This is a genomic window from Sporolactobacillus terrae DSM 11697, from assembly GCF_000648615.1.
GTDB classification, from domain to species: Bacteria; Bacillota; Bacilli; order Bacillales; family Sporolactobacillaceae; genus Sporolactobacillus; species Sporolactobacillus terrae.
Genome location: NZ_JFZC01000015.1, coordinates 1 through 57,671, shown reverse-complemented (window position 1 = coordinate 57,671; position 57,671 = coordinate 1). Strand labels below are relative to the sequence as shown.

Here is a 57,671-nt window from a genome sequence, read left to right as displayed (position 1 = left end):
AGAGACGGAAACGGATCTTTTCGGCGAACAAGCGGTGCTGATGGGCGGTCTGACACACTTGATCGAAGCTGGATTTGAAACACTTGTTGAAGCAGGCTATCAGCCGGAAAATGCTTATTTTGAGACCTGTCACGAGATGAAAATGCTCACCGATTTAATCTACGAGAACGGTTTGACCGGGATGCGTTACTCATGCTCCGATACCTCCAAGTTCGGTGACTTTACGGTTGGACGTTATGTGATCGACGACGGTGTAAAAACGCGTATGAAAAAAGTCCTTGAAAATATCCAGTCCGGCAAATTCGCTCGCGATTGGGTGCTTGAAAATAAAGTTGGCCGCCCGATGTTCAACTCACTGCAGCAAAAAGAAAACAATTCAGAGCTTGAACGCGTGGGACGCGAACTGCGCAAGTTGATGCCGTTTGTTAAAGAAGGCAAGCAGGACAGTGAGGACATTACAGCAAACGTTGCACAATAAAATGTGGGGTTGACCCGAAAGGGGAGAAAGGGTGAAGAACATTGGGGATTATGTGTCGCTCGCAGCAATTCAAGAAGCCTGTGAAACGCTGATGCCTGTTGTGCATCGGACGTCGCTGATAGAATCGGCGACATTGAACCGCTTTAGCGGGGCGCATCTGCATCTGAAACTGGAAAATATGCAGCGAACCGGATCATTTAAACTTCGCGGCGCATTTAACAAAGTGGCTCATTTGTCTGATGAAGCGCTGAGTCGCGGTGTTGTCACCGCCTCTGCCGGTAATCATGCACAAGGCATTGCCTATGCAGCAGCACGACGCGGGGCTGCGGCACGAATCTTTATGCCCAAACAAACGCCTAAGGCTAAGATTCGGGCAACGGTCGCTTATGGCGCAGAAGTTGTACTTGCGGGTGCATCCTACCAGGAAGCGTACGAAGCCGCGCGCATGGACTGCCGGACAAATCATTCTGTTTTCGTTCATGCATTTGACGATAATCAAGTGATTGCTGGACAAGGCACCGTTGCAGCAGAAATGCTGGCGCAATGTTCAGATCTGAATACGGTACTTGTACCAATCGGAGGCGGCGGTCTTGCCGCAGGAACTGCTTGCTATCTGAAGAGTGTTCGGCCGAGTGTACGCGTGATCGGTGTTCAATCGGATCACGCACCGGCGATGTATAATTGTTTTCATCACGAGAACAAGTCGGCAAATCGACAAACGCCAGGCATCGCTGAGGGCATATTGGTTGATTGTCCTGGTGAACGTACGGTTCCGGTCATCCAACGCTATCTTGACGATCTCGTCACCGTCTCTGATTCAGAGATTGCCCAGGCAATGGTACTCATGCTTGAACGCAGCAAACTGCTTGTCGAAGGTGCCGGCGCCGCAGCACTTGCGGCGGTACTTGCCGGCCGGGTTGATGTGCGCGGCCAGCACGCCGGTTTAATTGTCAGCGGAGGCAATGCCGATCCGGAGGAATTGCCGCAGATTCAACACATGGCTGCAGAATCTGTTTCAAAGGTCGGCACGCTTTGAAAGGGGAAACGCTGAATGATTATTGATGCGAAAAATATCAGCTGGGTACGCGCAGATCATACCGTTCTGAAACATGTCGATTGGCAAGTGCACAAAGGGGAGCATTGGTCGCTGGTTGGGCTGAATGGTTCAGGAAAAACAACCTTACTGAAAATGGTTAACGGCTACATCTGGCCGACAAGCGGCACGTTGTCCGTGCTCAATCGTCCGTTCGGAACATGCGATTTGCGCGAGTTGCGCAAGAAAATTGGCTGGGTAAGCACTGCACTCGTTGATAAATTCAGGGCAGATGAACGACCGGAAACGATTGTTTTGAGCGGTAAATTCGCCTCCATTGGTCTTTACGATCAGGTATCGTCCAACGAGCGCGAGAAGGCGCATGAGTTATTGCAGAAGCTGGGCTGCGCATCGTTTGCGGGCAGAGCATTTGGTCTTTTGTCGCAAGGTGAGAAACAGCGCGTGCTGATTGCCCGCGCCTTGATAGCGGAACCTGAACTGTTAATTTTGGATGAACCGTGCAATGGGCTGGATCTGTTTGCCAGAGAACATTTACTGGCTCTTGTTGCACAACTGGCGGGCTCAGAGGAAGCACCAACAATGATCTTTGTAACCCATCATGTTGATGAACTTCTGCCTTGCTTTGATCATACACTCCTGATCAAAGCAGGGGCCGTCTTTCAATCCGGTGCGGCACGCGACGTCATGACGCCCGAAACTATGAGTGAATTTTATGACTATCGCGTTTCCGTGCAGCAGCAAAACGGACGACTCGCCGTGTCCCTGCGTGCTTAATCAATTCGATGGATTCAATCCTTTTAACTCCAGTAATTTTACTGATGCTTTTCTGTTTCGCGCATCTGCGCGTGGACGGAGAAGCTTTTTTTATGCCGCGAAGATTGCATTTTCTCATTCGCTCACTTCTTTGCATCTTTGCTGCTGAATATTAAAAAAATGTAAATCCTTAACCTTCCGTTAACAAAAATTCAGATCTGATCATAACCGTGGTGCAGATAAATGTTGATCGAACCGTGCTTATGGCGAAATGGTTTCGCCTTTCCGCTTTCATAATCTCTTTTGGCTATTTACAAAAACGATACAGTAAAACCTGTTTTTATTTAATCGGGGTTAAAAATTCTTCTCTATCATTAAAGGTACGATAAGCAGATTAAGAAAAGGAGAGACAAGCAGCTGAGCGCTGCGAAAAATTCGCATGAACGGGAAAGGAGGGGATTCAGATGTATCTGTCATCAACGCTCTGCTGGGACAACGGAGTTGACGAAGTGATTGCTTTGGCGGCCCATCTGGGATTTTCAGGTGTTGAGGTTTGGGCGGAACAGGTATGGCAGCATGGTACGGATGAATCATCTATAGCAGCAGCACGTGCGCGTTATCAGCAAGAACTGACGCTGCATGCGGCAAGCTGGGATCTGAATCTATGCGCGCTTAATGAATCGGTACGGCAGCAATCGCTTCGGGAAATTGAACGCTCCATGGACTTAGCGCGACGCATTGGTGCTCCTAACGTCACCGTTCATCCCGGACATTATACTTTGCCGCAGCTCTCAGAACTTCAATGGACGTGGTTGATAGACAGCCTAACAAAACTGGCAAACTGCGCAGAGCAGCTGCAAGTGACGCTTTCTATCGAAATGATGGAACCCACCGCGAAAGAATTTGTGACAACCCCGGAAATGGTCAATCAATTGCTGAGCGCGTTGCCGCCATCGGTCACAACGACTTTTGACGTTGCTCATGTTCCTTTGAAAGTAAATTGTTTAGCGTCCTTTAAACGCTTAAACAGAGTTAGCAAGATTCATTTCAGCGACTCAAGTTCTGAGCGCTACCACGTACCGCTCGGCAAAGGAGCATTGCCGATGGATGTCCTTTTTCCTTTTTTACAAACCGTGGATGTCCCGGTGGTTCTCGAAGGGTTTGATCTGAGCGCGACACACGAGATTCTCCAACAAGATCTTGAGTTTATCAAGCAGATGGGTACAGCGGCGAGGGGGATGCTTCTTTGAAAATTCTTATTTCGAATGATGATGGTATTTTTGCGCCTGGGGTTGAGGCACTGGTTAATGTACTCGGGCATCTGGGTGAGGTTTGTGTGGTTTGTCCGGATCGCGAACAGAGCGGAGTCAGTCACTCCATTACACTCCGCTACCCGATTAAAGCGACCCCGCTGAACATTTTTCCTGCCAACATATCGGCATGGGCAGTGAATGGGACACCGGCGGATTGCGTCAAGATGGGGATTGAAGTGCTGATGAAGGAAAAACCGGATATTGTTTTCTCAGGCATTAATCTTGGCCCGAACATCGGCAGAGATGTCTTTTATTCGGGAACCATCGCTTGTGCCGTTGAAGCTACTCTCTATGGTATTCCGGCCGTTTCCATGTCGCTCGCTACTTTTGACGGACGTGAAATCAACTATCAGAACGTTCAGCAGCTCGTCTACGAAATCAGTGAAATTATTGTTCGAAATGCGATTCCCAAAGACTTCTTTTTAAATGTCAATCTGCCCTATACGACGCGTGAATGCTGCAGAGGTGTAAAAGTTGCGCCACTCGATCTGTCCGTGTCGCGCTATCAATATGTCGGCATGAATGACCCATACGGCAATGTTTATTACTGGCTCAAAGACAACTACCAGCAACTGGATGAGCTGACCAAGGGTTCGGACTTTATTCATTTGAAAGATGGTTATGTCACGATCACTCCAGTTCAAATTGGAAAAAATGGAAAACGAAGAATGGATCAGATGAGTCAATGGTTTAAGGAATTTAACCGCTCAAAGGAGGCATTTATTCATGAAAATCGTTAAGTATGTCATTGTTGCGCTACTATCAATCAGCATTCTTGCTGGGTGCGGCACGTCTCAATCAACGGGAAGCTCAGGCAACAGCAGCAGTGAAAAAGAAAACACCTTGTCGGGGACACTGAACTTTTATACCTCGCAGCCGGATATGGATCAGCAGAAACTTGTTGCAGCTTTTAATAAAAAGTATCCGGAGGTTAAAGTCAATGTCTTTCGCTCAGGAACCGAAGATGTAATGAGCAAAATACAAGCGGAGAAAAAGTCTGGCAACGTTCAGGCTGATGTGCTTCTGCTTGCTGATGCGGTTACTTTTGAAACGCTTAAAGATGAAGATTTGCTTCTGGCCTACAAATCAAAGCAAGCCGCTGATTTTCCAAAAGAATTGGTCGACGCCGATGGGTACTATACAGGGACAAAAGTCATGGCAACCGCACTTGCAATCAACACAAACAAAGTGAAGGAAACACCGGACTCATGGGACGTGCTGACCGATTCAAAAACAAAGGGACAGGCGATCATGCCAAGTCCGCTCTACTCGGGAGCCGCCGCATATAATCTGGGTGTGTTCACGAGAGATGACGCGCTGGGTTGGGACTTCTATAAGGAACTTAAGAAAAACCAAATCACCGTGGTTCAAGGCAATGGCGACGTACTGAAGGCTGTTGCATCCGGCAATAAGGCATATGGAATGGTGGTTGATTTTGTGGTTGCCAATGCAGCGAAACAAGGTTCGCCGATCAAACTGATTTATCCTTCTGAAGGATCTCCAGTAATTACTGAGCCGATCGGAATTATGAAGAATGCAAAAAATGAAAAAGCGGCGAAAGCTTTTGTTGACTTCGTGCTCTCTAAAGAAGGACAAGTGCTCGCCTCCAGCCTTGGTTATACACCGATTCGTCCAGGCGTTCAGGCACCGGAAGGGTTGAAAAATATTGATGAGCTTAATGTATTGAATGCAGAGATTAAGCAGCTGAATGAGTCCAGAAGCGCCGATAAAGAGCAATTTACGAACGTGTTCGGCAAGTGAGAGGGAGTGACCCGTATTCATGAACCACCCACCGTTTTTCTTCTATGGAAAAGGACGTGTTGAGCCGAGAGCAATCTGGCTCTCTTTTCCTATTCGAACCGTTGCGTTCTTAGGTCTGGTGATGCTGTTTGTCTGGCCAATTGCACGCCTTGTTGCACTTGGGTTTACTTCGGAACATGGCGTTTCACTTGAAAACTATCAGCGTATTTTTAGCGATCCGTTGACGTGGCAAGTGGTGGCAAATACGCTGGTGATCAGCACCGGATCAACGGTGCTCGCTACGATTCTAGGACTCTTTTTTGCCTGGCTGATGGCCTATGTCAACCTACGTGGGAAGAAATTAATGCAGCTGTTTATTGTTCTGCCGTTTATCATTCCGTCTTATATTACGACACTCGCATGGACGCAACTCTTTAACGAAAATGGGATTTTGGCCCAAGTGCTTGCACTGCTTCCCGGACAAGTGCATCTATGGAATCTGTACAGCTATACCGGGATGATCTTCATTCTTGGGATCACGCATTATCCGCTCGTTTATTTATTTACGGTAAATGTTTTAAGGAAAATTCCTCGGGAAATGGAGCAAGCGTGCCGGGCATCCGGCGCTTCGAAAGGCGTGACATTCTGCAAGGTGACCTTGCCGATGGCACTTCCTGGTATTGCCAGCGGTGCTTTTCTCGCCTTTCTCGCGGGACTGGATAATTTCGGTATTCCTGCTTTCTTGGGGATTCCGGCCCATATTAGCGTGCTCAGCACGCATATTTACCAACAAATGATTGGCTTCGGCCCCGATGCTTTTGGGCGCGCCTCGGTCTTTTCGGTACTGCTTGGCGTATTGGCCCTTATTGGGATGCTCGGTCAATGGCTGCTGCAGCGCATGTTTAAAGTTGGCAGCACAGCCAGCATTGATCGGCAGCCACGTGATCAACTTTCCGGGTTTTCACAGCGGTTTTTGGAGTGTACGGTTTGGTTGTTCTTTATTGCAACGGCAATGGTTCCTTTTCTGGCAATGATGATGACTTCTTTGCTTCCTGCTTATGGCTTAACCTTCACGATGCAAAATTTGAGTTTGAAAAATTACGGATTCGTTCTGTTTGAGAGTCCGGACACGCAGCTGGCAATTCGAAACAGTGTTCAACTCGCATTGGTCACTACGCTGATTGGGTCAGTGATTGGGACACTTTTTGCATACAACCAGGTGCGCAGACCGTCGCGTTGGCTGAAGATGAGTGAAACATTTATGAGTTTGCCTTACGCGCTTCCAGGCACGGTCATGGCGTTATCCATGATTTTTGTCTGGATGGAGCCGATTCCCGGCTGGAACCCCGGTATTTATGGATCGATGACGATTTTGTTTCTTGCTTATTTCACACGATTTCTTATCTTGCAGGTGAGGGGGAGCGTGACGGCGGTGCTTCAAGTTGACGTGTCCATGGAAGAAGCGTCGCACGTCAGCGGGGCAACGGGATGGACGAAATGGCGCAAAATCTTAATTCCGCTGCTTCTGCCGGGAATCTTAAGTGGCGCTGCTTTGCTGTTTCTGACGGCGCTTACGGAACTAACCGTTTCCGCGCTGCTGTATTCAGCGCAGTCGAAAACAATCGGGGTGGTCATCTTTAGCTATGAACAAGCTGGTTATACCATGCTTTCTAGCGCATTTTCCAGTTTGATTGTACTGATTATTCTGATCGGTTTTGCCCTGTTAGCTTTGGCGCAAACACTCTGGAGACGAAAAGAGGGGGGACATCATGTCCATTAACATCACGAATGTTGGGCGCAGGTTTGCTCGTTTTGCAGCGTTGAAACGCATTAATTTAACGATTAAGGATGGCGAGTTTCTGGCTATTCTGGGACCATCCGGGTGTGGAAAAACAACGTTGCTTCGTCTGATTGCCGGATTTGACACGCCTTCTGAAGGAACCATTGAAATGGAAGGAAACAAGGTTAGCAGCCCGAAACACCATTTGCCTACTGAAAAACGAAATATCGGCATGGTCTTTCAATCGTTCGCGCTTTGGCCGCATATGACGGTGCGCAAACATATTGAATTTCCGTTGAAACACCATCAGTTTGTCAATCAATCGTTAAGAAAGAATATGGAGCAGCGCACCAATGACGTATTAAAAATAATTAAATTGCAAGATTTAGCTGGTCGAATGCCCGCTGAATTATCCGGCGGTCAACGACAACGCGTTGCGCTTGGCCGGGCGATTGCCCCGGAGCCAAAAGTATTGCTTATGGATGAGCCGCTGAGCAGTTTGGATGCTGAGTTGCGCATTGCGATGCGCAGCGAATTGCAAGAAATCCACCGTTTGACCGGCACATCGATCGTTTATGTGACGCATGATCAGGGTGAAGCACTTGCGATGGCCGATCGCATTGTTGTGATGAATCAAGGCTCGATTGAACAAATTGGAACGCCGCAGGAAATCTATACACATCCGCGCACAAGCTTTGTTGCTCACTTTGTCGGCAAGGCAAATTTGCTGAAGGGCAGCTGGCAGGGACGGCGCTTTTTTCCAGAAGAGGCTGCGCACATCTCTTGGCCGGATTTCGGTGTGTCGAAGGAATTGAAACAGGAGTCCATTTACCCAGTTCGACCAGAACAGTTTTTCATTCGTCGGGATGGCGGCGAGATACCAGGAACAATTACAAACCGTCAATATCAAGGAAAAGCAATGCGTTACACGGTGCAGACAGCGGGAGGCAGCAGGCAGGTTGATACGGACCTTACGGATTACTTTCAGCTGGGCGAGTCGGTATTCCTTGTGTTCAAAACAATTCCCCTTGCCGATGCGAAAGAAGTTGAGACGGGGAGGAGCGAGAACGTTGGTGAAAGCGTATAACTTATCGTGAAAGAAACCTGCTGTTGATTTGGGTAATGGTTTGATAGCAAAACGGACACTTCGTTGGAAAAGAGTTCGGGACGCGGGATGGAAACATTCGCTGTTTCCGTCTCTCTTTTTTTTACATAAAATCAGTGATCGAGCATCCTTTTGAAGGTGCAATTGATGCAAGCGGATGAATAGCCACGCCTCTTCATCAGACCCATGACTAAGGAATTATGGATGCTTTTGAAGAAGACTTAAAAGGAAACGAGTAGGATATTTATTTAAATAAACCTATTTCCTAAGTATTTTTTCCTAGTTTTTCCTGGATAATAAGGTATAATGATAATAATTATCATATTAGTTCTACACTTGGCGGTATATCGACGGCATTTCTTGGGTCGATTAAACTGCACTTTAGATTTTGTCTGCATGACTCATCATTGGCTCAATATAATACAATGGAGCGCCAGATACGTGCATCTTGACATCTCCTTCCTGCTCCTCAATTCTTCATTTTTGCGACTTTTATCTGGTATTACAGAGGTTGAATCGTTATGAAAAAAATAGTCATACAAACCAATGATCCTTATGGTGAAAACGGGACTGAGAATGACCGGAAATTTGTTGTTTTCTGTACGAATCTGTTTACCTTTTCGTTTATTGCACATGTTTTGCTCATGCCTGTTTTTTCTTTTTTTGGCAATCCTTTGATTCTCACGCTCGATCTATCGGCTGCTGCTTTGGATCTGTTCTGCTTAACACTTAATCGCAAACGATATGTACGTATTGCCAGTTTCCTCTGGGTTCTTGAGCTTTCGGTATTATCGAGCAGCTGCGTGCTTGTATTTGGATGGCAACAGGGCCATTATTACTATCTTTTTTCCTTGGTTCCAATTGTTTTCTTTGCGCGATGGCCCGGTGCTTTGCGTATTGCCGTTGCGCTTTTTCTTTTCGGCGATACGTTGTTTTTGTACGATTATACACAGACGCATTCACCGGTTACACCGCTCATTCCATATATGGCAACGTCAATGTATTTGATTAATGTGGCAATCAACTTTATTGGGCTTGGTTACGCTTCCTACTTCTATCGTGCGCATTCGGAACAATTGGAACGACAACTGCTGCGGAAGGCAAATACGGATGGCTTAACGGGAATTCACAATCGCAGGTCGTTTGAATGCAGAGCACAAGTTCAACTGGTACAAACGGATCATCAGGATGAGTGCGCACTCATTTATTTTGACCTGGATCATTTTAAACGAATTAATGATTCCTATGGGCATGCGGCCGGAGATCGTGCGTTAAAGATGGTTGCGGAGGCGTGCCGGCATGTGCTGCGCAAAGAGGATCTCTTTGCCCGAATCGGTGGGGAGGAATTTGCCGTCTTCTTGGCAAACACGTCGCGGAATGAAGCGATAAGCATTGCAGAGCGGCTTCGAAAGCAAATTGAATCGTGCTGTTTAACGTTTCAGGATGGGAAGCGTTTCTTCCTAAGCGCAAGTATTGGCCTTGCTGCCCCACAATTAAATGAGAAACGATTGGATCTTCTGATGGCGAATTCAGATCTTGCTCTTTATCAAGCGAAAAGAGACGGACGGAATCGCGTGGTTTCATTTATTTGAACCAAGCATGATCGGAAAAGTGATCGCGTAGGATGCGGTGCGAACACCTTGGTCATCGCAGGGGAACTGCTCCTTCTTCGTTAAACTGATCATAAAGCGTTTGAAATGATTTTTCATGCGCGAGGAAAACATCGGTGATGACCGGATCGAAATGTCGTCCTCGTTCATGTTTTATAATTTCCACTGCCTTTTCATGAGAATAACCGGGTTTATAGGGGCGTTTTGAACGCAGGGCATCATAGACATCGGCAAGGGCGACAATACGAGCCGAGAGCGGGATGGCATCGCCTGCGCTTCTGTCGGGATAACCACTGCCATCCCATTTTTCATGATGCGAGCGAGTGAGTGCAATCCCCATTTGTAAAAATTTATTGCCCGGATATTTTTGCTGGATTTCCGACAAGGTTTCGGCACCAATCACGGTGTGCGTCTTCATCACTTCAAATTCCTTTTCCGTTAATTTTCCCGGTTTGAGCAGGATGTCGTCAGCGATGCCGACCTTCCCAATATCATGAAGCGGACAGGCTTCATAAAGCGTTTCGATATAGGCGCTGTCCACCTGTTTTTGAAACTTTGGCAGGCGTTGAAGTTCTTCAGCGAGCAGCTTGCACGATGAGGAAACGCGTTCGACATGGGCACCTGAGGTCACATCTCTGGATTCAAGCAGCTTTACAAGCGAGAATAGGGTGGCGCTTTGCGCTTTTTGAAGCGTGCGTTCACGGCGAAGATTCTGTTCATAATTTGCCTTGTAGTAGTCGGCGAGAAAACCAATCACAAAAGCAACCATGACAAAAATGGCAAGGCGCATCAACCAATTTACCGGATATTGTGTGGCTTGAAACTGATTTAAGGGCATGAACGGACCGATCACCAATCCGCTTACACAGGCATGGATCATTCCATGAATTTTGCCGCGAGTCACTGCAACCAGCGTAATTGGCAAATACATCAGGTTGGTATAGGCATAGACTGTTCCTCCGGCTAAATAGATGATCAGTGCAATAATCATCGAGCAGATGTAGCAGCAGACAAGAAGAAACGGTTGAGTACATGCAGCGTGTTGTGTGATGCGCTTGGTCCGGGTTTTCACAGCTAATCACCTTTATCTCGTTGTTTCGAAAGGATGTTGTTTTTATTAATATAGCAATTTTTTCACCAATTGGAAATGAATTTATAGACTATTCGTTGTGTTCATCTTTTTCGAACAAATAGGTGGCATCTTTTTTTTATTCTTTCTTTTTAATTGCTTCCTCATTGATATTGCGCGGCGCAACGTGTTTGAGCTGTTTCAGCCGATTTGTCCCCCATTCGAACATGAGATCGATAATCGGAAGGAGCGTTTGCCCTAGTGCTGTGATCTCATAGTCAACGCGAACCGGCACTTCAGGATACAGAGTACGTGTGATCAGTTCGTCTTCTTCAAGCTCACGCAGCTGCTGGGTCAGCACTTTATTGGAGGCATGCGGCAACAGCTTTTTTAATTCACCGAAGCGATAGATACCGTCCTTCCCTAAATGATATAAAATAACGAGCTTCCATTTGCCACTGAACATCGATAGGGTGAGTTCTTTGGCGCAGCCGTAATCTCCCGACAGCAATTTCTTTTGGACGTCTTTGCGTACGACATCGGTCATTTGAATCCCTCATTTCTTCGCCTTGGTTACTTTCTGGTTACTGGATAACAAAAAAGTGCGTACTTTAAAAATTAATATACCAAGTATACCATATAGTTGTTGGTATCAAAAAGAACCTTAGGAGGAATTAAGATATGAGCAAAGTAGCCGTTCTTGTAACAAATGATGTTGAAGATATTGAATTTACGTCACCGAAAGAAGCTTTGGAGGCTGCCGGCCATAAAATTACCGTGATTGAGAAAGAAGCAGGTACCGAATTAACCGGCAAACATGGCACGAAGATTCCTGTGGATAAAGGGATTGATGAGGTAAATCCGGAAGACTTTGATGCGCTGCTCATTCCAGGCGGCTTCTCGCCCGACCAGCTGCGCGTTGATCCGCGGTTTGTTGCATTCACGAAATACTTCTTGGCTTATAATAAACCGTTGTTTTCAATCTGCCATGGCCCGCAGCTCTTCATTCAAACCGGTTTGGTTAAGGGGCGCACGCTAACAGCTTACGCATCCATTCAACCGGATTTGTACTATGCAGGTGCGGTTGTAGAGAACGAACCGGTTGTGATTGACCATGCGCTGATTACCAGCCGCGTTCCTGATGATCTGCCTACATTTAACAAAGCGATTGTTGATGCACTGGCCTAATTGAACTTGCGTGTGTGAGTACACGACTAAATCTACGGTGTTTCATGCCTTAAGCGGAGTAAGCGAAACAGCTGCTTCGCTTAAGGCATTTTTTGTACGCACACAAATAAAAAAATTAAACCCTCGCGTCCCAAGACCGTTCTTGGAACACGTGGATCCAACTTCACCTGTACAAGCAAATACGGCAGGCGGTCATTCATTGGGTGAACACTATAATTCAGCTTATTTTACCCATTGTGATCCTCCAACTTAATGATCTCTTTATCGCTTAATCCGGTTAGTTCGCTGATTTCAGCATGACCCATTCCTTTTTGCAACAGTTTTCGGGCAAATTGTTCCTTTGCTTTTCGCTCTCCTTGTTCAATCCCTTGTTCAATTCCCTCTTTCTTTCCGCGATCATAAAAGGAATTGGGCCACTTGAGCACTTCTTCGCGAATTTTTATGCTCATTTTACCCATTCTGATCCTCCAACTTAATGATCTCTTTATCACTCAATCCGGTTAGTTCACTGATTTCAGCATGACCCATTCCTTTTTGCAACAGCTTTCGTGCAAATTGTTCCTTTGCTTTTCGTTCTCCTTGTTCAATTCCTTCTTCAATTCCCTCTTTCTTTCCGCGATCATAAAAGGAATTGGGCCACTTGAGCACTTCTTCGCGAATTTCTATGCTCATTTTACCCATTCTGATCCTCCAACTTAATGATCTCTTTATCACTCAATCCGGTTAGTTCACTGATTTCAGCATGACCCATTCCTTTTTGCAACAGCTTTCGTGCAAATTGTTCCTTTGCTTTTCGTTCTCCTTGTTCAATTCCTTCTTCAATCCCTTGTTCAATTCCTTGCTCAATTCCCTCTTTCTTTCCGCGATCATAAAAGGAATTGGGCCACTTGAGCACTTCTTCTCGAATTTCTTCCGGAAGCTTTTTTGCTTGATCCATCAATTGATCCACCTCTTCCTTTTCTAATTGAAGATAGGTCTCGAAAAATCCATTGATCATGCTTTCACGTGCTTCTCCAAGATGCATGGTGATCATTTGCCTGATAAAAGCAAGTCGTACTTGTACACGTTCCCTTTTCGAGTAGTTCATCTTGCTCATCAGCGCGGCGGCGGCAGGATTATTGCTGTTCATAAATTTTCGCCAGCTCATTCTGGAAAGTTCGAGTTTCAAAAAATGGAACGCGCTAACAACCATTAGATGCGGCACTTTGACCACAAATTCGTCCGGTTCATCTCTAACTCCATCATAACTGAAAATGGCGATTGGTAAAACAGGTTTTCGAAATTTCAGATAGATCATGCTGTAATAGATATACATCCGTTCGGAAAAATCATCTTGGTAATAATTCTGTGCTTCAAGATGGACAATCAGGATGACATCCTTTTTTGATTTCAGCTTCGTTTCTGCGATAACATCTGCCCGTTTTTTGTCGCCTTCGACCATATCCGCAAACAGTTCCTCGGAAAGGAATTTTTTCTCGGAAAGATCAAGTGCCTGGTAAATTTTCGGGAAGAATGCTTCGAGAAATTCATCAAAAAACGCGTGAAGCAGGACTTTAAAGCGTCGATCGTGGTCTATAGACATAGGAAGCCTCCTTGCGAGGTATGTTTCGGTCATTCGAGAGGAATGTGTGAAGCGAATCGAGAAGAGAACAAATGAGAACAAATGATCGTGCTTGCTATTAGTATACCTTATATTGAAAATGCTTCAAGTCGTTTAGAGAAAACAGTGCCGGGTTGATGTGACTAAAAACTCGGTATCGGGTGGGTCTTCAATCGCCTTTAGCGGAAGTTCCTTTTACAATTAGCGAAAGTTTCACTTTTATAACGCTAATCATCGTATCAGCAAGGTAATTTATAAACTTTCTTTACCTGTAAAAACGGCTGCTTCTCCCAGCAGCCGTTGAATTGAAATAAGCGGAGCAACATGCATCCGCTTTTTATTGTTTCGGCAATCACTTCACCTGCATGCGCGCGTTAAAGAAGGCGCGGTAGGCGAGGGAGCAAGCAATGAATGAAGCAATTGCCGTTGTCGACAGCAGCATGAAGGTGACCATCAGCTGGTATTTGATCGCCTCAAGCGGCGAAGCGCCGGCAAGGATTAAACCGGTCATCATCCCGGGTAGGGATACGATCCCCAGTGTTTTAGCAGAATCAATTGTCGGCAGCATTCCGGTTTTTATTGAATCGCGGATGATGTCAATCGAAGAGGCGCGAATGTCTGTACCGAGCGCCAGCTTAGTTTCGACTTCCTCACGTTTCGTCTTGAAGTCGGCGGTCATCTGTTTATAGCACAGCCCGAGCGCAACCATGGCGTTGCTGATAATCATGCCGCCAATCGGAATCATTTGGTACGGTTCGTAGTGAATCGTCTTTGAGAGCAGAAGCACCGTCAAGGTTACGAGTGCGCCGATCAAAATGGAAAAAAACGAAATCTCGAGCCCATGTCTTATCGTGCGGCCGCGTTTTGCTGCATTATACGCGGCGTTAAACGTCATGAAGAGCAGCAAAAAGGTTGTGAATAGGGGATTTTTCACCCCGAATACATAATTCAAAACATAGCCGACCGCAATAAGCTGGATGACGGCACGAATCACGCTGATCAGCGTTTCTTTTTCAAGCTTCAGCTTCTGCCAATACGAGAAAAAGAGCGTGACAAGTACCAGCGAAGAAGCAATCAAGAGCGAGCTGGTTTGAATCGCAGCTGAGCCGTTCATCGAATCGCCTCCAATGAGCGGACTTCCCCGGTATCAATGGTCAGGATCTTATTCGCGTACTTGCGGCTCTGCTCCGGATTATGGGTGATCCACAGAATGGTTATACCCGCTTGATTCAGCGCCTCAATGACTTTTTCAACGATTTGCGTGTTTGCTACATCGAGCGCCGAGGTCACTTCGTCCAGCAGCAGAATTTCCGGCTGAAAGACGATACTGCGCATCAGGGCAATGCGCTGCTTTTCTCCGCCGGAGAGATGCTGAATTTCCTTTTCCAAATTGCTTGTCGACATTTGAAAAGCCGCGAATAATTCCTCAAGCCGGTCCGGATCGACGGGCTTGTTTCTCAGCAAAAACGGATACTCCAGATTGTTGCGCACCGTATCCCCGAACAAGTAGGGCATCTGAAAGCAATAACTGATCTGTTTGCGCAGTTCCATTGGATTGAAGCGCATCAGATCTTGCCCGTGAAAGTGAATCGTTCCTTCAGTGGGACTGATGAGGTGGCAGCACAGCCTGAGCACTGTACTCTTTCCGCTTCCAGATGGACCGACAATCGACAGAAAATCCCCTGCTTCAATGGATAATGAGAGATCGTTAACAATAGTTCTGTTTTCTCTAGTAAACGAGACATGTGAAAACTCAAGTAAAGACACAAAAGCACCGCCGTTTCCTTTTTCTGCATGAGAATTGTTGCTCTTGTTAGTGTAGACTATTTTCCTATTTTAAGCATTTAATAAAGTCGAATGGGTACGAAAAAATAGGATTCGGCGGTAGTGTGAGTATCAATGTTCGGCAGCCATGGCGTCGGCCTTTGTTTCGTGAACCGTTCCATGTGGATGTTGTGGTGGCGCATAAATCGAGTACAGTTTGATCGGTCGATTGCCTGTATTGATTAAGTTGTGCCATTTTCCAGCAGGGATGATAAAGGCAAAGTCATCGGATACCGGTCTCTGAAACGTGAGCTGGTCTTGCCGATCACCCATCATGACAAGTCCTTGACCCTCCTCGATACGGATAAATTGATCCAGATGCGGATGAGCTTCAAGCCCAATATCTCCGCCAACAGGGATGCTCATCAACGTCAGTTGCAGATGACTCCCCGTCCATAATGCGCGTCGATAGGCGTTATTCCGCTTGGTTACTTCTTCTATATTAAAAGCAATCGGAGCCGGACCGTAATCGTTCCGGTTCATGACAGCCGGTCGAAACGCCGGTTCATAAACCGAGCCTTGCGCGTAGGCGGGGTCAGGATAATAAACGGGCATTTGCCAGGCAGGATTCTGTGGATACGGCGAAAATTCAGCACGGCCGGCATCCCCAGAATCCCGCCAATTATAGGGGATCGGGTACATTTGATTTGAATACATTGGATTCATCCTTTCGTTCCTATCGGTTAACACACTGTATGTCAGGGCGTTTGAAACGGTGCGCGACGAATCAAAGCTTCTGAGCATAACCTTCCATCGTTCTGCACGGTTGATTTGTCCTATGAAAAGTGATCAGTAGGTGCGAATAGTTCGCGCCGATATGCATTGCTGTGCCATTAATCGATTAAAAGTTAGAATTAAAAAAATATATTGAAAATAGTCGTACCGACTCTATTCTCTTTGTTTCTATCGGCTTATGTTAGAAATTAAGAGATTATTTATTGCGATCTTTTCACTCGCAATAAATAATAGTGGGGAGGCATCCGAATGAAAAAAGGACTCAAATCTGCATTGGCGATTGCTCTGGTATGTTTGATTGCCGGCATTCCGGTACAAACCTTTGCGCGGCATGCCAAAGCATCAGGGAAAGAAAGTGATCATACGTACATCATCCGTTCAGCAAAGGAATTTTCAACAGGAGCACTCCAAAATGTGACGATTCATCAACGTCCCGGCGACGGTGCGGTGACCTTGAAAAAAACGCACGGCAGCTATGCGCGCGACGGTGTGTTTGTATCCCCGGAAATTTCAACCGATCCATTCGAGTATCTGATTGCTTCTTGGAACAGCGACACGCCGGCAGGAACTCATGTTGAGATTCAGGTGCGTGCCTTAATCAAGCATGATCATGGGGACAATGAGCAGGTCAAGGATTGGTCGACATGGAGAACCTGGGGAAAATGGGGGACGAACATCAAACGATCGAGCGTTAGCGACAAATCGGATCCGCTTGCTTATATTGATGTGGATACATTCACGGTACGTGGCAGCCGCGGCGAAACGGCGGACAAATTCCAGATCAGAGCGCTTTTGCATACCGATAATCCACAGGCGGCGCCGACGGTTCGGCTGCTTGCGGCATCCACTGCGCTGGGCTGGGGTACGATGAGCCAGCATCCGACGACAATTAAACTGAATAAAGATATTGAGACACCTGCCTACTCGCAGATGATTCGTGATCCGAAAATCGCTCATTCGATTTGCAGCCCAACGACCATTACAATGGCACTGAATCGTATGGGTGAAAACCTACTTCTCGAGGAGACGGCGCTTCGTGATTATGATTATGACTATGAAGGATTCGGAAACTGGGCGTTCAGCTCAGCGCTTGCCGGCAGCTACGGTTATCAATCGTATTCAACTTTTACGGATCTTGACGGTTTGAAGCGCGAAATTAAAGCGGGGTATCCGGTCGCTGTCAGCGTTCGCTACACGAATGACCCGTCGAATACGCATGAGCCGTATGTAGAAGGTGCACCGGGTACGACACCGGGGCATCTGATTCTTGTGCGCGGTTTCGAGACAATGAATGGGCAGGATTATGTGATTGTTAATGATTCGTTCGCGCCGTCCGACGATACCGCAGTGCGAAAGTATAAGGTTGATCAATTCCAAAAGGCGTGGGCGAACGGCGTTGCTTATATTGTTCACAGCAAAGAAAAAGGTGGCGCGGGGGATTCAGCTGCAAAGCGTATCCATGCAGACCTGCGTCCGACAAGCAGTGAACATGAATATGCGCTCTATGTCGGCAAGAAAAAAATTGAGATTCCGGCAAACTTTACTGCAGATGTCCGTCCATTGACGGAAGAGTCCGGAACATTGGCCTATACGATTTCCGATGGGAAAAAATATGATACGGACGCGCACAAGAAATTTTACTATACACATGAAACGTCGGACGGCAACATTGCTCTTGATCTTGACACGATAAAAAGCGAGCAGAACGGAAAGACCGCCAAGCTGACGCTTTATGTGCTGAGCACAACCGGTGACAACTATGTTGCGACACTTAATTTGGACAAATAAGGAAAGGGATGTAGCGCTCCTGCTAAGACTAAGACTTGAGAGGCACTTTTTTTATTGAAGATCATTGCGAAAGCGAATACAAAAAGCAGAACGGCGGAGTTAAAGCGAAAACTCCAAAAGTAAAAGCACCTCTTGATGATGCAACTCATCAGGAGGTGCTTTTCTTAAACCTATTGTACATATTGTGTATATTGTATATAATCAATTTGTACAGATGAGCACATAAAGAGGTTGCAGAATGAAAATTATTATTCAAAATCGATCAAATCAGCCCTTGTATCAACAGATTAAGGATCAAATCAAGCAAGCGATTATGACGAACGCATTGGAAGAGGGCGAGCGTCTGCCGACAATACGCGCGTTGGCCAATGATCTGCATGTCAGCGTTTTAACCACAAAGAAGGCATACGCGGAACTTGAAGCGGAAGGATTCATCACCACGCGGGTCGGTAAAGGCTCGTATGTTGCGCCGGAAAACCTAGAGCTGCTGATTGAATCCAAGCGGAAAATGGTAGAAGAAAAGCTGCTCGCTGCCTGCCGGATGGCGCGTCAACTGGGGATCGAAAAGAGCGCATTGCATGAGATGCTGGATCTCTTATTTGAAGAGGAGGATGAACGATGACCCAAGCGGTGTTAGAAGTAAATCAATTGACTAAACGATTTCAGCGTTTTTGCCTCGATCATGTGAATTTTTCATTAGAAGAAGGCTGTATCACCGGATTTATCGGGACAAACGGTTCTGGGAAAACAACGACCATTAAATCGATTCTCGGTCTCGTGGTTAAGGATTCCGGGCGGATTCGTTTGTTTGGCGAAGACCTGAATAAAAATGAACGCAAACTGAAGGATCGGATCGGGTTTGTTATGGATGAAGGCTATTTTTATGAGAATCTGACCCTCAAAGCGATGAAAAACGTACTCGCCGCGGCGTATTCACAGTGGGACGAGGCTGTTTTTCTCAGCTACATCAAACGCTTTAAGTTGGATCTAAAACAGAAGATTGCCAGCTTATCCAAAGGGATGCGGATGAAGTACGCGGTGGCGCTTGCGCTCTCACATCATGCTGATCTCTTGATTATGGATGAACCGACAAGCGGGCTTGATCCGCTGGTGCGTAGCGAGTTGATGGATATTCTGCTTGAGTTCATGCAGGAAGAAGGAAAAAGTGTCTTTTTTTCGACCCACATCACGTCCGATCTGGAGAAAATTGCTGATATGCTCATCCTGATTGATCATGGGCAAATAATCTTTGAAGAAGAAAAAGATGAGCTACTTGAAACGCATGTGCGTGTCAAAGGAGACAACGCTTGGATCAATGAAGAGACACGTGGACTTTTTTTGAGTGTGCGCCAGTCGCCATACGGTTTTGAAGCGGTAACGAATCAAAGGGACAACGTGCGTGCGGTCATGCCTGAAGCAGTGATTGAGCGCGCGTGCATTGAAGACATCATGCTGGCGTATATTGGAGGTGACCACGATGCTGATTAATCTTGTATTGAAGGACTTTATCTTGATCAAAAAAGATCTTCTTTTCTTTATGGCGTTTGCCATTGTTGCTCCGATCTACCTTGCTTCGCAGATGATGGCCAGCTCAATCAGCTTTTTTATCGTTGTACTGTTTATTGCCTATCTTTCATACAATCATGTGATGACCGATGAGTATAAATATAAAGGGACTTCACTGCTGTGCGCGACCCCGTATATGCGGAAATCGGTTGTTCTGGCAAAATACCTCGATGTCTCATTTTTATGTTGTGCGCGTTGATTCAGATGATGACCGCGACGGTGGTTCCAATGTACATGGAACGACTGTCGGTCTCTGGCTTCAGTGTGAGCCTGCTCTTTTTCAGTCTCTTTTTTGCTATTCTGATTCCGGTTCAATACAAGTTTGGCTATGAAAAAACGCGTCGAATCTTTCTCGTCATTATTTTCTGCACGCCATTTGCCCTTGGCTACTTGATGAAAGGGTTGCGCACGCATCCGATTCACTTCTCGTATGCGCTGCCTTTTCCAGCGATGATTCAGCATTGGATTCCGGCGCTAGTCGGTGTGCTGATTACCTTGCTTTCAATCATGCTTTCTTTGCGCATTTTTGCGCGCAAGGATCTGTAATCTGCTCCGTTTCTGCTCGTGATATAATGAAGAAAATGAATGCATCCTCAGCTGTTGGGGATGCATTTTGTGATACATAGGGGGAATTGGCTGTGGAGGAATCGATTCAGGCACATGCACAGCGGCTGCATGAACACTATATCGTGCTTGACGCGCATTTTGATCTGTTGATGGAAGTGGATTTGCGGCGCAAGCTGGGCTACCGTAAAGTGATTGAGACGGATTTTCTGCCGGATCTACGCGCGGGCGGGGTTAGCGCACTGGTCTGCTCGTTGTTCATTGAAAGTGAGTACCTGCCGGAAATGGGCTTGAAAATGGCACTTGATCAGATTAGTGCACTTTATTCGGAAATTGAGGAGTCTCCGGATAAACTTCAGCTCTGCACGACTTATGATGCGGTTTTAGATGCGCACGCGCATAATAAGCTGGCAATCTTACTTTCTCTTGAGGGCGTGGACCCACTTACCAATGATCTTGGACTCTTGCAGATATTCTATCAGCTTGGGGTGCGCTTTGTCGGACTGACCTGGAGCAGGCGCAACTTTGCCGCCGATGGCAGTCATTTTAAAGCGGTTGATGAAGGACGGCAAGGCGGACTGACGGAGTTTGGGGTGAAATTGGTCGAAGAGGCGGCACGGCTTAAGATGATCATTGATGTCAGTCATTTGAACGATGCTGGTTTGGCCGACGTTCTGGAGCGCAGCCGCTGCCCGATTATTGCCTCACACTCCAACGCACGCGCGCTCGCCTCATCAATGCGCAACCTAACAGACGATCAGATTCGCGAGCTGGCCGCAAGAGGCGCTGTGATCGGAATGAACGGGTTCAATGCGTTTGTCTCCGACCGTTATGAAGACGGTGATGTGGCGCACTTGATCGATCATTTGGATTATATGGTTAACTTGGTTGGCATCGACCATGTCGGTGTTGGTCTCGATATTTGCACCTTCCTGACCGAACTGCCGCTTAAGCCGGCGGGACATACGCGCGAATCCTTTGATGTGATTCCGAGTCATAAGCATCTGCCGCTGTTTACCGAGGAACTGATCCGGCGCGGCTACTCTGATGAGGCAATCGGATTAATCCTCGGCGGGAATTTTCTCAAGCTCTATCAGCAGCTGCTTTAAGGAAGCGGAACAATTTTCGTACCATGGACCTCTTGAACCGACAACTGCTGAGCAACGAACGCAGCGTTCACGGTCGTGATGCCGCCGCCAGGCAGAATGATCAGGCGGCCGGCGGCATGGTGAATCAATTTGCGCAAATGATTCACGTGATGCGTGATCGGCTGATCCATTGGTCCGCCATGGGTCAGGATTCTTTTAACACCGCGGGCCGCTAACCAGTCAATGGCAACAAATTGATCCTCGTGGGAGAGTTGATCAAATGCCATATGAAAGGTGATTTCTAAATCGAAAGCTGCATCGATTAAGTCAGCAGTTGCACCCACATCGAGCTGATTTTGATCGGTCAGGCATCCAAAAACGACGCCATCAGCACCGAAGCGGCTTGCCTGATCGATGTCTGCACGCATGATGCAGTGCTCATTTCGGGTAAAGACAAAATTACCGCCGCGAGGACGAATCATGACCATTACCGGGATGTTGCGGGCATGGCAGAAGCGGACCGTATGCGCCATAACGCCGGAGCTGACCGTGGTACCGCCGACTGCGAGGTTGTCGCACAGCTCAATCCGGTCTGCACCGCGTTCAATTGCTTTCGGAACATGGGTAAAATTTTCTGCACAGAATTCTTTGATTAAAGTCATTGAATACGCCTCTTTTCTTCATAGAGTTAGCGTACCATGAAAATGAATTTGATACGATTTTGCAAAGGCAGATGTTTTCTAATGAAGAATCGAATCGAACGAATGACACAGGAACAAGCTGAAGAAATCGCCTTTCATTGGCATTATGAGGGCGAGTATTCTTTTTACGATATGGAAGCAGATGAAGAGGATCTGCAGGAACTACTCAGCGCTGAAGCTCGCGGCGATGCTTATTACAGCGTCATCCAAGGGCAGGAACTGGTTGGCTTTTTTTGCTTTTTTCTTGTTTCAAACCAAACCATTGAAATCGGTTTAGGAATGAAGCCGGAACTAACCGGTAAGGGGAAGGGACAGCAATTCGTTGAGGCAGGCATTCAATATATTATCTCAAAAAGCAGACCCGATCATCTGACGCTGTCTGTTGCGACCTTCAATCAGCGAGCGATAAAAGTATATAAAAAAGCAGGATTTGTCGAGGAAGGCAGTTTTCTTCAGGAGACAAATGGCGGACGCTATCCATTTTTAAAGATGAATTATTGCTGCAAAGAACGCTGAGTACACGTCCTATTGAGAGGATGAGTGACAATGAGGAGTTTGGAAAATGAAATGGACAATTGATGAGATTCGTCCGAAAAGTCGAGAGTTGATTCGTCAACTTGCTCATGGAAACTGGGGCAACGATATGATGGTGGTTCACGATGCATGCTTTGACTTGGCTGATTTCCCCGGTTTCATGGCGAAAGCCGATCATCGGGTGATTGGTTTGCTGATCTACCGCATTGATGAACATTCAGACGCTGAACTTTTGTCGCTGGACAGTTTTGAAGAAAACCAAGGGGTTGGTTCCGCGCTACTTGACCGCTTCTTGAACCTTGAAGGGCCAAAACGGTTTTATCTGACGACAACCAACGACAATGTCCGCGCGCTGCAGTTTTATCAAAAACGAGGATTTTCGCTTGCGGCGTTCCGACAGCATGCAGTTCGAAAGGCAAGAAAAATAAAACCAGAAATTCCGCTTACCGCTGAGAATGGGATTCCGATTGAGCATGAGTTGGAACTGGAATGGTTTAAGGAGGATGATGGATGATGGTTGAATTTCTTGGCCATTTGGTTTCGACACTTGCGGACCTCTTTTGGTTCAATGAAAAAAAGAAAAAAACAACGCATCATAACAAACCATAAGTAATGGGCCGGGCTTCACGCGAAAGTGGAAAACAATTGACAAACTTTCAACGTGTGCGAGTCAGAGCGCGTCCTTATAATAGACTTGAGCGCTACAATAACAGATCATCGGAGGGATTCAATCATGGAAAGCTATGATGCCGTGTTAGCCTTTTTTGAAAAAGCTGATGCACCGGCAAATGCGGGTAAAGTCGCTGAAGCAACTGGAATCGACAAAAAAGAAGTCAACAAAGTCATGACCAAATTAAAAAAAGAAGAGAAGATTGTCTCACCGAAGCGCTGCTACTGGGAGATCAAGAAATGAGACAGGAGAGGAGGGAACGGTACGCCCCTCCTTTTTATTTTTTCGACCCCCCTTATGCTTTGAAGGCATTGAATCGCTTCGACGAACTAAGGCGATGCAGAGCGCGTAATTTGGATGCACTTAAAAGTTTTATCAGATGCGTCTCAATTTTTTTCTGCGTATAAGATCCGCAGCGGTTTGCCATGCTAACGAATGATCATCAGGTCTGGAGTGATAGTATGGAAACGGTTTCTGAATTGCTGCAGCGCTTGGAGTACTTGCAGCATTTTAACAGAGAGGAACGCATCTGGATGGGAACAATGGTTTCGTTTATGCGCAGACATCTGCCGGATTGGCAGGAAACAACCTTTTGCTGCATGCCGGCGTATCGAAACGGGCATCACTACATTGCTTTCTACGCATCAAGAGGGTCCTTTGCCTTTTACATCAATGACAGCGGGGAATGGCTGCATCTCAAAGAACAGCTGTCGCATGCGGCATTCGGCAAGCGATCGGTTCGTGTTCCACTTGAGAATACGGCAGTTTTGCCCGTCTTTTTTGATGCGTGTCGCAGCGTCTCAAGACGTGTAAATCGAATAAAGACGAGCGCTCAGTCGACTAATTTTTTGAAAAATGATTCGGTTGCCAAAAAATTATTACGGTGATATAATTTTATTAATGTTAGATCGAAATAAGTCGAAGAGACCTATTAAGAAACCGTATAAGTCTGCAAATAGGGTGCAGATGTTTCTACGCGGCAACCGTAAATTGCCTGCACTATGGTGTTCTGATTATTCCGAGCGAGTCGAATGCGGTTTGCGTTGCCCGCGTAATTAGGTTTGACTTGGCTCATCGGAATTCGCCATAGGCAGAGGACACCTGTTCCCTGCCTTTTTTGTTCTATGAAACCGTGAAACTTTTTGAAAGGGATACAGGTGAAGGATTAATGGATGAATATTTACTCAAAGTTGCCGGCGTCGAACGGAAATTACCGATTGTTCGGATTGCGGACAATATTAAGATCGCAAGTTTCGTTATCTTAGGGGATACAGAACTCGTTGAGGCTGCTGCTCAAGAATTGAAAGAACGGATACCGGATGCGGACTATTTTATCACTGCCGAAGCAAAAGGCATTCCGCTTGTCTATGAATTATCACGACTCTGCGGTAAGAAACGTTATTTTGTTGCAAGAAAGAGCATTAAACCGTATATGAGTGATCCGTTTGCGACGGAGGTCTATTCAATTACGACGCAAAGAAAGCAGCTGCTCTGTATTGAAAAAGAAGAAAGTGATCTAATTAAAGGAAAACGGATTCTGATTGTGGACGATGTAATCAGTACCGGGGAATCCTCGCGGGCATTGGAAGCACTGGTTACCCGTGCTGGAGGTACGGTTGTTGGTAAAGCGGCGATCCTTGCAGAAGGAAAAGACGCGGTGAAACGTGACGATATTATCTATCTGGGAGAACTGCCGCTCTTTCCCATTGAGTCATCGGATGCCATTCAATAAAGCGGGGAGATCACTATGAGCTTCAAAATTGAAAAGATAAGCTATCAATACAGTGCAGATACGCCGCTTATCTTAAAAAATATTAATATGGAAATCCGTCCAGCCGAAGTAACGGCAATTGTCGGCCCAAGCGGAAGCGGTAAATCAACGCTGGTCAGTATTTTGAGCGGCGTCATCCCGGAGCTGATGAACAAAGGAATGCTAACGGGAACCTTTCATCATGAGGATGACGTGATGATTTCGGTGGTTAGTCAGACCCCTGAGAATCAGTTGTTCGGCTACGGCGTTGAGGATGCGCTCGCGTTCGGCGTAGAGAACCTAGGCCTCAGCAGCGAGAAAATTAGTGAACGGGTTGAATCGGTACTCAATTTACTGCATATTCAGCATTTGCGCAAGCGCGCCGTATCAACGCTGTCCGGGGGGCAGCGGCAGGCAGTGTGTATTGCATCGGTGCTTGCGATGAAGCCGGATCTTGTAATTATGGACGAGCCGGTCAGCTCGCTTGATCCAAAAGGAAAGCACTTAATTCAGTCGGTATTGAACCAGCTTCGCGCTGCGGGACAGACCACGGTCATCGTTGACAACAATCTGGATTGGTTTTCGGATATTGTTGATCATGTCGTCGGTATCGACCATGGGGAAGTCGTGTTTGACGGAAGCCGAGATGAATTTTTTGCAGACGCGCAGCTTGCTCAGCGCCTTGGCGTCATCGTTCCACAAACGGTTGACATTTATCACGCATTGGCAAAGAAATCGGATGGACTAAAGCCGTTCACAACGCTTGATGCCGCTTATGAAGCACTCAAGGATTGCGTTGTACCGCAGGCTGCTAAGCCTGCCGAAGGTCCTCAGCGTGCGGAACAAGTGCTTGAGGTGAACAACCTCAGCAAAAGCTTTACTGATGGTTTTCAAGCGCTAAAAAAGATCAACGCCGGCTTTGAAAAAGGCAAGATCATCTCCATTCTTGGTCAGAATGGATCAGGAAAAACAACCCTGGTCAAGCATTTGAACGGGTTGCACCGACCTACTGAGGGGACGGTCACCTATCTTGGCAAGGAAACGACAACTAAGTCGGTTGCTGAAATTAGTCGTGATGTGATCCTCGTTTTTCAGCATCCGGAGCACATGCTTTTTGAAGAGAATGTCTACCGTGAACTGACCTTTTGCGCGCGTGCCCAAGGGATACCATTCGCAGAAAAAGATGCGCTGGAAGTGCTTGAAAACTATGATCTGTTAAAAGACAAAGAGGAGCTTCCGGTGAATCTGTCGATGGGTAAAAAGCATTTGCTAACGATTCTCTCGGTTCTCTTTTCAAGCGCCAAAGTAGTCATCTTGGATGAACCGACACTGGGTATGGATCTGCATTTACGTCGCCATTTGGAGGCAATTATCCACAAACTGAAGGAGCAGGGCAAGACCGTGATCCTCATCAGTCATGAGATTCCGCTGGTCTTTAAGCTCTCCGATCAGCTGCTCGTTCTTGATCATGCAGAGAAGCTTGCGGCTGGCAGCGTGCAGCAGCTTGCTGAAAATGAAGCTTTGTTCGAGAAAATTCAAATCGACCTTCCTCCGGTGGTTCGCTTGTCGAAGAAACTGGGACTGTCTCCGCTTGCCTGCGACGTCGCAAGTTTCGCGGCTCAAATTGATGAACTTCAGAAAATCGGGGGTGCAGAACGTGGGTGACTTTCTGCAGTATGTTGAATTGAATTCGTTCCTGCACCGGCTTGATCCGCGCAGCAAATTTGTCTTTTTTATCATCATGTCGGTTTTAACTTCTTTTGTGAAGAGCGGAGCGGCACTCTTATTCCTTTTTCTTGTTTTCATCGCCATCTGGCTGATTGGAGGAATCGGCAGTTATATACTGGTGCTGGCAAACAAAGTCAAGGTACTGCTCCTATTTATTTTCCTGCTGTGGCTGGTGCTTGGGCTGTTTACAGTGAATGAAGGACCGGCCATCTTCCGATCAGGGTTCTCATTGTTCGGTCATGCGTATGTGTTCAGTTTGGAATGGTTTGATTTCTATAAAGGAGCGGTGTACGCACTGCGGATTTTCCTAATGATCTCCGCGTTCTATACCGTGATACTGACGACGAATTTCAGCCAAATCATTCTTGGACTCCAATCATGGCGGGTGCCGTACGCGGTTGCTTTTGGTGTCGGGCTTGTATTCCAGATCATTCCGATGATCGTTCAGGAATTTGCGACCATTATGGAAGCGCAGAAGTCGCGCGGACTGGAAGTCGATAAATGCAGCGCATTTGCTAAATTAAAAAATTATGTCATTGTGTCGCTGCCGCTCCTGTTCCGCGTGTTGAGCAAAGGGCATGCGATCTCGCTGGCCATGCATTATTACAAACTCAATTTTAAAGTAAAGCGGACTTCCTACCAAACCATTAGTGCCGGCCGATCCGATTTTTGGTTTGCTGCCACAACGATCGCAGCGACCGTAATGACGATTGTTTTACAAATTCGATTCTATATTCAAATCTAGGGAATTGATTAAATTCCCTGTTTGTAACCGCTGATTTTTGAACATTTTAAATAATGGTACAGGAGGAATTCCTAATGATTTCAAAATGGGAGAATTTAACGCGTGATGAACTTGCAGCCATTGATAAAGATTCGGCGATTGTTTTTCTGCCGACTGCGGCGACCGAGCAGCATGGACCGCATTTGCCAGTGGGCACCGATGCCATTATTTTATCTCAGTTAATCGATCATTTTATTGCTACACAAAGCTTCGATGAAGGCGCGCTGATCTTTGCTCCGCTGCTGAATGTCGGCAAGAGCAATGAGCACATGGGCTTTGCCGGCACGATTACCTACGGCACGCAGACCTACTACTCCGTGCTGCATGACATTGCTGGGGCGATTGCAGCAAGCGGGTTTAAGAAGCTGGTGCTGTTTAACAGCCATGGCGGCAATACCGACATGCTCAACATGATCAGCCGCGATCTGCGCATTGATTTCACTATGGATGTGTTTGTGTTCGATTGGTGGTTTACCTCATTTTGGGACAAGGGGCTTGAAGGCTTGAAAGAATCCGGTACATACGGCGTCTTCCATGCATGCGAGCTGGAGACATCGCTCATGCTGCACGCGGCCCCTGAAACGGTTCATATGGAACTTGCGGTGGATGAGGATCCGGTTGAGGCGCTGCGCGACAACGATTTTGTGACCTTATTCGGACCGTACAATGCCGGCTGGAAGACAAAAGATGTGACGAAAAGCGGCGTGATCGGTGCACCAACCTACGCTACTGCTGAAAAAGGCAAAAAGCTGTTTGACTATGCCGTCAAAGAGCTTAAGCATATTATTTGCGCATTTGCAAAAACAAATTATTGAGGAGGCGTTTTCCCGTGAAGAAATTTACCTTTGTCAACATCATCTTTTTCGTTATTTTTGGTGTATTTACCGGCGTGCTCTGGGCATACGGCAGCCCGATTCCGCTGATTCCGGGTGCCGTGCATTTCAGAACTTTTGCGTTTATTATTCCTGCTATTGGTTTCTTATTCGGCCCGGTTTCCGGATTTTTTGCCGGCTACATCGGCACATTGGTTTGGTCACTGCTCGGTGGTTACTTCATTGCTCCTCATACCTTAATTGCAGACGGGATTACCGTTGCTTTAAGTGCGGCACTTCCAGCCTATATTATGACGCGGAAAAAGCCGCTTGAAAAACTTCTTGAAAATAAAGCGGCCTTTATTTGGCAATCATTGTTCTGGTCGCTCCTGTTCGGTTGTTTGATGATTCTTGCAACGAGCTTTTCTCTGTCATTCTTCACCGGACTCGGCTACTGGTACTGTGTCGTATGGATTGGGATTGCAGATGTTGTGCCGATCGCACTCACACCGTTTGTCGTTGTACTGCTCGCACCGCGTCTCAAACGGATTCAGACGATCATTCCGCGTATCTGACGATCATCAGTTCAGAGCCATCTCATACCAGGTGTGGGATGGTTTTTTTATTGTCCTGATAAATAATAGGGCGACTGAGCAAAGTCGTGGCCTATAGTGGGTGTGACCCCCATCGAATAAGAGCGCCACCCATCCATAACGAATCTTGGAAGGCTGAAGGAAACTTCAGTCTTTAAGCGTAGACGGTGAGCCAGTGGGTCGTTAGCCATGCGGTTGATGGGATTGAGACTCGAAAACCTAGAAAATTTTGGAATGCTGATGGCGTTGTAATTCCAGAAAGCAACATACCAGTCATTGTTAGGGCAAGAGGATTGGTGATTTCCCTGGATCAATCCATCGGTTACACTAAATGTGTTGACCGATACCTTTATATCGAGTGCTTATCCTACGACAAATTACAATAAAGAATGGGATTCCACGCAAGGTGAGTATGTTCTGAAATTCGATGGACATTGGACACGAAAAAAATAATTTCTAGTTTCTTTAATCCAAAACTCAAGGAACGTTTACTTTATGAAATCAAATATCCAAAAAAAAGAAAAAGCGGCACTAAATATTGAGGCCCCCCGGTACGTCTCTGTCTATGTACTGGATCAGAAAAATGGTGGTTTTCACATTTATCTTGATTTTCACAGGGGTTCGACGTTCACTTGCCCTCATTGCGGGCAGCCACATGTCATGATATTCCTTTCTTAATCCGTCGACATTCATTGAGGCGTAATTTTTCTCCAAGATTGATTCCCCTCACTGTCTTGTGTATAATTAATTTAGATACTGAATAAAATAATACCGTTGGTGTTCCACCACCAACGGCTTGGCAAACGAACTGCAATGGGCAGAACCTACGCAGAAGGGTAATAGCAAAAATAATCCACCTCAGCTCGGTCAAAAGCGTAAGAGGCGGATTATTTTTTATCTTTATTTGACAGTACGACGATAATACTTACAACGACTCCTATTAGTGTGATCAATAAACTAGAAAAAGCTATTGCAAGTGTTAGTGCTTCATATACTGTCATATTTATCCGCCCCCCTTCTTTCGGGGATCGGCATAGTAATCCGCTCTTTGCTTTATTCGCGCCATTTCTATTGTATCCTGTAAGTAACAAAATTTGGATCATTTGCCATAATGGGTAGATTTGAAAAATCAGACAGCTGAGGTGAAAAGTCGCAATGTACAGTTTTAAAAATGATTATAGTGAGGGCGCGCACCCGCAAATTCTCAATACGCTTGTTGATACCAATCTCGTTCAGGAAGAAGGCTACGGTGAGGACCGTTATTCACTGGAAGCGGCCGAGCTGCTTAAGAAGAAAATGGCTTGTTCCGATGTTGCCGTTCACTTTCTGACTGGAGGCACGCAGACGAACATGATCGCAATCGCGGCATTTTTGCGGCCGCATGAAGCGGCGATCGCCGCGCATACGGGTCATATCAACGTTCATGAAACCGGTGCAATCGAAGCGACCGGGCATAAAGTGTTGGCGGTCTCATCTGGAAAAGATGGAAAACTAACCGTTGCAGGCATTCAGGCAATGCTCGATGCGCACCCGGATGAACACATGGTCAAACCAAAGCTAGTATACATATCCGATACGACGGAGAACGGCGCTGTCTATACAAAAAGCGAACTCGAAGCGCTGAGTTCCTTTTGCAAAAGTCATCAGCTTTACCTCTATTTAGACGGTGCGCGACTCGGATCAGCGCTGAGCTCGCCGGTCAATGACCTGGAATTGAGTGATCTGCCCAAATTGGTCGATGCTTTCTATATCGGCGGGACAAAGAATGGCGCGCTGCTTGGCGAAGCACTGGTGATTTGTAACGACGCGCTTAAAGAAGATTTCCGTTATTTAATGAAGCAAAAGGGTGCGATGCTTGCCAAAGGACGACTGACCGGGATCCAATTTCTCGTTTTGTTCCGTGACGATTTGTATTCGGATCTTGCTGCGCATGCGAACGCAATGGCGTTCAAACTCAGTAAGGCCATCCAGGATGCGGGTTATGCCTTCCTGACGCCGCCGGTTTCCAACCAGATTTTTCCGATCTTGCCTCATGACGTGATTGAGCAGCTGCGCAGACAGTTTTATTTTTATGACTGGGAGCAGATTGACGCGGATCATTCAGCGGTCCGACTGGTCACTTCATGGGCAACCAAGGAAGAAGCCGTTGACGCATTTATTGAAACCTTAAAAGCAAAAGCAGTGAATTGAATGAAAGAGCTGCAAAGAATCCCTGATATGGCTTGACCATTAAGTAAAGAGATTTCGACTAGTTGGCCAATTAAATAGGCTAATTTTTGCTACCATGGCCTTTGCCGCACTCCTTTTCCGGCAACTCACTCAGCATTGGGCCATTGGTGCATGACATTTACTGCGGTTTCGATAAAATAATCGATTAATAACATCATCGCTGAAAAGGGTGACCGATCATGAGTGAAAGCAAACGAACGATTCGCGAAGCGAGAAAATCGGATGCAGCACCAGTTTTGGCTTATCTGAGCCGTATTGCAGGCGAGACCGACTTTTTAACCTATGGTTCGGTTGACGAGCTTCAGTTGACGGTTGAGAAAGAGGAAGCCCTCTTTGAACGTTATGCGAAAAAAGACAACGCTGTGTTTCTTGTTGCCGAATATGACGGCACAATTGTCGGCACTCTGAACTTCGAGGGCGGGAAACGCAAGCGAACAGCACATGTCGGCGAATTCGGCATCAGCGTGCGCAAAGACTATTGGGGAAAAGGGATCGGTCGTGCGCTCCTGTCGCACTTGATCCATTGGAGCAAAAAGACCGGAATCATCCGTAAGATCAACTTGATGGCTCGCTCGGACAACATACGCGCGATTAGGCTTTATGAATCGTTCGGTTTTGTTCAGGACGGGTTGATTACGCGTGATTTATTGATCGACGGTGTGTTTTATAGCACCGTACATATGGGCCTCTTGATTGATTAATAAGGCGGTGGGGGTGACACTGTGACCGGCCAATTTTTATCAATACCCGGATCAGAGGCTTGGACAGAAGTTAAACCGCTTCAGGCCGGTTGGTCGCATGACCGCAAATATGTTGTGACTGCCGATGAGCAGACGTTTCTGCTGCGTGTCTCTAGCTGGCGAATTCTTCGAACGGAGAAAACGAGAATTTGATGCTTTACAGGCACTACGCACGCTGCCCATTGCAACAACCAAGCCGATCGCGTTCGGCTGGTGTGATCATGGGAGATGCTGCTATACATTGATGACCTGGCTAGACGGATCAGATGCAGCGGCAGTGCTCTCGACACTTAATCTTGAAGAGCAGTACCTGCTCGGCCGCGAAGCGGGGAGAACGATGAGCCGAATTCACGCGATTCCGGCGCCGGAAGATCAGCCGAACTGGACTCAATTTTACAATGATAAGATTGACAGGAAATTAACCGCATATGTACGTTGCGGGATTCACGTAGAAGGCGCAGAGCAGATCATTGCGTTTATTGAGGAGCAGCGCGGCCTACTCAAGGACCGCCCACAATCTCTGCAGCACGGTGATTATCATTGCGGCAATATGGTGATTACAAAAGAGAAAATGATCGGAATTATCGATTTTGATCGGATGGATTACGGGGATCCGTGGGAAGAATTCAACCGGATCTCCTGGTGTGCCGGAGTGAGCCCGGCTTTTGCATCCGGACGCATCAATGGTTATTTCGACAACCAAATATCGGAGACCTTTTTTCCATTAATGGCGCTCTATATGGCGACGAATATGATCAGTTCCATTCCTTGGGCGATTGATTATGGCGCCGGAGAGGTTGATGTGATGAAGCGCGAGATCAAAAAAGCAATGGACGCGTACGATCATTTTCAAAATGTTGTACCGAAATGGTATCGGCGTTAAATGGGGGAGAGGCAGAAATGACAGCAGAAAAGTGGCATGTGAAACGATTTGACGACCTCTCTGGAAAGGAAGTCTATGAACTGCTGCGTGCACGGGAGACGGTTTTTGTTGTTGAGCAGGAATGTGCCTATCATGAAATCGATCACCATGATCTGGAAAGTCTTCATGTGTATACAACCGATGCGTTCGGTGTGGTGACCGCTTATGCGCGGATTTTCCAAGAAGGCGGTTTGGTGACCTTCGGACGGGTACTTGTCCGAAAGGATCAGCGTGGAAAGGGGCTTGCGAATCAATTGATTGGCAAAGTCTTGCAAGTGATCGAAGAACATTTTCCAAAGCAGCCGATTGAAATTGAAGCACAAGATTATGTTCAAGCGTTGTATGCCCGTTTCGGATTCAAAACAATCTCGGATGTGTTCCTGCTCGATGACATTCCCCATGTACGGATGGAAAAAAGGTGATGAAATGAAAATGGCGGTCATCACGGATATTCACGGCTAGATTAGGAGGAAAATCAATGAATCTTGCATTAAAAGAAGCGGGGGTGAAGCCAAGACTGGCTGCAAAACGACAATTGTTCAGTCTCAGTGGTGTGCATTTTATCAATGATCTGATGACCACCGGGCTTGTACCTGCGCTTTTGCCTTTATATAAACAAGCGTTTGACCTTAATTATACCCAAGCCGGACTCATTCTCTTTGTCTCGATGCTGACGTCATCGGTTGCTCAACCGGTGTTCGGGGTACTGTCCGATAAATATCCGAATGCGTGGTTCATGCCAATGGGCATTTGTCTGTGCGGGTTTGGGTTGACCGCCTCAGGATTTGCTTCGGTCTACTGGCTACTGCTCTTATGTGTTGCCGTATCCGGGATCGGTTCTGGAATCTTTCATCCGGAAGCGATGCGCGGTGCTTACATGGCGGCGGGAACAGCCAGAGGGACTGCACAGGCAATCATCCAAGTCGGCGGGAACTTCGGCCAGGCGGCCGGTCCACTGGTACTCCCCTTATTTTTAATTGCGACGGGGCTGCATGGGCTCGGCTGGTTTGCAATTGCCGCTCTTGCCGGGCTTTTGCTCGTGTTCTCGGTGATGCCCTGGTACCAGAGAAGTTTGGAGATGAATAAAAAAAGGCAGAAATTGATTCAAGGACGCAACCATGTGACTGGTCTTATCCTGCTCACGCTTGTGGTGATCTTGCGTTCTTGGACACAGATTGGTGTTGCCGGATTCCTGCCGTTTCTTTACTTGCACCAAGGGTTTACGTTGAAGGACGGGGAATTGTTGACCTTCCTTTTTCTAGCTGCCGGTGCGGTCGGCACCTTTATCGGCGGCCGCGTCTCCGATCAAATCAGCCGCAAATGGCTGCTGTTTCTTTCAATGGCGGTCACCATTCCTTTTGCTTGGCTGCTGCCTCATGTACATGGCGTTTTATCGATTATTGTCTTGTTCCTTTTCGGATTCTTCGTGCTGTCTTCATTTGCGGTTACCGTGGTCTACGGGCAAATGATGTTTCCAAAGAACATTGGATTGGTCTCAGGGCTGATGGTCGGCTTTGGGATTGGTGCCGGAGGAATCGGTGCTACGCTGATCGGTTGGCTTTCCGATCAGTATGGCATCTATACGATTTTTGGCCTGTTCGGTATTCTTCCGATGCTCGCAGCCATTCTCACCTTGTTCCTTCCGAGTGAACGAAGCTTGACCGCAAAAGAAGCGTGATCAACTCCCCGCATCTCGATCGATGCGGGGATTGCTTTAATCGTTCATTTTTTGGATCTGAAGCATTTTTTTGCTTTTGCAATCCAGATAAAGAAAAGGGGACAAACAGACTATTGAGAACATATGTTCCTGTTTGGTATACTAGATACATAATCTTTTAGACGTGGGAGCTGGGAGACGCGGCAGTTCTAGATAAGCGGGGCGAGAGCGATGACGGTATATCAAGCATTGATGTTTGCAATATCCTTTGCGGGACTCATTCTTATGATTCTTTCCTTTTTTAATGAAAAAAAGTGAACCGTTTTCTCCATGGAGTGAAGATGACCGGAACCAATGGATCCAATCGCTGTTATTCATCAAGGTCAGCTAGTGACCGATCGTAAGCATGTTTTGTGACGGGATCAAAGCAAACCAAGGTAACCTGTGCGACACTCTTGGATGTACTCAAAAATTCGCGGATTGTTTGAAGGGCGATCGGTGCGGCGGTCTCGAGCGGGAAATGGTAAACACCGGTACTGATGGATGGAAAAGCAACCGTTCGGCAGCCATGTGCATCGGCAAGTTTGAGGCTGTTTAAATAGCTGCTTTGCAGCAGTTCACGCTCGTGATTTGCACCACCTTGCCAAATGGGACCCGGTGTATGGATCACATAACGCGCCGGCAAACGATAGCCCTTGGTTATTTTTGCTGCGCCGGTCCGGCATCCGTTCAGGGTTCGGCATTCCGCAAGCAGCTCCGGTCCGGCAGCGCGGTGAATGGCACCGTCGACACCGCCTCCGCCAAGCAGTGTTGTGTTTGCTGCGTTGACAATCGCGTCTGCTTCGACTTGCGTAATATCACCGAGGATAATCGCTATGTTTTTCATTTTTCTTCCCTCCATGTCAAGACGTTTATTCTGAGGTTATTATACATCGTTTCAATGCATGTTAAAAAGGATTGCGGTTAAATAAAGCATGTTGCATTTTATCGTTGACGCCTCGTGCTTATCCAATGACGATAGATGAAAAGAAAGAGCAGAAGGGATGGAATCAATGGCACTAAGAGATTTCTTACTATTAAATATACTCGGCGCTTTATGGGGCGGCTCGTTTCTGTTTATGCGTGTTGCTGCGCCGGTGCTTGGACCGTTTTTATTAATTGATCTGCGTGTGCTGATTGCCGGTTTTGCCTTGCTGATCTACGCCTATGCGATCCGCAAGATGCCGGATTTTCGACAAAAGTGGAAGCAGTATCTTCTTCTTGGCGCTGTAAATGCGGCTATTCCTTTTACCATGATTGCAACTGCAGAGCTGCATGTGACGGCTTCGGTATCGTCAATTTTAAACGCAACCACGCCGCTTTTTGCCTTGCTTGCGGCAGCGATTTGGCTTAAGGAACGATTGCGTGCCGGTAAAATGCTGAGTATGTTCATTGGCATTGCCGGGGTGGCCATTCTTGCCGGATGGGGCCATCTTGGCCATTCACCGATTGTGTTGCTTTCGATTTTCTTTTCATTGGTTGCTTCTGTCTGCTATGGGATTGGCGGTGTGTACACAAAGCTGCATTTTGCATCTGAAGCTCCTTTGACTTTGGCGATTGGGCAACAGCTAGCCGCAGGTTTAGTATTGCTTCCCTTCAGTGTACCGACAGTCGGTCGATTGCAGGGCATGACGATTTCGATCGCGGTATCCGTATTCTGTTTGGCTGTGCTATCAACCTCAGTCGGCTACCTTATTTATTTCTACCTTATCAAAAGTGTTGGCCCAACGAAGACACTGAGTGTGACCCTGCTCGTTCCACTCTATGGTGTAATCTGGGGCATGCTGCTGCTCGGTGAAAGGCTGTCTGTGGGTACGGTTGCGGGGCTCGTACTGATCTTGAGCAGTACAATCATGATTACTGAAACGAAGCTGGGAGCTGGATCGAGGCGTACGGTCAGTTAGGGACGCGGTAACATCTGGCTGGATCATCAACTGTTTTGTGCGATTTATCGACCACTTTTCGTGATTTATCGACCAGTTTGAAACATTTATCGACCACTTTTCGTGATTTATCAACCAGTTCGCAGTTGGAACTGTTGTATTGAATGGTGGTGAATCGTCGCTTCGGTTACTCGCATCAACAGGGCGCGACCGCGCACCTCGAGCCTACTCAGGCAAGCAGGAATCTGCGTAGTCTCGCTGGTAAGCATCAACTAGGCGCCCGAGTACCTCCGCTTTGATGCTCAGCCATGACACTGTTTTATTGGTTTGAAGACAGGGTAAAATCGTTCACTTTTGTACGTAAATACAAGTTAGACGCTTTATCTCAAGGGTATTTTCATTCCGGCGGTGTCCCGCGCCCCCCAAGCGGGTCATGAATGTTTCTTTACCTACAAAAAAGGACCGAGCCGCGGCTCGGTCTTTTCGTCTCCGGGGCATATTCGGAGATTTTTAATTTTATTATTATGGGAGTTTGTTGCCGGCTGCCTGGTAAATGTCATACCATTCCTGACGCGTTAACGTGATATCTGCACCCTTGGCAGATGCGGCGACACGATCGATATTCGTCGTGCCAAGAATGACCTGCATCTCGGCCGGATGACGCAGAATCCAAGCAACGGCGATGGCGTTATTGCTGACGCCGTATTTCTTAGCGATTTCATCAATCTTCTGATTCAATTCTGGAAATTTTGGATTATCGAGGAAAACCCCTTCGAAGAATCCATATTGGAACGGCGACCAAGCTTGAATGGTTACATCGTTCAAACGACAATAGTCAAGAATGCTTCCGTCTCGATCCGATGCGCCGTCCACCGTCATATTGACATTGATACCGGCATCAATCATCCCGGTAAATTTAATGCTGAGCTGTAGCTGATTGATTTCAAGAGGCTGATGCAGATACTTTTTCAGCAACTCGATCTGATAAGGGTTCTGGTTGCTGACGCCGAAATGCAGGACTTTACCTTCTGAGTGCAGCTGATCGAATGCTTCGGCAACTTCTTCAGGTTCGACAAGTGCGTCCGGACGATGGAGCAGCAAGTAATCGACATGATCCGTTTGCAGTCGTTTTAGACTGGCGTTAACCGTTTCGAGAAGATGTTCCTTTGAAAAATCATAGGCCTTAATATGCTCTTCGTTTCCGCGTACGATGCCGCATTTGGTCTGTAATGTGATTTTGTCGCGCAGGCTTGGCTGCTTCGCGAGGACTTTTCCAAACAATGCCTCGCAAGCACCATCCGTGTACACATCCGCATGATCAAAGAACGTGATCCCATTTTCCAAATCGGTTTTAATCAGTCTGTCTGCTTCTGCCTCAGACATGTTTGCAATACGCATGCATCCTTGAACAACCGCAGAACCCGACTTTTTTTCCGGTCCAATTGCAATTTGCTTCATGATCATACCTCCAAATTAAAGTTCACAAGAAGAACGCTTTCAATAACTATCATAAGACAGGCATCTATTTTTTTAAAGAAATTCGCTTTGTACGTATCGGTCTGCTCATGGAATCGGGCCAACCGGGTTAAACTATAAAAAAGACAATTTAGGGGACGATCATGCCGTATATCGAAACGAATCAAGGAATCCACCTCTTTTATGAAAAGATTGGAAAAGGCAGGCCAATCGTTTTTCTGCATCCGCCGCTCATGGGGCATGTTGCTTTTCGTTACCAAAAGGCTTTAGCCGATCGAGCTCAATTGATTTTCTATGATCAAAGAGGGCATGGACAAAGCGGGTACCAAGCCTCAGCTTCATTGGGTCAGGTGATTTCGGATCATGAACATGACCTAAGCGAACTCATTCTCAAATTGCAACTGGAAAAGCCGATACTTGTTGGTTATTCAAGCGGAGGACTGATTGCGCTCACTTATGCGTTGCGCCATTCGGGAAATATCGGCGGTATTCTGCTTGCAGGAGGATTCCCATGCATTGCGTCAGTCCTGCTGCGTCTGGAATATCAGTTGGGCATTAGCTTAATGAAAACCGGAAATCAGCAGCTGCTGAGCAGGCTCATTGCTAAAGCAAATAAAAACAGCGCAGAAGATGAACGGGCGATGGATGATTACGCACAAAAGGCCAATCCCGGAGCTGTTCTGGATCTCTATTGTGCAGGACCAAAAACAGACTTGACCTCGCAGCTTGCGCAATTGGATCAGCTGCCGATGCAAATACTTTACGGTTCGCTGGATGTTTATTTGAAAAAGCACAAGAAATATTTTGAACCGCTTGCGCACACCGAAATCATAACGGTTGATCGCGCCTTTCATCAATTGCCCACGCATCATTACAAAGTGTTTAATCATCTGATCATGCGATTCTTGCGTCAACTCGGCTAATAAAAAGCAGCGCCCATCAAGTGGGAAGCTGCTTTTAGGTTTTTTACAGGATACTGACAGGATTCCTGTTACGGTCATTCAAAAAGTCACTTATGAACGATTTTGATCTAATTCTTTTAACAGGGCATCTTCGACATCGTCAATGGGCATTTCTTGATCGGTCCATCGTTGGAACGCTTGGGCGCCTTGATAGATCAGCATACCTAGACCGTTAAAAGTAATGCAGCCATGCTGTTTTGCTGCATGTAAAAAGCGCGTCTGTCGCGGTTCGTAAATGGCGTCACAAACCACGGCCGAGGGTGATAGACAATCGATCAGCGCTTCAGCTACCGGCAATTTTGCGTCATCACCCATGCCGATATTGGTTGAATTAATGAGAAAATCGCTCTCAGAAAGCGCGCGCTGCAAAGCCGCCTCATCATTGTAATCATGGAGCTGGATCGTCGTAGGATAAGCAGCGGCGATATGGCTTAATTTCTCCGAAACGGCGGGGAATGACGCATTGCGCCGTTTAAACACATGGATGGTGCTCAGTCCTTTCGAGGCACCTGCAGCAATGATCGACAGCCCGGCGCCGCCTGCACCAAGAATAGTTGCCGTCTTTTGTTTTGTTGCACAGCCGTTTGCCGCTAAATGCGCAAAGAAACCGGTCCCGTCCGTATTTGCGCCGATCAAACGGCCGTCCCGATTCATAATCGTATTGACTGCACCGATCAGGTCAGCGGTCGGGGTCAGTTCATCGAGAAAGGGGATCACTGTCCGCTTGAATGGCATTGATAAATTAACGCCACCCATATCAAACTGGCGGATACTGTTCACAGCATCACCAAGATCCCCAGTCAAATCAAAGGCCAAGTAAACGGCATTGATCCCCCGCTTCCTAAAACTGAGATTATGCATCAGCGGCGATAGACTGTGTTTCGCCGGATGAGCAAACAGTCCATACAGCCGGGTACGACCGTTAATCGTGTCAATCATGTAAAGCAGCTCCAATCTTTCGCGTTTGGACGCATTGTTATTGCATTCATTATAACAAATCTTCTGTGAGTCTTTTGTTCAATGTCTTTAGACATAGTCTAGGGAGATAAGGTATACTATTGGTAAATTATTGAAAAGAGGCGATCCAATGCTTCAACTCTATATCCTTTGCGTAGAATTACTTGTTCTATTTTTATCGGGACTATTCGGCTGCTTATTTTTAATTTACACGTATCAAAACACGAAATACAAGAAAACACACTATTATCGCATCACGCATCGTCCTTATTTGAAAATGAGACGTTCAACCGGTAGTTACGGCGAGTACCTCATCTATAATAATCTGCGTTCACTCGAGAAAGAAGGACGTCTTCTCTTCAACGTATACTTACCCAAAGAAGACGGCACAACGACCGAGATTGATGTGCTGCTGATTCATAAAAGCGGTCTATACGTGTTCGAATCGAAAAATTACAGTGGCTGGATTTTTGGAACAGAAAGCCAGCGCACTTGGACGCAGACGCTTCCGAGCGGCAGGAGGAGTATTAAAAACCGCTTTTTCAATCCGATCATGCAAAACGAAGGTCATATTAGCCAACTCAAGCAGTTCCTCTCAGACTATCCGCAAATCATCTATCATTCGATTATCCTCTTCAGCGATCGCTGTGAACTGAAAAAAATCACGCTGAATCAAGGCAAAGCAGCCGTTATGAACCGTCGCCGTGTCACATCTTTTGTAAAGAAAACAATGGCCAATACCAACGAAGTCCTCGATCCCAATGAAATTGAAGCAATCGACCAGACCCTTTTTCCATATTCACAAACCTCCGAAGAAGCAAAACAGATCCATATTGAAAACATTCAAGCAAAACATCCGAAGCATTCCAAGAAAAAATCAGCCGGTCTCAAAAAAAAGATCGAGGAGCAAGCAGCGATTGAGACTGCGTCAACAGCAGAATGCGATCCTCCGGCTGGTGAAGCGCAAGCTTTGGAACAAGACCAAAAGGAATCGACGATCCAGAAGCAAATAAAAGAAGATAAAGAAGAATATCAAATGTTCCCCAATACAAATACCGCTCTGGATGAGCAAACAAAAGAAGTCGAAAAAGTGTGCCCACGCTGCGGTAAACCGATGGTCCAACGTGTGGCAAAACGCGGAACGTACAGCGGCGAGCACTTCTGGGGCTGCAGCAATTTTCCAAAGTGTCGCTACATGGAAAAGCAGCATGTTGTGGAGTAACCTTCAAATGGTGCTCCTGACCGTTTATGGAGCATTAATGGGCCCATTTCTTTTGCAGTACGTGTTATCGCGATCCCGTCGTATAAAAAAAAGATCCGCCTCAATGACCATCGCAGTGGCTGAGGCAGATTTATTGATGACATTATTCGGTGTATGCGAAATGGTAAAGCACCTTAAAATTCTTGAAAAAGCAGGGATCTTTCCATTCAAAAGCAAAGCAACACTACGTTCGATGTTTACTTTTTTGTGACGCCTTTGAATGAAGTGCCATCGTTTTTTACATTTAAAAAAGTATTTGAACCTCGATCTGCTTTAATCCATTGTTTCGTTTTTGGGTTGTAATACTGTATCCTATTTCTTACAGCGCCATGCCTTCCTTTACCTGGTTTTCCATTCGTCGCCATTAGGATTACCTCACTTGTCTCTATTTTTTTGGAGCAATGTAAAAATTGCTGCAAGTATTGCTAAAACAAAAGCAGGGAAAGCGAGAAACATTGTGATCAAAAAACAAGCCATCCCAATAATTCCGAGTACATGCCCAACAACCGATATTCCTGCTTTTTTTGATTTGATCCATGCAATAATATGCAGAATCAGTGTGATTCCGGCACAAATGTAAAAGAAACTGCCAACACCGCCCGTTGCATGAGTTCCTGTTGCTGCATCGCCTACCGCTGCAAAGAGAACAGCAAACCAGGAAATCATAATCAGAAAAGCCATGATGATGTCTGCAACACCCGTTACGTTATTAATTGTGAGTCTTTTTTTCAAACGAAAAGCCTTCTTTCCCATGAGTTAGAATTGAATGGCAACACTATAATTCTTTTGAGTAAGCATCTCATCGCCAGCGATCACATCAAACTTGAAAGCACCTTTTTTAAATTGCTTTGCTTGCTTCTCTTTTAATGGGAACAAGACATAGCCTGATTTTGTTGCACCGCTTGCGATTTCGCCATCTTTGAATGCATCATCAACCGTGACATCTGCACCCATTAGTCCATCAATTTGCGTACCATCTTCAAGTACGACATGACCTTGCGAAGGATATGTGGTCGCTTCATCCTTCGCCTTATTTGAAACGCTCATATGAATGAGGAGCACAAAATCGACTTGATCCATTTCATTGTCTATGAGGTTTAAGTCCGAAACCTGTTTGATCTCAGCAGAGTCAACTTTTGTCGTTTGTCCAGCTGCCGTGTTAGTGAAATCTAATTTCGTTTGCTTATGAATCTTTTCTTTTGAGGCTTTGCTCGATGATTCAGTTTGCGATGCAGACGAGTCACCGCTGCCGACGGTAACATCCTCGGTGCAAGCAGCTAATGTGAATATCAGAAGTAAACTTATTGTTAAACCAACTATTCTTTTCAAAATGAACCCTCCCAAACTGAGTTAATTATTGGTAAATCAGTGTGTATCCAGCCAATTGAATGACGGTTTTCATCCCCTCAAGTTGTTGCGTAATAATGATCTGCTTTGCCTGATCAAGTGCAAGCTTTGAACCAGCTAAACGTTCGACCTCGAGCTCCATATGCTTCATTGTTTTGACAATCTTATTTTGTACGTTGGCAGTCAATGGTTCTGTATGGTTGCCTGAAATAGGGATCATGGCAAGTTGCATCTTTTTATCGCCTCCTGAGTTATGCGCGATCATGATTCATTTAAAAAATTCAAGCGTATTGCTTAGAAGTACATTGATGTACATAATAGAAGTAAGCTGCAGACATACTTCGGATGAATAAACAGCATGATTGGTGCATTTCCGGAATGCATGATCTAATAAATTGAATTGGGTTAACCTCACAAAATAATTAATAGCAGAAAATATTGACTCAGTCAATAAATGATTCTAAAATAAAATCAACCGAGTCAATAAGAAAGCCCAAATTGGTGGTGATGGATTGATAGGCTTGGAGTATCTGCTTGGGCTTTACACCATGCAGCAGCTGGAGCTCGCTGATCGGTTAGGGATAAAAAAACAAAATATTAATTTATGGCTTAAGGGCAAACAGAAGATACCGAAGAAATATCTGCCGACTTTGGAGCAGCTTTTTCATGTCGATCGATCGTATCTGTCGAAAGAATTAAATGAACTTGAAAAACTGGAGCTGCAAAAAGAAAAGCTTAAAGCCGAATTACAACCGATTATTAAACGGCATGAGGATGTGCTTCGTCCTGGAGCAGAAAAGTTGGACGCCGTTCCAATCTATGATCGAGAAGAGATTAACAGGATCGACCGAACGATTGAGAAGACGAAACTTGTACAACGATTCAAAAAATCCTTGGAACAGGTTGATGATCATCCCTATATGGATACGTACCGAATCATTCTGGAATTGCTAGAACAAGCAGAATCCGAAATTATTTTACAGAAGACCATACAAGGACTAGCCCATTATTTAAACGTCTTGCCTGGAGACATTTCAACCGGTCCGGAACAGGAAGAGTTCGAAGCGGCACTGTTTGAAGTGCTTGATGATTACAACTATTGAGGAGCGACAAGATTATGGCAAAATCAACAGCAAATATTGGCTTTGAAGAAACCTTGTGGAAGGCAGCCGACAAATTGCGTGGCAGTATGGAAGCCACCGATTATAAGCATGTAGTGCTTGGGCTGATCTTCCTCAAATACATATCGGACAAGTTCGAAATGAAATACAATGCACTCGTCGAAGAAGGCGAGGGGTTCGAAGAAGAGATTGACGAATACTTAGCAGAAAACATTTTCTGGGTACCAAAAGAAGCACGATGGGGTCATATTCGCGATCATGCGAAAAGCGAGAAAATCGGTCAGATCATTGATGATGCGATGATTCTGATTGAAAAAGAAAATGCTACGCTTAAAAATGTGCTTGAGAAACGGTACGCACGCCCAGAACTTGACAAACGAAGACTCGGTGAATTGGTCGATCTTATTTCAACCATTAAGCTGTACGATAACGAAGAAAAAGATTTGCTCGGCCGCGTGTATGAATACTTCCTCGCAAAATTTGCGGCAGCGGAAGGCAAAGGCGGCGGAGAATTCTATACGCCAACTGGCGTGGTAAAAACACTGGTTTCCATGATTGAACCCTTTAAAGGCCGGGTCTATGATCCTTGCTGCGGGTCAGGTGGTATGTTCGTACAAAGTGAAAAATTTGTTGCAGAGCGCCAGGGAAGAATTGCAGATCTTGCTATTTATGGTCAGGAACTGAATGCAACCACGTGGAAAATATGCAAAATGAATTTGGCGATCCGCGGATTGTCTGGAAATATTGGCCCACATCACGATGATACCTTTCATAATGATCTGCACAAAAATTTAAAAGCAGATTTCATTCTCGCCAATCCTCCATTTAATATCAGTGATTGGGGCGGAGAGCAGTTGGTTGATGATGTGCGTTGGGCATATGGGGTACCGCCGAAAGGAAACGCCAACTATGCTTGGCTTGAACATATGGTTTACCACTTATCACCAAGGGGTATTGCGGGTGTCGTGCTTGCCAATGGATCGCTCAGTACGAATACATCCAATGAAGGCGCGATCCGGAAAAATCTTCTTGAGGCTGATCTCGTTGACTGCATCGTCGCCATGCCGGATAAATTATTCTATTCCACGGGTATCCCGGTTTCGCTATGGATACTTAATCGTAACAAGAAAGGCAGCACAAAGCATCGGAACCGCGAACATGAAATCCTGTTTCTCGATGCTCGTGAGCTCGGAGAAATGATCGATCGCCGCCACCGCGAGTTGAGCCTTGAAAATATCGAAAAAATTGCCGGTACTTATCACGAATGGCGAAACAAAGACGGAAAGTATGAAGATATGAAGGGATTCTGTAAATCAGCAACACTCGACGAAGTGAAAGAAAATGATTATATACTGACACCTGGGCGCTATGTAGGGATCGCGGAAGAACAAGACGATGGCGTTCCATTTGATGAAAAAATGAATCAATTAACCAGCGAGTTGAGCGATCTATTCGACCAATCTCACAAACTCGAAGAAGAGATCAGGAAGAATTTGAGGGGGATTGGGTATGAGATTAGATGAATGGAGCTGTAAGAAGTTATCAGAAATAACGATAAAGATTGGGAGTGGTGCGACTCCTAAGGGAGGCAAAAAAGTATATCAACAATATGGAGTGCCTTTTATAAGAAGCCAAAATATATATAATAATCTATTTAATGCTGGCGGATTAGCTTTCATTGATAAAGAAAAAGCAAGAAAATTAATGAATGTAGAGATCAAAAAAGACGACGTTTTACTAAATATCACTGGTGATTCTGTGGCAAGATGTACGAAAGTCCCTCTAAAGTATGTAGGTGGTCGCGTGAATCAACATGTTGCAATAATTAGACCAGATCAGAAATATTTATTACCGGATTTCTTAAAATACTATTTGGTTACCCCTTTCATGCAAGAATCCATGTTATCTTTAGCAAGAATGGGAGGAACTCGTGCTGCATTAACAAAAGGAATGATTGAATCATTTAAGATACCTGTTCCCAAAATTAGAGAACAAGAATTTATTTCTACTGTTCTGTCAACTATTGACGATAAAATTGGAATCAATACAAGGATAAATCAAAATTTAGAAGCAATGGCTCAAGCAATTTTCAAACATTGGTTTGTTGATTTTGAGTTTCCAAATGAAGAGGGAAGATCCTATAAATCTAGCGGTGGAGAAATGGTTGAGAGTGAACTTGGATTGGTTCCTAAAGGGTGGTCTATTAAATCATTGGATAAGGTTGCGGATTACATAAACGGTTTAGCAATGAAAAAGTATAGACCACGTGAAGATGAGAAAAGTATACCGGTTCTTAAAATTAAAGAATTAAAACAAGGGTTTATTGATAGTGAGAGTGATATTTGTTCATCGAATATTGATTCGCAATATAGAATCAATAATGGAGACGTAATTTTTTCTTGGTCAGGCAGCCTCGTTGTTGATATATGGTGTGGGGGTATATGTGGTCTAAATCAGCATCTTTTTAAGGTTAGATCAACGAATTATGATAAATGGTTTTATTTTTATTGGACCAAACATCATCTAAATAAGTTTATTGGGATTGCTAAAGATAAAGCTACCACAATGGGTCATATCAAAAGAAAAGATCTGAAAGATTCTTTAGTGACTATTCCAAATTTGGCTATTTACAAGCTAGCCAATTCGATATTTTCACAGTTGCTTAATAAACAAATAAAATTACGAGAGGAATCTAGAATGTTGATTGAAATAAGAGACATCCTCCTCCCAAAACTGATGTCTGGGGAGATTCGTGTTCCGATGGAAGTGGCTGAACAAAAAAATTAGTGTTTATATTTCTCCAATTATGCAAAATCATTATAAGATTAGTAATAAATGCAAATTGGAGGAAGTCATGAAAAACGAAATGATCAATGACGTACTTAACCGAATGGTCGCCCACTTGGACAATCATCAAATGTTGAAACTAAAAGATGTTTTGCTGGAATGTTTTGCTGGAGTATCACTAGAAATGGAAAGGGATAATGAAACTAGTAATTATATTCTAAACAATACGACAAGGGTCAACGGCTTCCTTTCATCTAAAAAGGTAGAAGGGTGCTCAAGTAAGTCATTAGATTACTATAAAAAGACCATTGATCGTATGTTGGCATCAGTTGGTAAAGACATAACACGAATTACTACTGAGGATTTAAGAAACTATTTGGCAGAATATCATGATGTGAGAAGAGTGAGCAAAGTAACCATTGATAATATAAGAAGAATTTTATCGAGTTTCTTTTCCTGGCTTGAGGATGAAGAGTTGATCATGAAAAGCCCCGTGCGACGAATCCATAAAGTAAAAACTGATAAACTCGTAAAAGAAACGTATTCTGATGAAATGCTAGAGAAGATGAGAGATTCCTGTGTTAAATCAAGAGACCTTGCTTTGATCGATCTCCTTGCCTCAACCGGGATGCGTGTCGGCGAGCTCGTCAAATTAAATAAATCGGACATTAATTTTCATGAACGGGAATGCGTGGTTTTGGGCAAGGGGAGCAAAGAACGGCTCGTTTATTTTGATGCACGAACGAAAATACATTTAATGCATTATCTAAGTGAACGGCATGATAAAAATCCAGCATTATTTGTAGCCTTAAATACACCTCATTACCGGTTAACTATTGGTGGTGTAGAAGCAAGATTGAAAAAAATAGGAAAATCAGTTACTGAAGAAAGAGTGTATCCACATAAATTTAGAAGAACACTAGCTACAGCAGCGATTGACAAAGGGATGCCCATCGAACAAGTCCAACATCTACTGGGACATCAACGAATAGATACAACCTTGCAATATGCAATGGTGAATCAAGTAAATGTGAAAAATGCTCACAGAAAATATATAGGATGAATTAGATAATTTAACTGCTGAGTTTAGAAAAAAACGAATTTAAAGATTAAAGATAGACCTTGGGGGATCGACTATGAGTTCTGATGAATGGCAAAAGGTTCGATTAGGTGATGTTATTGAATTTAATCCTAATGAAAAGCTAAAAAAAGGTGAATTGGCAAAGAAGATTGGGATGGATAAGCTACATCCACTTCAAAGATATATTCGCGGTTTTGAGATCACAAAGTATACAAGTGGTACTAAATTTAGAAATGGAGACACCTTATTGGCAAGGATAACCCCTTGTCTCGAAAATGGTAAAACTGCACAAGTCACAGTCTTAGAAAAGGATGAAGTAGGTTTTGGATCTACTGAATTTATTGTCCTAAGAGAAAAGAAAGAGTACACAGTTAATGACTTTATCTATTATTTGGCCATATCTCCAAACTTAAGAGATATTGCAATTAAATCAATGACAGGTACTTCTGGCAGGCAAAGAGCACAGGTAGATTTAATTAAGAATACTCCTATGAAATTTCCGCCCAAGAGGATTCAGAAAAAAGTAGCATACATTCTTTCAACTATAGACGAAAAAATTGAGTTGAATAATAGAATAAATCAAAATTTTCATGTTAATATTTTGCATAAGATTATTAATTTTATTATGAAATGCTTGCACAAATCAAAATTTAGAAGCAATGGCTCAAGCAATTTTCAAACATTGGTTTGTTGATTTTGAATTTCCAAATGAAGAGGGAAGATCCTATAAATCTAGCGGTGGAGAAATGGTTGAAAGCGAACTCGGGTTGATTCCGAGAAGGTGGGAGGTTAGTGATCTTGGAAGCATATCGGAAATTCAAAACGGATTTGCTTTCAAGGCTTCAGACTATGTTGCAGATGGAGTGAAAGTTTTAAGGACTTTGAATATTGGCGAAAATGGCTATTTTACTAATAATAATTTAGTATATCTGCCACAAAAATACAGAAGTGAAAAGTATGAAAAATACATTTTAAAAAATTTTGATGTAGCCTTAGTTATGGTTGGAGCAAGTATAGGAAAAATAGGGATGGTACTAAGGAATACAGAAGGCTCTTTACAAAATCAAAATATGTGGAGATTTAGATCAAAAGACGGGCAGATTCCACAACTATTTTTGTACTATCTTGTTAAAGAAGCTCAGAAGGTTGCCTCGAATTGGGAAACTGGAAGTGCAAGATTATTCTATAGAAAAGATAGTTTCTCAAAAATAAAGGTCATATTTCCTAATAATAATACCTTAATGTTATTTAAAAAAGTTTCCTCAGCAATTTTCAATAGGGTAAATAATAATGTTATTGAAAATGAAAGACTAGTGATTTTAAGAGACACTCTCCTCCCAAAACTGATGTCTGGAGAGATTCGCGTTCCGATGGAAGAAATTTAAGAAAATTAGTGTTTATCTATTACTTTTTTGGTAATTTTGCCCAGTATTCGCTATTTCGCGGTTTTATTAACGATCTTCTAACCTATGAGCCTGATAAAAGAGGTGTCCATCGATGAAATTTGGTATGAGAAAACCGAGTTTGAAACGAAGAATATCCGCGCGAACGAGTCTCAAACGGCAATTGATTCATTGTATCGGTTTAAAAATGCCACGTGGTTACGGATGGATTCGGAATCCGAAGAAATATGGATACAACAAGGTTTATCAGCGTACGTCTTTTGATCTTTTTGCATTGCTGAAGAAGCTTTTTAAATAGAAAGGGGGAGCGTACCCATGAGTGTTCCAGAAAGTTTTACTGAAGACAGCTTGGAACAAGCGGCCATAGAAATTTTAGAAGAACTAGGCTATGAGTATCAATCAGGGCCTGATATTGCCTGTGACGGCGATTATCCAGAACGAAAGGATTATAAAGAAGTGATCCTTGAAAGTCGGGTACGTGATGCATTAATACGCATCAATCCAGGAATTCCGCGAGAGGCTCTGGATGATGCGTTTCGACAGGTGATCACGTTTAATAATCCATCTTTAGCGGAAAATAACCATTATTTTCACCGGATGCTTACAGAAGGGATCGACGTTTCTTACAAGGAAGACCATATCATTCGAACGAAACGCGTGTACATCGTTGATTCTGAGCACGTTGAGAATAATGACTTTCTCGCAGTGAATCAATTCACCATTATTGGTTTGAAGAATAGACGCCCTGACTTGATTCTATTTATTAATGGGCTGCCGCTTGTCGTGATTGAACTGAAATCAGCCTCGGACGACAATGTTGGCATTGAGCATGCTTATAATCAAATTCAAACGTACAAGAGGGATATCCCATCGCTGTTTCATTACAACGCATTTTGTATTCTATCCGATGGGATCAATGCTAAGGCGGGTACAATCACGTCTAACTTCGAACGATTCATGAACTGGCGCAGTGATGACGGTCAAAATGTAGCCCCGCTTTCGATGCCTCAATACGAGACACTGTTTCACGGGATGCTTGAGCAATCACGTTTGATCGATATTGTGACGCATTTTATCTTATTTCAAACCACGCGTTCGGAAAGTTATGATGCAAAGGGTAAAAAGTTTGGGGCAAAAAAATCGCTGATTAAAATTTTAGCTGCCTATCATCAATATTTTGCGGTGAAAAAAGCAATTGAGAAAACGAGAATGGCGACGAGCAGCACGGGCAATCGAAAAATTGGTGTCGTTTGGCACACGCAGGGTTCTGGAAAGAGTTTCACGATGGTCTTTTACACTGCGGCACTTGTTCGCCAGTTAAATAATCCCACGATCATTGTCATTACCGACCGGAATGATCTGGATGATCAGCTCTATACAACCTTCTCCAAGGCTCAAGAGATTCTAAGGCAGGAGCCGAAACAGGCAGATGTCCGAAAATTAACGGATGAGCAGAAGAAGATCCTTGCAAGCGATCACTCGCGCGAAGTAAATGGATTATATGATCTGCTCAATGAACGACAATCTGGCGGGATTATTTTCACGACGATTCAAAAGTTCAAGCCTGAAGCTGGAGAAATGCCGATTTTAACAGATCGGCGTAACGTGATTATTATTGCAGATGAGGCGCACCGCAGCCAGTATGGGCTTGAGGCGAAAACAAATTTGAAAACAGGGACAATAAAGTTTGGCTATGCCAAGTATATGCGTGATGCGTTGCCAAATGCTTCCTATATCGGTTTTACTGGAACGCCGATTGAATTTGATGATAAATCGACACCTGCCGTATTTGGCAATTATATTGATATTTATGATATGACGCGTTCAGTTGAGGACAAGGCAACCGTTAAAATTTATTACGAGAATCGCGTGATTAAGCTTGAAGCTGATGATGATGTGATGCAGGTTCTGGATGATGAATTCAATGAAATTACCGAAGGACTTGAAGAAACCGCACGGGAAAAAAATAAATCAAAATGGTCACGTCTTGAAGCAGTTGTCGGCTCACCCAATCGGATCAAGAGACTTGCTGCGGATATTGTTCAGCATTTTGAAGCCAAAGAAGAGGTCATGTCTGGGAAAGCGATGATTGTCTGCATGAGTCGTAAGATTTGTGTGGATTTGTACGACGCAATTGTGGCGCTGCGACCAGACTGGCACAGTGACGATTTAAATAAAGGAAAAATAAAAGTTGTGATGACAGGCAGTGCGGCGGACAGTGAACGGCTGCAAAAACATGTCGGGGGAAAACAGCGCCGTGATACCCTGGCAAAACGGATGAAGGACAACGGTGACCCGCTTAAGCTTGTGATTGTTCGTGATATGTGGTTAACAGGATTCGATGTCCCGTCACTAAACACGATGTATATTGATAAGCCGATGAAAGGTCACAACCTCATGCAAGCAATTGCCCGCGTTAACCGCGTATTTAAAGATAAAGAGGGCGGCGTGGTTGTTGACTATATTGGCATTCTTGAGAGCTTGAAGCGAGCATTGAATCAGTACACAGACAGTGATCGGAAGAATACAGGAATTGATACGTCAGCTGCGATTGCAGTCATGAAAGAGAAACTGGAAATCGTTCAGAGTATGATGCATGGATTTGATTATAGCGGCTATTTCTCGACTTCGGCACGTACGCGCATGCGAACGATTGCAGAAGGCATGAATTTTATCCTCGGCAAAGATGAAAAAGAGCAAAAAGATTTCATTCAATATGCCACCGAACTTGGTAAAGCACATGGGCTTGTTTCTGCTACCGAAGCTGGAAAAGCTGTGACGATGGAAGTAGGGTACTTCAAGGCAGTAAAAGCAAGCTTGATTAAGCTTCAACACGGATCCAAGACACCGCCAAGCAAACATGTCATTGAACAACGGATCAATCAATTGCTTGAACGCTCGATTATTTCTGAAGATGTGATCGATGTCTTCCAAACGCTTGGCCTGAAGCAGCCGGAAATCTCCTTGCTTGATGAACATTTTCTCCAAGAAGTAAAAGCATTAAAAACAAAGAATTTGGCTCGCGAAATGCTGAAAAAGCTGCTCGAAGGCGAAATCAAAGTCATGTCGCGAACCAACCTTGTCAAATCAGAACTCTTCTCAGAAAAGCTGAAACGCTCGCTTAATAAATACCGCAACCAATCCATTACGAATGCTGAAGTCATTGAAGAACTGATACGCATGGCGAAACAAATTCGCAAAATGGGTGAGGATGAGGCAAAACTAGGATTGAATAGAGATGAAATTGCCTTCTATTACGCGCTGTCCAAAGATGAAGCCGTTCAAGATTTCTATGACGATGACACGTTGAAAACGATTGCTCAAGAACTAACAGAATCAATTAGAAAGAACGTAACCATTGATTTTAACATCCGTGAACAAGCACAGGCGATGATGCGTCGAACCATCCGTAGACTCTTGAAGAAATACAATTATCCACCGGATCAAGCAGAAGACGCACTTGAAATTGTGATGAAACAAGTAAATCGCATGTCCGGAAACGTAGCAGAGAACCTAACCTATGATGGGATGCTTGCTCAGCAGGCGGCTGAGGATAGTGAAGATTATAAGTTATGAAAATAACAATGAAATTCAGTAATCAAATGATTGAGGTTGGTGAACGATACCTTGAAAGCTGTTGAGCAAAACTTTTTAAAATTTCTTCAATCACCGAGTCAATTCGTTGTGCCCATTTATCAAAGAAAATATAGCTGGTCAATCCCGCAATGTAAAAAATTACTTCAAGATGTTCTTGTGGCTGGAAAAGATGATGAAAGTTTCGGGCATTTTACGGGTTCAATTGTTTACATAACAAAAGATGTCTTTCATGCAGCTGTAATTAATCAATTAAGCATCATCGATGGACAGCAACGATTAACGACTCTGTCCCTAATGATCTTGGCGCTTAGAAATGCATTGGAAATTCAGAAAAAGGAAATTGGAATTTCGACGAGAAAGTTGACGAACTATTATCTTGTGAACAGTGATGAAGAAGATGACTTATTTTATAAATTGGTTTTAACAGAAGGCGATAACCAAGCCATAAGATCAATTTTAGATTCTGATAAAGCTGCGATAGACGCTTACAAAGAAAGTCGTATTGTACAGAATTACAATTATTTCTTCAATGAAATGATGAAATCAGAACTTAAAGTCGTCTATGAAGGTTTAAAGAAACTGATGATCATCGATGTAAGTCTTGAACAAGGAAAGGACAACCCTCAATTAATTTTTGAAAGTCTTAACTCGACTGGATTAGATTTATCGCAAAGCGATTTAATTCGAAATTATATACTCATGGATTTAGATCCGAAATTACAATCCACGATGTACCGGAAATATTGGTTGAAAATTGAGCAGTTGTTTACGGATCATCCCGAAAATGCCTTTGATCGTTTCTCAAGGGATTACTTAACGATTAAAACTGGTCGAATCCCACGCCAGGACAGAATCTATGAGTCGTTTAAACGATACTTTAAAAGCGCCATATCAAAGTTAGGCTTGGAACAAGTCGTTAAAGATTTTTATGATTATAGCAAAATCTTTGCTGATTTGTTATCAGCCGTTACGCCAAATCAAAAAGTGAACGCATTGATGCAAGAGATTAACGAGTTAAGGGTAAATGTTGCCTATCCATTTTTGGTTCAAACCTATCATGATTTCGATAACAAGGTAATAAATCAAGAACAACTGATTACCATTTATCGCCTTGTTGAATCGTATGTGTTCAGAAGAGCAGTAGTAGGTATCCCAACGAATTCTTTAAATAAGACATTTGCCACATTGAATGCCAAAATCGATAAAGCGCATTATTTGGACAGCTTTTGCTATGAACTTCTTCAATTAGATTCATATAAGCGCTTTCCATCAGATGAGGAATTTGAAAGAGAGCTGAAAATAAAGGATATTTATAATTTTCAACGCTCAAAATACTTATTGAGCAAACTCGAAAACTTTGACACAAAAGAAATCATTGATCTTAACAAGTACTCGATTGAACATATTATGCCTCAAACGTTAAATGAAAAGTGGAAAGAAATACTCGGGCAAGATTGGAAAACCATTCATACTCAGTATTTGAACAGGCTTGGCAATCTAACACTTACCCGTTATAACTCCGAATTGAGTAATCAAGAATTCGAAGGAAAAAGAAAAATGAAAAACGGATTTATTTATAGTCCGATACGATTGAATCGAATGTTAGCTGAAGTAGAGCAGTGGGATCCTAGTGCAATTGATCGACGAGGAAATTTGCTTTCCAGACGAACTCTGAACATTTGGCAATACCCAAGTGTATCTCCAGATTATTGTGAGCAAAGAGAAGAAACGGTTGATAACGTTTCCTATACTATTGAAGATTATGAGTTTCGATCGAAACCAAATCTAGAACTTTTTACAGCCATTCAAGACTATTTAATAAATCTGAATGCTGATATTACCGTTAAATATAATAAGCATTATGTTGTCTTCCGTTTTAGAAGTAATCTTACTAGTGTTATGTTCACAAAAGAGGGCATTTCAGTGAATATTAATGCTTCTGTGGATGAATTAACAGATCCTAAAGGTCTGCTCAGAGATTTGCGAGGTATTGGCCATTGGGCAACGGGAGAAAGTGAGATCAAAATTTTTTCACCTGTACAATTGGATGATGTGTATCCACTCATTCATCAAGCTTATGCTATCCAAATGGAGATTTGATTTTTATTTATTATCGTTGGTATTTCGAAGTTACTTAAATGAATAATTTAGATCAAATAGTACCGCAATCATGATAATGAAGGATTGATCGAGTTATGAACAACAAACTCATCACCAATTCGAATGGACAAACGTTCTTATATGAATTGCAGCAGGCGTTTTCGACATGTGAAGCGTTCTACTTTAGTGTCGCATTCATTAATTACAGCGGGCTGCAGCTGCTACTTGACCATTTAAAGGAGCTGCGTGAGCGCGGGGTCAGAGGGAAGATCATGACCTCGACGTACTTAAATTTCACCGAGCCGAAGGCGCTGAAACGGATTAAGAAGTTTGATAATATTGAGCTTCGTGTTTTTGAAGCGGATCGGGCAAAAGGGTTCCATAACAAGGTGTATCTTTTTCAAAATCAAGATACTTATACGATTATGATTGGTTCCTCAAACATGACGCAAAGTGCGCTGAAGAGTAATGTTGAATGGAACGTGGCAACGGTGGCGAAACGTGAGGCGCCGTTTCTGAAAAAGGTGATTCATGAATACAACGCATTGTGGGCGCAGTGTACGGTTGCAGACGACTTGTTTCTGCAGAAGTATGAGCGATTTATTGAATCGCTGAAGGCTCAGGTTGCAGCTGCGAGGGAACCAACGTTTTCAAGTTATGGAAATTCTGCGATGCAGAAAATTGTTCCAAATGTGATGCAGCATCAAGCGATCGATAATCTCGAACGGCTGAGGGATCATGGCGAAACGCGTGCGCTTGTGATTTCAGCAACAGGTACAGGGAAGACCTACATGGCGGCGTTTGATGTACAAAACGTTAGGCCAAAAACGATGTTGTTTATTGTCCATCGAGAAGAAATTTTGCGTAAAGCCAAAGAGACGTTTGAACGCTTACTTGGTCGCGGGAACAAGATGGGAATGTTCACCGGTACGATAAAAGATCATAAGGGAAAGCCGTATCTTTTCACAACGATTCAAACCATCAAAGATCATTACCAAGAGTTCGCCGCTGATTATTTTGAGTACATCATCATTGATGAAGCGCATCATGGAACCAGTCCTACATATACGCGTGTTTTGGATTATTTTGAACCAAAATTTTTACTGGGTATGACGGCGACACCTGAGCGCTGCGATCGCGGTGATATTTTCGGCTTGTTCGACCACAATATTGCAATTGAGGTTCGTCTGAATGAGGCTTTAGAAGAAGATCTTGTGCTGCCGTTTCATTATTTTGGGATTTCGGATGTTGACGGTGTCGATCTGTCCGATGTCTCAATCGATGACGTTGCCGAAGTTGCAAAACGGCTTAAGGTAAATGAGCGCGTAGATTTTATTATCGCAAAAATGAACTTTTACGGCTATGACGGGGATTCATGCAAGTGTCTTGGTTATTGCGTGACCAAGGATCATGCGCAATACATGGCGGAGCAATTCAATCAACGTGGCGTAGTCAGCACCTATTTGACCGGGGATGATCCGCAGTGGAAGCGGCAAGAAATGATTCACAAGCTTGAGAATGATCATGATCCGCTACAAGTGATCTTCACTGTTGACATCTTTAATGAAGGGGTCGATATTCCGTCGGTAAATCTTGTGCTGATGCTGCGGCCAACGAATTCGCCGATTATCTTCATGCAACAGCTTGGCCGCGGTCTGAGAAAATATCAAGGACAATCCTTTTTAACTGTGCTTGACTTTATTGGCAATCACAGTAAAACCTTTTTGATTGCGATTGCGCTCAGTGGCAAGCGCTTTTACGATAAGGACAGCCTTAAGGTCGCTGTCGATCGCGGTTTTCCCAATCTTCCCGGTGCAACGCATATTCAAATGGACCGAATCTCACAAAAACGAATTATTGAACAGTTAAATCAAGAGAATTTCCGAGCGATGAAGTATTTAAAAGAAGAGTACCTGGAATTTAAAAAACAATTTGTACGCAGTGCAGAAGACCGGACGATTCCGTATTATTTAATGGATTACGCACGATTTGAAAATGCGCCAGATCCGATAAGATTTATCGATAATAAGAAAACTTATCTTGCATTTCTCGCCACCGTTGAGAAAATGGATAAGCTAAAGCAGCTCGCAAATGAAGAGCCATTCAGCACCGTCCTACGTCAATTGTCAATGACGCTGCCGATTAAGCGTCCCTATGAGTTTGTCGTCCTTCGCTATCTGATGAACCATCACGCGATATCATGGGCGGAAGCGCAAAATGAAGTGCTGAAAGTTATTGAGTCGTTTGACGAGACGTCGCTCGTACATGCCTTTGAACATTTGAATCAAACCTATGATGATCAGGGCCAAAAGTCACGAGAGATTAAGTTAGGAAGCTATGACCGGAGGACAAAGGCTTTTATCAGATCAGAACCCTTAGATAAAATTTTTGAAGATCAGCAGCAAAGTGCGTATATGCTTGATGTACTCAATTTCGGGCTTTATCGCTATGAGAAAATGTTTGGTCATCGGAATTATGGATCACCTTTTTTCAAACGTTATGCGCAATATACAATGATCGAAACAGCATTGTTATCGAATTACCAAAAGACGTTGAGTTCTTTTCGCGGTTCCGGACTGTTAACAAACGGTAACAACTACTTCTTATTTATTGATCTACATAAAGAAAAGGGTATTAAGGACAGCATTAATTATCAGGATCATTTTATTAGTTCTACCCTTTTTCAATGGGAATCACCGAATACAAAGCGTCAAGATTCGGTGCAAGGTCATCATATCATTCATAATAAAGAAGATGGTATCACACTCCACCTTTTTATTCGAAAATTTCGGACGATTGATCAAAAGTCCGAACCATTCATCTACATCGGGACCGGTGATGTAATCAGCTATAAGGGCAATAAGCCAATCACAACAGAAATTGCGCTGCATCACGAAGTACCGATGGCGCTATACCGGGAATTCACCACCAAAGTATAATAGAATCATAAAAAAGCCTCTTCTCGTTTCTTGGTGACGAGAAGAGGCTTTTCTTAGTAAGGGAAGAAAGTTTATGATCTTGCTTTGAAGTACAACGATAAGCGGCATAAAAATGGAGCTTCTACCAATTGCAAAAGGAACTTTCGCTAATTGTAAGAGGAACTTCTGCTAAGGGCATGCACATCCTGTGCACAACGCAGAAGTCACCGCATCCTGAGGAAGTACGAAAGCGCGGGACGCCTGCGGGAGTGCAGGGAGGCCACTGAAAAAGTCCAACCTATTCATTGGGCCGTTGAATGTTTGATTCATCAAACATTCAACGGCCCTTTTCCTTTATAATGGA

Annotated in this window: 58 protein-coding genes, 1 pseudogene and 1 riboswitch (1 of these 60 running past the window's edge); of the genes and pseudogenes, 42 read left to right on the top strand and 17 right to left on the bottom strand. The window is 44.6% G+C overall.

What is annotated here, in order from left to right:
* The 9 genes from ilvC to AA84_RS18255 form a co-directional block, all read left to right on the top strand.
* On the top strand, positions 1 to 478 hold the end of the coding sequence (ilvC, locus tag AA84_RS0102370; protein WP_028975860.1) for a ketol-acid reductoisomerase. 557 nt of this gene lie to the left of the window's left edge; the window shows 478 of its 1,035 coding nt (coding positions 558-1,035); its start codon lies beyond the left edge, outside the window; the stop codon is at positions 476 to 478.
* Positions 479 to 509: 31 nt separating this feature from the next.
* Complete coding sequence (locus AA84_RS0102365; protein WP_236628054.1) at positions 510 to 1,514, top strand: threonine ammonia-lyase; 1,005 nt, start codon at positions 510 to 512, stop codon at positions 1,512 to 1,514.
* A 15-nt stretch (positions 1,515 to 1,529) separates the two neighbouring features.
* The gene (locus AA84_RS0102360; RefSeq protein ID WP_028975858.1) at positions 1,530 to 2,306 is read left to right on the top strand and encodes an ABC transporter ATP-binding protein; all 777 of its coding nucleotides are present in this window, start codon (positions 1,530 to 1,532) and stop codon (positions 2,304 to 2,306) included.
* A gap of 443 nt (positions 2,307 to 2,749) precedes the next feature.
* The gene (locus AA84_RS0102355; protein ID WP_037562729.1) at positions 2,750 to 3,535 is read left to right on the top strand and encodes a sugar phosphate isomerase/epimerase family protein; all 786 of its coding nucleotides are present in this window, start codon (positions 2,750 to 2,752) and stop codon (positions 3,533 to 3,535) included.
* Entirely contained in the window at positions 3,532 to 4,338 is an 807-nt protein-coding gene (surE, locus tag AA84_RS16930; protein WP_051577779.1) for a 5'/3'-nucleotidase SurE, read from the top strand. The genes AA84_RS0102355 and surE overlap by 4 nt, the downstream gene beginning before the upstream one ends.
* Positions 4,325 to 5,359: an ABC transporter substrate-binding protein gene (locus AA84_RS0102345; RefSeq protein ID WP_028975856.1), complete on the top strand. Its 1,035-nt coding sequence runs from the start codon at positions 4,325 to 4,327 to the stop codon at positions 5,357 to 5,359. Before surE ends, AA84_RS0102345 begins: the two co-directional genes overlap by 14 nt.
* 19 nt (positions 5,360 to 5,378) lie before the next feature.
* Positions 5,379 to 7,118, top strand: a complete 1,740-nt coding sequence (locus AA84_RS16925; RefSeq protein ID WP_051577778.1) for an ABC transporter permease — start codon at positions 5,379 to 5,381, stop codon at positions 7,116 to 7,118.
* Positions 7,108 to 8,205, top strand: a complete 1,098-nt coding sequence (locus tag AA84_RS16920) for an ABC transporter ATP-binding protein (protein WP_051577776.1) — start codon at positions 7,108 to 7,110, stop codon at positions 8,203 to 8,205. Before AA84_RS16925 ends, AA84_RS16920 begins: the two co-directional genes overlap by 11 nt.
* A 539-nt stretch (positions 8,206 to 8,744) precedes the next feature.
* A complete protein-coding gene (locus AA84_RS18255) occupies positions 8,745 to 9,815 on the top strand; it encodes a GGDEF domain-containing protein (RefSeq protein WP_051577775.1) in 1,071 nt (356 codons plus the stop codon).
* Positions 9,816 to 9,867: 52 nt separating this feature from the next.
* On the opposite strand, the gene AA84_RS18250 is transcribed toward AA84_RS18255, so the two are convergent.
* Together AA84_RS18250 and AA84_RS0102320 are read right to left on the bottom strand one after the other, a co-directional pair.
* Positions 9,868 to 10,905, bottom strand: coding sequence for an HD-GYP domain-containing protein (locus AA84_RS18250; protein ID WP_051577774.1), 1,038 nt, complete (start codon positions 10,903 to 10,905; stop codon positions 9,868 to 9,870).
* 136 nt (positions 10,906 to 11,041) lie between these two features.
* Positions 11,042 to 11,449: a winged helix-turn-helix transcriptional regulator gene (locus AA84_RS0102320; protein ID WP_028975855.1), complete on the bottom strand. Its 408-nt coding sequence runs from the start codon at positions 11,447 to 11,449 to the stop codon at positions 11,042 to 11,044.
* 134 nt (positions 11,450 to 11,583) lie between these two features.
* On the opposite strand from AA84_RS0102320, the gene AA84_RS0102315 reads away from it, so the two are divergent.
* A complete protein-coding gene (locus AA84_RS0102315; RefSeq protein WP_028975854.1) occupies positions 11,584 to 12,090 on the top strand; it encodes a type 1 glutamine amidotransferase domain-containing protein in 507 nt (168 codons plus the stop codon).
* Between the two features lie 227 nt (positions 12,091 to 12,317).
* Here the strand turns inward: AA84_RS0102315 and AA84_RS0102310 are convergent, their stop codons facing one another.
* From AA84_RS0102310 to AA84_RS0102285, 6 genes are all read right to left on the bottom strand, one after another.
* Positions 12,318 to 12,548, bottom strand: a complete 231-nt coding sequence (locus tag AA84_RS0102310) for an RpnC/YadD family protein (protein ID WP_028975853.1) — start codon at positions 12,546 to 12,548, stop codon at positions 12,318 to 12,320.
* Positions 12,541 to 12,771, bottom strand: a complete 231-nt coding sequence (locus tag AA84_RS0102305; protein WP_223362293.1) for an RpnC/YadD family protein — start codon at positions 12,769 to 12,771, stop codon at positions 12,541 to 12,543. Before AA84_RS0102305 ends, AA84_RS0102310 begins: the two co-directional genes overlap by 8 nt.
* Complete coding sequence (locus tag AA84_RS0102300) at positions 12,764 to 13,672, bottom strand: RpnC/YadD family protein (RefSeq protein ID WP_037562727.1); 909 nt, start codon at positions 13,670 to 13,672, stop codon at positions 12,764 to 12,766. Before AA84_RS0102300 ends, AA84_RS0102305 begins: the two co-directional genes overlap by 8 nt.
* A 370-nt stretch (positions 13,673 to 14,042) precedes the next feature.
* The gene (locus AA84_RS0102295; RefSeq protein WP_028975850.1) at positions 14,043 to 14,804 is read right to left on the bottom strand and encodes an ABC transporter permease; all 762 of its coding nucleotides are present in this window, start codon (positions 14,802 to 14,804) and stop codon (positions 14,043 to 14,045) included.
* Positions 14,801 to 15,457 carry an ABC transporter ATP-binding protein gene (locus AA84_RS0102290; protein WP_028975849.1) on the bottom strand — a complete coding sequence of 219 codons (657 nt, stop codon included), beginning with the start codon at positions 15,455 to 15,457 and terminating at the stop codon, positions 14,801 to 14,803. Before AA84_RS0102290 ends, AA84_RS0102295 begins: the two co-directional genes overlap by 4 nt.
* A gap of 129 nt (positions 15,458 to 15,586) precedes the next feature.
* On the bottom strand, positions 15,587 to 16,171 hold the full coding sequence (locus AA84_RS0102285) for a cupin domain-containing protein (RefSeq protein WP_028975848.1): 585 nt from the start codon (positions 16,169 to 16,171) through the stop codon (positions 15,587 to 15,589).
* 327 nt (positions 16,172 to 16,498) lie between these two features.
* On the opposite strand from AA84_RS0102285, the gene AA84_RS18525 reads away from it, so the two are divergent.
* From AA84_RS18525 to AA84_RS0102255, 5 genes and pseudogenes are all read left to right on the top strand, one after another.
* Complete coding sequence (locus AA84_RS18525) at positions 16,499 to 18,037, top strand: C39 family peptidase (RefSeq protein ID WP_081791706.1); 1,539 nt, start codon at positions 16,499 to 16,501, stop codon at positions 18,035 to 18,037.
* A gap of 238 nt (positions 18,038 to 18,275) precedes the next feature.
* Positions 18,276 to 18,659: a GntR family transcriptional regulator gene (locus tag AA84_RS0102270; protein ID WP_028975847.1), complete on the top strand. Its 384-nt coding sequence runs from the start codon at positions 18,276 to 18,278 to the stop codon at positions 18,657 to 18,659.
* Positions 18,656 to 19,525, top strand: coding sequence for an ABC transporter ATP-binding protein (locus tag AA84_RS0102265; RefSeq protein WP_037562725.1), 870 nt, complete (start codon positions 18,656 to 18,658; stop codon positions 19,523 to 19,525). Before AA84_RS0102270 ends, AA84_RS0102265 begins: the two co-directional genes overlap by 4 nt.
* Positions 19,515 to 20,149, top strand: a pseudogene (locus tag AA84_RS19310) (ABC-2 transporter permease). Before AA84_RS0102265 ends, AA84_RS19310 begins: the two are co-directional and overlap by 11 nt.
* Positions 20,150 to 20,241: 92 nt before the next feature.
* Positions 20,242 to 21,276 (top strand): dipeptidase, encoded by a 1,035-nt coding sequence (locus AA84_RS0102255; RefSeq protein ID WP_010026125.1) that lies wholly within the window; start codon positions 20,242 to 20,244, stop codon positions 21,274 to 21,276.
* On the opposite strand, the gene AA84_RS0102250 is transcribed toward AA84_RS0102255, so the two are convergent.
* Positions 21,273 to 21,917, bottom strand: coding sequence for a copper homeostasis protein CutC (locus AA84_RS0102250; protein WP_028975844.1), 645 nt, complete (start codon positions 21,915 to 21,917; stop codon positions 21,273 to 21,275). The genes AA84_RS0102255 and AA84_RS0102250 overlap by 4 nt on opposite strands.
* 81 nt (positions 21,918 to 21,998) lie before the next feature.
* On the opposite strand from AA84_RS0102250, the gene AA84_RS0102245 reads away from it, so the two are divergent.
* The 9 genes from AA84_RS0102245 (at position 21,999) to AA84_RS0102195 (ending at position 28,809) form a co-directional block, all read left to right on the top strand.
* A complete protein-coding gene (locus tag AA84_RS0102245) occupies positions 21,999 to 22,472 on the top strand; it encodes a GNAT family N-acetyltransferase (protein ID WP_028975843.1) in 474 nt (157 codons plus the stop codon).
* Positions 22,473 to 22,518: 46 nt separating this feature from the next.
* Complete coding sequence (locus tag AA84_RS0102240; protein WP_028975842.1) at positions 22,519 to 23,004, top strand: GNAT family N-acetyltransferase; 486 nt, start codon at positions 22,519 to 22,521, stop codon at positions 23,002 to 23,004.
* A gap of 219 nt (positions 23,005 to 23,223) precedes the next feature.
* Positions 23,224 to 23,403 (top strand): hypothetical protein, encoded by a 180-nt coding sequence (locus AA84_RS0102230; protein WP_010024014.1) that lies wholly within the window; start codon positions 23,224 to 23,226, stop codon positions 23,401 to 23,403.
* A gap of 218 nt (positions 23,404 to 23,621) precedes the next feature.
* Positions 23,622 to 24,047 (top strand): hypothetical protein, encoded by a 426-nt coding sequence (locus AA84_RS0102220; RefSeq protein ID WP_028975841.1) that lies wholly within the window; start codon positions 23,622 to 23,624, stop codon positions 24,045 to 24,047.
* 32 nt (positions 24,048 to 24,079) lie between these two features.
* A riboswitch (purine riboswitch) is annotated at positions 24,080 to 24,182 on the top strand.
* 146 nt (positions 24,183 to 24,328) lie between these two features.
* Positions 24,329 to 24,892 (top strand): phosphoribosyltransferase family protein, encoded by a 564-nt coding sequence (locus AA84_RS0102215; RefSeq protein WP_028975840.1) that lies wholly within the window; start codon positions 24,329 to 24,331, stop codon positions 24,890 to 24,892.
* A gap of 15 nt (positions 24,893 to 24,907) precedes the next feature.
* The gene (locus AA84_RS0102210) at positions 24,908 to 26,575 is read left to right on the top strand and encodes an ABC transporter ATP-binding protein (protein ID WP_028975839.1); all 1,668 of its coding nucleotides are present in this window, start codon (positions 24,908 to 24,910) and stop codon (positions 26,573 to 26,575) included.
* Positions 26,568 to 27,383, top strand: a complete 816-nt coding sequence (locus AA84_RS0102205) for an energy-coupling factor transporter transmembrane component T family protein (protein WP_010024009.1) — start codon at positions 26,568 to 26,570, stop codon at positions 27,381 to 27,383. The genes AA84_RS0102210 and AA84_RS0102205 overlap by 8 nt, the downstream gene beginning before the upstream one ends.
* A gap of 74 nt (positions 27,384 to 27,457) precedes the next feature.
* Entirely contained in the window at positions 27,458 to 28,237 is a 780-nt protein-coding gene (locus AA84_RS0102200) for a creatininase family protein (protein WP_028975838.1), read from the top strand.
* Positions 28,238 to 28,251: 14 nt separating this feature from the next.
* The gene (locus tag AA84_RS0102195; RefSeq protein WP_028975837.1) at positions 28,252 to 28,809 is read left to right on the top strand and encodes a hypothetical protein; all 558 of its coding nucleotides are present in this window, start codon (positions 28,252 to 28,254) and stop codon (positions 28,807 to 28,809) included.
* A gap of 905 nt (positions 28,810 to 29,714) precedes the next feature.
* Here AA84_RS0102195 and AA84_RS19305 read toward each other — a convergent pair.
* On the bottom strand, positions 29,715 to 29,828 hold the full coding sequence (locus AA84_RS19305) for a putative holin-like toxin (RefSeq protein WP_223362292.1): 114 nt from the start codon (positions 29,826 to 29,828) through the stop codon (positions 29,715 to 29,717).
* Positions 29,829 to 29,982: 154 nt separating this feature from the next.
* Between AA84_RS19305 and AA84_RS0102180 the strand changes: the two genes are divergently transcribed.
* The 5 genes from AA84_RS0102180 to AA84_RS0102160 all read left to right on the top strand — a co-directional run bounded on the left by AA84_RS0102180 (position 29,983) and on the right by AA84_RS0102160 (position 34,396).
* Positions 29,983 to 31,017, top strand: a complete 1,035-nt coding sequence (locus tag AA84_RS0102180) for a threonine aldolase family protein (protein ID WP_028975835.1) — start codon at positions 29,983 to 29,985, stop codon at positions 31,015 to 31,017.
* A 218-nt stretch (positions 31,018 to 31,235) separates the two neighbouring features.
* A complete protein-coding gene (locus AA84_RS0102175; protein ID WP_028975834.1) occupies positions 31,236 to 31,757 on the top strand; it encodes a GNAT family N-acetyltransferase in 522 nt (173 codons plus the stop codon).
* Positions 31,758 to 31,881: 124 nt separating this feature from the next.
* On the top strand, positions 31,882 to 32,679 hold the full coding sequence (locus AA84_RS16890; protein WP_223362291.1) for an aminoglycoside phosphotransferase family protein: 798 nt from the start codon (positions 31,882 to 31,884) through the stop codon (positions 32,677 to 32,679).
* A 17-nt stretch (positions 32,680 to 32,696) separates the two neighbouring features.
* The gene (locus AA84_RS0102165) at positions 32,697 to 33,140 is read left to right on the top strand and encodes a GNAT family N-acetyltransferase (RefSeq protein ID WP_028975833.1); all 444 of its coding nucleotides are present in this window, start codon (positions 32,697 to 32,699) and stop codon (positions 33,138 to 33,140) included.
* 56 nt (positions 33,141 to 33,196) lie between these two features.
* The gene (locus AA84_RS0102160; protein WP_037562722.1) at positions 33,197 to 34,396 is read left to right on the top strand and encodes an MFS transporter; all 1,200 of its coding nucleotides are present in this window, start codon (positions 33,197 to 33,199) and stop codon (positions 34,394 to 34,396) included.
* Positions 34,397 to 34,745: 349 nt separating this feature from the next.
* On the opposite strand, the gene AA84_RS0102150 is transcribed toward AA84_RS0102160, so the two are convergent.
* A complete protein-coding gene (locus AA84_RS0102150) occupies positions 34,746 to 35,261 on the bottom strand; it encodes an O-acetyl-ADP-ribose deacetylase (RefSeq protein WP_028975831.1) in 516 nt (171 codons plus the stop codon).
* A 166-nt stretch (positions 35,262 to 35,427) separates the two neighbouring features.
* On the opposite strand from AA84_RS0102150, the gene AA84_RS0102145 reads away from it, so the two are divergent.
* A complete protein-coding gene (locus AA84_RS0102145; protein WP_028975830.1) occupies positions 35,428 to 36,318 on the top strand; it encodes a DMT family transporter in 891 nt (296 codons plus the stop codon).
* 501 nt (positions 36,319 to 36,819) lie between these two features.
* Here AA84_RS0102145 and AA84_RS0102140 read toward each other — a convergent pair.
* Positions 36,820 to 37,755 carry an aldo/keto reductase gene (locus AA84_RS0102140; protein WP_028975829.1) on the bottom strand — a complete coding sequence of 312 codons (936 nt, stop codon included), beginning with the start codon at positions 37,753 to 37,755 and terminating at the stop codon, positions 36,820 to 36,822.
* 161 nt (positions 37,756 to 37,916) lie between these two features.
* Between AA84_RS0102140 and AA84_RS0102135 the strand changes: the two genes are divergently transcribed.
* Positions 37,917 to 38,696, top strand: a complete 780-nt coding sequence (locus AA84_RS0102135) for an alpha/beta fold hydrolase (protein ID WP_028975828.1) — start codon at positions 37,917 to 37,919, stop codon at positions 38,694 to 38,696.
* Positions 38,697 to 38,786: 90 nt separating this feature from the next.
* On the opposite strand, the gene AA84_RS0102130 is transcribed toward AA84_RS0102135, so the two are convergent.
* The gene (locus AA84_RS0102130) at positions 38,787 to 39,674 is read right to left on the bottom strand and encodes a shikimate dehydrogenase family protein (RefSeq protein WP_028975827.1); all 888 of its coding nucleotides are present in this window, start codon (positions 39,672 to 39,674) and stop codon (positions 38,787 to 38,789) included.
* A gap of 148 nt (positions 39,675 to 39,822) precedes the next feature.
* Here AA84_RS0102130 and AA84_RS19200 point away from each other — a divergent pair, with 148 nt between their 5' ends.
* The gene (locus AA84_RS19200; protein WP_051577770.1) at positions 39,823 to 40,914 is read left to right on the top strand and encodes a nuclease-related domain-containing protein; all 1,092 of its coding nucleotides are present in this window, start codon (positions 39,823 to 39,825) and stop codon (positions 40,912 to 40,914) included.
* Positions 40,915 to 41,150: 236 nt separating this feature from the next.
* On the opposite strand, the gene AA84_RS19155 is transcribed toward AA84_RS19200, so the two are convergent.
* The 4 genes from AA84_RS19155 to AA84_RS0102100 are packed head-to-tail and all read right to left on the bottom strand — an operon-like array spanning position 41,151 to position 42,532.
* Positions 41,151 to 41,318: a hypothetical protein gene (locus tag AA84_RS19155; RefSeq protein WP_164875498.1), complete on the bottom strand. Its 168-nt coding sequence runs from the start codon at positions 41,316 to 41,318 to the stop codon at positions 41,151 to 41,153.
* A gap of 10 nt (positions 41,319 to 41,328) precedes the next feature.
* Complete coding sequence (locus AA84_RS0102110; protein WP_028975825.1) at positions 41,329 to 41,685, bottom strand: hypothetical protein; 357 nt, start codon at positions 41,683 to 41,685, stop codon at positions 41,329 to 41,331.
* 24 nt (positions 41,686 to 41,709) lie between these two features.
* Entirely contained in the window at positions 41,710 to 42,282 is a 573-nt protein-coding gene (locus AA84_RS0102105; protein WP_028975824.1) for a DUF4352 domain-containing protein, read from the bottom strand.
* A 25-nt stretch (positions 42,283 to 42,307) separates the two neighbouring features.
* Positions 42,308 to 42,532, bottom strand: coding sequence for a hypothetical protein (locus tag AA84_RS0102100; protein WP_028975823.1), 225 nt, complete (start codon positions 42,530 to 42,532; stop codon positions 42,308 to 42,310).
* A gap of 280 nt (positions 42,533 to 42,812) precedes the next feature.
* On the opposite strand from AA84_RS0102100, the gene AA84_RS0102095 reads away from it, so the two are divergent.
* The 10 genes from AA84_RS0102095 (at position 42,813) to AA84_RS0102050 (ending at position 57,328) form a co-directional block, all read left to right on the top strand.
* Entirely contained in the window at positions 42,813 to 43,403 is a 591-nt protein-coding gene (locus AA84_RS0102095) for a YdaS family helix-turn-helix protein (protein WP_010025529.1), read from the top strand.
* A gap of 14 nt (positions 43,404 to 43,417) precedes the next feature.
* Positions 43,418 to 44,944 (top strand): class I SAM-dependent DNA methyltransferase, encoded by a 1,527-nt coding sequence (locus AA84_RS0102090; RefSeq protein ID WP_028975822.1) that lies wholly within the window; start codon positions 43,418 to 43,420, stop codon positions 44,942 to 44,944.
* Entirely contained in the window at positions 44,931 to 46,208 is a 1,278-nt protein-coding gene (locus tag AA84_RS18520; protein ID WP_037562717.1) for a restriction endonuclease subunit S, read from the top strand. Before AA84_RS0102090 ends, AA84_RS18520 begins: the two co-directional genes overlap by 14 nt.
* A gap of 67 nt (positions 46,209 to 46,275) precedes the next feature.
* Positions 46,276 to 47,271, top strand: coding sequence for a site-specific tyrosine recombinase/integron integrase (xerA, locus tag AA84_RS0102080; protein WP_028975821.1), 996 nt, complete (start codon positions 46,276 to 46,278; stop codon positions 47,269 to 47,271).
* Positions 47,272 to 47,344: 73 nt separating this feature from the next.
* On the top strand, positions 47,345 to 47,983 hold the full coding sequence (locus AA84_RS18225) for a restriction endonuclease subunit S (RefSeq protein ID WP_081791704.1): 639 nt from the start codon (positions 47,345 to 47,347) through the stop codon (positions 47,981 to 47,983).
* Positions 47,949 to 48,674: a restriction endonuclease subunit S gene (locus tag AA84_RS18220; RefSeq protein WP_051577768.1), complete on the top strand. Its 726-nt coding sequence runs from the start codon at positions 47,949 to 47,951 to the stop codon at positions 48,672 to 48,674. Before AA84_RS18225 ends, AA84_RS18220 begins: the two co-directional genes overlap by 35 nt.
* A gap of 112 nt (positions 48,675 to 48,786) precedes the next feature.
* Positions 48,787 to 48,990, top strand: a complete 204-nt coding sequence (locus AA84_RS0102065; RefSeq protein ID WP_028975820.1) for a hypothetical protein — start codon at positions 48,787 to 48,789, stop codon at positions 48,988 to 48,990.
* Between the two features lie 17 nt (positions 48,991 to 49,007).
* A complete protein-coding gene (locus AA84_RS0102060; protein ID WP_028975819.1) occupies positions 49,008 to 52,268 on the top strand; it encodes a type I restriction endonuclease subunit R in 3,261 nt (1,086 codons plus the stop codon).
* A 51-nt stretch (positions 52,269 to 52,319) separates the two neighbouring features.
* Positions 52,320 to 54,389, top strand: coding sequence for a DUF262 and DUF1524 domain-containing protein (locus tag AA84_RS0102055; RefSeq protein ID WP_028975818.1), 2,070 nt, complete (start codon positions 52,320 to 52,322; stop codon positions 54,387 to 54,389).
* A gap of 95 nt (positions 54,390 to 54,484) precedes the next feature.
* Positions 54,485 to 57,328, top strand: coding sequence for a DEAD/DEAH box helicase (locus AA84_RS0102050; RefSeq protein ID WP_028975817.1), 2,844 nt, complete (start codon positions 54,485 to 54,487; stop codon positions 57,326 to 57,328).
* Positions 57,329 to 57,671 lie beyond the last annotated feature (343 nt).

What these genes read in the sequence shown, in the direction of transcription:
- AA84_RS0102360 (WP_028975858.1), top strand. Translation starts at nt 1,530, where the DNA reads ATGATTATTGATGCGAAAAATATCAGCTGGGTACGCGCAGATCATACC.
- AA84_RS0102355 (WP_037562729.1), top strand. Translation starts at nt 2,750, where the DNA reads ATGTATCTGTCATCAACGCTCTGCTGGGACAACGGAGTTGACGAAGTG.
- AA84_RS0102345 (WP_028975856.1), top strand. Translation starts at nt 4,325, where the DNA reads ATGAAAATCGTTAAGTATGTCATTGTTGCGCTACTATCAATCAGCATT.
- AA84_RS16925 (WP_051577778.1), top strand. Translation starts at nt 5,379, where the DNA reads ATGAACCACCCACCGTTTTTCTTCTATGGAAAAGGACGTGTTGAGCCG.
- AA84_RS16920 (WP_051577776.1), top strand. Translation starts at nt 7,108, where the DNA reads ATGTCCATTAACATCACGAATGTTGGGCGCAGGTTTGCTCGTTTTGCA.
- AA84_RS18255 (WP_051577775.1), top strand. Translation starts at nt 8,745, where the DNA reads ATGAAAAAAATAGTCATACAAACCAATGATCCTTATGGTGAAAACGGG.
- AA84_RS0102320 (WP_028975855.1), bottom strand. Translation starts at nt 11,449, where the DNA reads ATGACCGATGTCGTACGCAAAGACGTCCAAAAGAAATTGCTGTCGGGA.
- AA84_RS0102315 (WP_028975854.1), top strand. Translation starts at nt 11,584, where the DNA reads ATGAGCAAAGTAGCCGTTCTTGTAACAAATGATGTTGAAGATATTGAA.
- AA84_RS0102310 (WP_028975853.1), bottom strand. Translation starts at nt 12,548, where the DNA reads ATGGGTAAAATGAGCATAAAAATTCGCGAAGAAGTGCTCAAGTGGCCC.
- AA84_RS0102305 (WP_223362293.1), bottom strand. Translation starts at nt 12,771, where the DNA reads ATGGGTAAAATGAGCATAGAAATTCGCGAAGAAGTGCTCAAGTGGCCC.
- AA84_RS0102300 (WP_037562727.1), bottom strand. Translation starts at nt 13,672, where the DNA reads ATGTCTATAGACCACGATCGACGCTTTAAAGTCCTGCTTCACGCGTTT.
- AA84_RS0102295 (WP_028975850.1), bottom strand. Translation starts at nt 14,804, where the DNA reads ATGAACGGCTCAGCTGCGATTCAAACCAGCTCGCTCTTGATTGCTTCT.
- AA84_RS0102285 (WP_028975848.1), bottom strand. Translation starts at nt 16,171, where the DNA reads ATGTATTCAAATCAAATGTACCCGATCCCCTATAATTGGCGGGATTCT.
- AA84_RS18525 (WP_081791706.1), top strand. Translation starts at nt 16,499, where the DNA reads ATGAAAAAAGGACTCAAATCTGCATTGGCGATTGCTCTGGTATGTTTG.
- AA84_RS0102270 (WP_028975847.1), top strand. Translation starts at nt 18,276, where the DNA reads ATGAAAATTATTATTCAAAATCGATCAAATCAGCCCTTGTATCAACAG.
- AA84_RS0102265 (WP_037562725.1), top strand. Translation starts at nt 18,656, where the DNA reads ATGACCCAAGCGGTGTTAGAAGTAAATCAATTGACTAAACGATTTCAG.
- AA84_RS0102250 (WP_028975844.1), bottom strand. Translation starts at nt 21,917, where the DNA reads ATGACTTTAATCAAAGAATTCTGTGCAGAAAATTTTACCCATGTTCCG.
- AA84_RS0102245 (WP_028975843.1), top strand. Translation starts at nt 21,999, where the DNA reads ATGAAGAATCGAATCGAACGAATGACACAGGAACAAGCTGAAGAAATC.
- AA84_RS0102240 (WP_028975842.1), top strand. Translation starts at nt 22,519, where the DNA reads ATGAAATGGACAATTGATGAGATTCGTCCGAAAAGTCGAGAGTTGATT.
- AA84_RS0102230 (WP_010024014.1), top strand. Translation starts at nt 23,224, where the DNA reads ATGGAAAGCTATGATGCCGTGTTAGCCTTTTTTGAAAAAGCTGATGCA.
- AA84_RS0102220 (WP_028975841.1), top strand. Translation starts at nt 23,622, where the DNA reads ATGGAAACGGTTTCTGAATTGCTGCAGCGCTTGGAGTACTTGCAGCAT.
- AA84_RS0102215 (WP_028975840.1), top strand. Translation starts at nt 24,329, where the DNA reads ATGGATGAATATTTACTCAAAGTTGCCGGCGTCGAACGGAAATTACCG.
- AA84_RS0102210 (WP_028975839.1), top strand. Translation starts at nt 24,908, where the DNA reads ATGAGCTTCAAAATTGAAAAGATAAGCTATCAATACAGTGCAGATACG.
- AA84_RS0102200 (WP_028975838.1), top strand. Translation starts at nt 27,458, where the DNA reads ATGATTTCAAAATGGGAGAATTTAACGCGTGATGAACTTGCAGCCATT.
- AA84_RS19305 (WP_223362292.1), bottom strand. Translation starts at nt 29,828, where the DNA reads ATGACAGTATATGAAGCACTAACACTTGCAATAGCTTTTTCTAGTTTA.
- AA84_RS0102180 (WP_028975835.1), top strand. Translation starts at nt 29,983, where the DNA reads ATGTACAGTTTTAAAAATGATTATAGTGAGGGCGCGCACCCGCAAATT.
- AA84_RS0102175 (WP_028975834.1), top strand. Translation starts at nt 31,236, where the DNA reads ATGAGTGAAAGCAAACGAACGATTCGCGAAGCGAGAAAATCGGATGCA.
- AA84_RS16890 (WP_223362291.1), top strand. Translation starts at nt 31,882, where the DNA reads ATGAGCAGACGTTTCTGCTGCGTGTCTCTAGCTGGCGAATTCTTCGAA.
- AA84_RS0102165 (WP_028975833.1), top strand. Translation starts at nt 32,697, where the DNA reads ATGACAGCAGAAAAGTGGCATGTGAAACGATTTGACGACCTCTCTGGA.
- AA84_RS0102160 (WP_037562722.1), top strand. Translation starts at nt 33,197, where the DNA reads ATGAATCTTGCATTAAAAGAAGCGGGGGTGAAGCCAAGACTGGCTGCA.
- AA84_RS0102150 (WP_028975831.1), bottom strand. Translation starts at nt 35,261, where the DNA reads ATGAAAAACATAGCGATTATCCTCGGTGATATTACGCAAGTCGAAGCA.
- AA84_RS0102145 (WP_028975830.1), top strand. Translation starts at nt 35,428, where the DNA reads ATGGCACTAAGAGATTTCTTACTATTAAATATACTCGGCGCTTTATGG.
- AA84_RS0102140 (WP_028975829.1), bottom strand. Translation starts at nt 37,755, where the DNA reads ATGAAGCAAATTGCAATTGGACCGGAAAAAAAGTCGGGTTCTGCGGTT.
- AA84_RS0102135 (WP_028975828.1), top strand. Translation starts at nt 37,917, where the DNA reads ATGCCGTATATCGAAACGAATCAAGGAATCCACCTCTTTTATGAAAAG.
- AA84_RS0102130 (WP_028975827.1), bottom strand. Translation starts at nt 39,674, where the DNA reads ATGATTGACACGATTAACGGTCGTACCCGGCTGTATGGACTGTTTGCT.
- AA84_RS19200 (WP_051577770.1), top strand. Translation starts at nt 39,823, where the DNA reads ATGCTTCAACTCTATATCCTTTGCGTAGAATTACTTGTTCTATTTTTA.
- AA84_RS19155 (WP_164875498.1), bottom strand. Translation starts at nt 41,318, where the DNA reads ATGGCGACGAATGGAAAACCAGGTAAAGGAAGGCATGGCGCTGTAAGA.
- AA84_RS0102100 (WP_028975823.1), bottom strand. Translation starts at nt 42,532, where the DNA reads ATGCAACTTGCCATGATCCCTATTTCAGGCAACCATACAGAACCATTG.
- AA84_RS0102090 (WP_028975822.1), top strand. Translation starts at nt 43,418, where the DNA reads ATGGCAAAATCAACAGCAAATATTGGCTTTGAAGAAACCTTGTGGAAG.
- AA84_RS18520 (WP_037562717.1), top strand. Translation starts at nt 44,931, where the DNA reads ATGAGATTAGATGAATGGAGCTGTAAGAAGTTATCAGAAATAACGATA.
- xerA (WP_028975821.1), top strand. Translation starts at nt 46,276, where the DNA reads ATGAAAAACGAAATGATCAATGACGTACTTAACCGAATGGTCGCCCAC.
- AA84_RS18225 (WP_081791704.1), top strand. Translation starts at nt 47,345, where the DNA reads ATGAGTTCTGATGAATGGCAAAAGGTTCGATTAGGTGATGTTATTGAA.
- AA84_RS18220 (WP_051577768.1), top strand. Translation starts at nt 47,949, where the DNA reads ATGGCTCAAGCAATTTTCAAACATTGGTTTGTTGATTTTGAATTTCCA.
- AA84_RS0102065 (WP_028975820.1), top strand. Translation starts at nt 48,787, where the DNA reads ATGAAATTTGGTATGAGAAAACCGAGTTTGAAACGAAGAATATCCGCG.
- AA84_RS0102060 (WP_028975819.1), top strand. Translation starts at nt 49,008, where the DNA reads ATGAGTGTTCCAGAAAGTTTTACTGAAGACAGCTTGGAACAAGCGGCC.
- AA84_RS0102050 (WP_028975817.1), top strand. Translation starts at nt 54,485, where the DNA reads ATGAACAACAAACTCATCACCAATTCGAATGGACAAACGTTCTTATAT.